A 56319-nucleotide genomic window follows, 5' to 3' on the forward strand; every position below is an offset into this window, starting at 1 on the left:
CCCACGAGGGCATAACCAAATTCGGTGCTCCCCTCTCTTTGTTAGTATCTTCCGTGGGAGCGGGCCTGCCCGCGAAAGGAGGTATCCGAAGCCACCGCCATTCTCCGCCAAAGTGCAGGATCGGATCGGCGGGGTATGATGAGCCTCAAGCCAGGCAAAACCATTCGGGTGATGACCGCTGCGTCTGATAAACTTGCCGATTACATTTCCGACCGCTCAGGGATACAGCATGAGTCGCGTGATCGAGATCCATCCGGTGGACCCCCAGCCGCGCCTGATCAGGCAGGCGGCGGATGTGGTGCTGGAGGGGGGCGTCATCGTCTACCCCACCGATTCCTGTTATGCCCTGGGGTGTGCCATGGGCAACAAGGCCGGGATGGAACGCATCCGCCGCATTCGCCAGCTGGATGAGCAGTATCATCTCACCCTGGTGTGTCGGGATCTCTCGGAGATTTCCATTTACGCCAAGGTGGACAATAGCGCCTACCGGTTGCTCAAGGGGCTCACGCCCGGCCCCTATGCCTTCCTGCTCAAAGCCACCCACGAGGTGCCGCGGCGCCTGCAGCATCCCAAGCGCAAGACGGTGGGGCTGCGCATCCCCGACCACCCCATCTCCCAGGCATTGCTGGAGGCGGTGGGGCAGCCCCTGATGAGCAGCACCCTGGAACTGCCGGGGGACGAGCATCCCCTGTCCGATACCTTCGAGATTCGCGAACGCATGATGCCGCTGGTGGACCTGGTGATTGACGGCGGCGCCTGCAGCCTGGAACCCACCACGGTGATCGATCTGGAGGGGGATGTGCCCCGACTCATGCGGCGTGGTCGGGGTGAAGTGCCTCCGGGCCTTGAGGAATAGGGGCCATGGAAGACATCTTGCAGATCATCGCCATCTGGGCCCTGCCCGTGCTCTTTGCCATCACCCTGCACGAGGCTTCCCATGGTCTGGTGGCCAAGCAACTGGGCGACCCCACGGCCAAGATGCTGGGCCGGCTCACGGCCAACCCCTTGAAGCACGTCGATCCGGTGGGGACGGTGCTGGTGCCCATCGGTCTGCTGTTGCTCACCGCACTGACCCCGGCGCCGCCGTTTGTCTTCGGCTGGGCCAAGCCTGTGCCGGTCAACATCAATAATCTGGGAAATCCGCAGCGCGACATGGCCATCGTGGCGGTGGCAGGGCCCACCGCCAACCTGCTCATGGCCATTTTCTGGGCGCTGATGATCAAGCTTTCCATACTCCTTCAGGGGGGGGTGGACTGGGTGGCTATCCCGTTGTTTTATATGGGCATCGCTGGGGTCACCATCAATATCCTGCTCATGGTGCTGAATATGCTGCCCTTGCCGCCGCTGGATGGGGGGCGCGTGGTGGCCGGTTTTCTGCCGTCCCGTGTGGCGGCCCGCTATGAGCGCCTGGAGCCCTATGGGCTGGTGATCATCCTGATTCTGTTGTTCACGGGCATCCTGGGGGCGATTCTGTTCCCGGTTTACGGTTTTTTCGTGGACCTGCTCCAGACCGTGTTTGCCCTGCCATCCTGGCGATAACCGATCCGTTTTTTCAACTGCATGTGTGAGGAGTCCACTTGAGTTCCCTGCCGACACAAAATCAGCGCGTCCTGTCGGGCATGCGTCCCACGGGCCGACTGCACCTGGGCCACTATCACGGCGTGCTCAAAAATTGGGTTGAACTGCAGCATTCCTATGAGTGCCTGTATTTCGTGGCCGACTGGCATGCCCTGACCACCCATTACGAAGATCCGCGCGTTCTCGGCGAGAGCGTGTGGGAGATGGTGGTGGACTGGCTTGCGGCGGGCGTCAGCCCAGGGTCCTCGCGGATCTTCATCCAGTCCCGCGTGCCGGAGCATGCGGAACTGCACCTGTTGCTCTCCATGATCACCCCCTTGGGCTGGCTGGAGCGGGTGCCCACCTACAAGGATCAGCAGGAAAAGCTCAAGGAGTTGGATCTGGCCACCTATGGTTTCCTGGGTTACCCCTTGCTGCAAAGCGCCGACGTACTCATTTACAAGTCAGGGCTGGTGCCGGTGGGGGAGGACCAGGTTTCCCATCTGGAGGTCACCCGGGAGGTGGCTCGGCGTTTCAATCACCTGTACGGCTGCGAGCCGGGCTTCGAGGATAAGGCCGAGGCCGCGGTGGACAAGATGGGCAAGAAAAACGCCCGCATGTACCGGGACCTGCGTCGTCGTTACCAGGAAAAGGGCGAAGACGAGGCGTTGGATGTAGCCCGCGCCCTGTTGGAGACGCAGCAGAACATTTCCCTGGGTGATCGTGAACGCCTGTTCGGTTACCTGGAAGGCGGTGGTCGCATCATTCTGCCCGAACCTCAGGCGTTGCTGACCAAGGCCTCCAGGATGCCGGGGCTGGACGGGCAGAAGATGTCCAAGTCCTATGGCAACACCATTTCCCTGCGCGACGAGCCGGCGGATGTGGAGAAGAAGGTCCGCACCATGCCCACTGACCCGGCCCGGGTGCGCCGCAGCGATCCGGGGGATCCGGACAAATGCCCCGTGTGGCAATTGCATCAGGTGTACACCACGGAGGATGTGCACAGCTGGGTGCAGGAAGGTTGCCGCAGTGCCGGCATCGGTTGCCTGGAGTGCAAGCAACCGGTGGTGGATGGGGTGCTGGCTGAACTGGGCCCCATGCAGGCCCGTGCCAAGGATTATGAGTCCGATCCCAACCTGGTGCGCTCCGTGGTGGCGGAAGGGTGTGAAGCCGCCCGTGACATCGCCCGCGATACCCTGGAAGAGGTCCGACGGGCCATGGGGCTGGCCTACCGATGAATCTCACCGATGAGTGATGAGCCGTCCGTCCTGCTGTCCGCGCCCGAGGGCGTGGACGAGGATGAGGCGGTCAAGGCCCGGGTTCGCGGGGAGCCGCTGACCCTCACGCCCAAGGATCTGTATATCCCGCCGGACGCCCTCGAGGTCTTCCTGGAAACCTTCGAGGGCCCGCTGGATCTCCTGTTGTACCTGATCCGGCGCCAGAACCTGGATGTGCTGGACATCCCCATCGCTGAGATCACCCGGCAATACATGAAGTACATTGAACTCATGCAGGAGCTGCGCCTGGAACTGGCGGCGGAGTATCTGGTGATGGCGGCGGTGCTGGCGGAAATCAAATCCCGCATGCTGCTGCCCCGCGCCGCCGAGGTGGAAGACGAGGAGGATCCCCGCGCTGCCCTGGTGCGTCGTTTGCAGGAATATGAGCGTTTCAAGCAGGCGGCCGCGAATCTGGATGATCTGGCACGCCTGGAGCGGGATATTTTCATGGCGGCGATCGAGCCACCGCCCATGCATCATGAGAAACCTCTGCCGGATGTCGGCCTGGATGAGTTGCTGCAGGTCTTTCGGGAGGTGCTGGGCCGGGCCGACATGTTCAGCCATCATCAGGTCCAGCGCGAGCCGCTGTCGGTGCGCGAGCGCATGAGTCGGGTGCTGGCCTCCCTGGGCGAGCGGGGGCATGTGGAGTTTGTCTCCCTGTTCACGGTGGAGGAGGGACGTCGGGGGGTGGTGGTGACCTTTCTAGCCATCCTGGAGTTGATCAAGGGGCATCTGGTGGAGTGGGTGCAGGCGGAGGTCTATGCCCCCATCTATCTGCGCCCGGCGGGACCCCGCCAGGGTTGGGATGATCACGTTGACATGGAGCCAACGAACCCATGACACCCGACCGGCTGAAACGCATCCTGGAAGGCGCCCTGATGGCAGCGCAGCGTCCTCTGTCCATTGAAGATCTGGAGCGGTTATTCGAGGCGGATGCGGCCCGGCCTGAGCGGACGGACATTCGCGAAGCCCTCAGGATCATTGCCGAGTCTTGCGAGGATCGCGGGTATCACCTCAAGGAAGTGGCTAGCGGTTACCGTTTCCAGGTGGATGAGGAACTGGCCCCTTGGGTGTCTCGGCTGTGGGAGGAGAAGCCTCCCCGTTACAGCCGTGCCTTGCTGGAAACCCTGGCGCTGATCGCTTATCGACAGCCCATCACCCGGGCTGAGATCGAGGAAGTGCGTGGGGTCGCGGTGAGTTCCCACATCATCCGCACGCTCACCGAGCGGGACTGGATTCGGGTGGTGGGGCATAAGGAGCTACCCGGGCGACCGGCGCTGTTCGGAACCACACGGGGGTTCCTGGACTATTTCAATCTCAGGTCGCTGGATGAACTGCCTACATTGGCGGAGTTGAAGGAGCGGCCCACCCCGTAACCCGATTCACTCCCGAAGCCTGGGCATCAACATGGCCAGATTGCACGGTCGGGTGCGCCGATCCAACTGCGCCTGGATGAGTTTTTCCCAGGCCGTGCGGCAGGCGCCGGACGAGCCCGGCAGGCAGAACAGATAGGTTCCATTGGCCACGCCGGCCACGGCCCGGGACTGCAAGGCCGAGGTCTGAATCTCCTCGTAGGAGATGGCCCGGAACAGCTCCCCGAAACCCTCGATCTGTTTGTCCAGCAGCGGCAGGATGGCCTCGGGGGTGCCGTCCCGTCCGGTGACCCCCGTCCCGCCAGTGGTCAGGATGACATTCACCCGGGGGTCCGCGATCCAGGTGGAAACCACCGCCCGGATGCGGTAAATGTCATCGGCCACCAATTGCCGGTCCACGCCCTGGTGGCCCGCTGCGGTGAGGCCATCCACCAGGGCCTGCCCCGAGGTGTCCTCCTTGAGGGTGCGGGAGTCGGACACTGTGAGTACGGCGATGTTCAGGGGGATGAACTCAGGGGAATCAGGCATGGGGCCACCTTGGCGGGTTGAGGGATGACCGGTCTCGAAAAGACCTTCGGGTTGCCTCATACTACTCATCCCACGGGGGCCAGTGCCACCGTCTACCTGACCCACTTTTTATCCACGTACTGTCTATACACGGAACCTTTCATGACCGAACGCCTCCACAAACTTCTCGCCCAGGCGGGTCTGGGCTCGCGCCGCGAGGTGGAGCGCTGGATTGCCCAGGGCTGGATCACCGTGAATGGCAAGGTGGCCAAGGTGGGAGATCAGGCCGGTCCCGACGACGAGATCGCCATCCAGGGACGGCCGGTCACCGTGGAGACACCGGATCTGCGGGTGCTGGCCTATCACAAGCCCGAGGGAGAAGTGAGTACCCGCTCCGACCCGGAGGGGCGGGTCACCGTCTTTGATCATCTGCCCCGCTTGCGCAAGGGCCGCTGGATCAGCGTGGGCCGACTGGATATCAATACCTCGGGTCTGCTGTTGTTCACCACCGATGGTGAACTGGCCAACCGCATGATGCATCCCTCCCGTCAGATGGAACGGGAATATGCCGTGCGGGTGTTGGGTGAGGTGGATCCAGCAGTCATCCAGCGCCTTCAGGAAGGGGTTGCCCTTGAGGATGGCGAAGCGCGTTTTGACGAAATCCGCGAGGCCGGCGGTTCCGGCGCTAATCACTGGTACCACGTGACCCTGCGTGAGGGTCGCAACCGGGAGGTGCGTCGCTTGTGGGAATCCCAGGGGGTGACGGTGAGTCGCCTGATCCGGGTGCGCTACGGGCCTGTGGAACTGGATCAGGGGCTGCGTTCAGGGCGCTGGCGGGAACTGGCGCCCGACGAGATGAAGCGCTTGTATTCAGCGCTGGATCTCAAATGGACGCGTCCCCGCACGCCCACGCGTATCATGCGTCCACCTGGCACCCGGCGTCTCCCACGGCAGTGAATGCACAGCGACTGAAACAGGTTTTCGATCGTCTCTCCGAGCACCACGGTCCCCTGAACTGGTGGCCCGGGGAGAGCGGGTTCGAGGTGATGGTGGGGGCCATCCTCACCCAGAACACCGCCTGGAGTAACGTGGAGCAGGCGATCACCCACCTCAAGCAGGCCAATGCGCTGGCCCCGGAGCGGATCCTGGCGTTGTCACCCGAGGATCTTGGGGCGTTGATCCGCCCTTCTGGCTATTTCAATGTGAAGGCGCGCCGATTGCAGTCTTTCTGTCAGTGGTATCTGGACCAGGGCGGCCAGGAGATCTTGAGTGGCTGGGATACCCGGGTGTTGCGTGCCCGATTGCTGTCAGTGAACGGGGTGGGCCCAGAGACCGCCGACGATATCCTGTTGTATGCCTTCGAGCGCCCGGTTTTCGTGGTGGATGCCTATACCCGACGGCTGTTTTCGCGGCTGGGAATGGTGCAGGGCGATGAGCCTTACGAGAGCCTGAGGGCCTCGGTGGAGGCGCTGATCGGCGAGGATGTGCCGATGCTCAATGAGTTGCATGCGGTGATCGTGATCCATGGCAAGGAAGTCTGCCGCCCCCGCCCCCGCTGCAATGCCTGCGTGCTGCTGGAGGAATGTCCCACAGGGCAGGGGCTCAATCGCTTTCCCCCCAAGCCAAGGCGTTCCTCCTGAGGCCCGAGGGTATCGAGTCGGGTTAGAAACTGATGCTGACCCGTCCATATAGGCCCCGGCGAGTCTGAGCCGGCTGGAATGTGGGGGCTACCGAAAAATACTCGGTCCGCTCCGAATCCAGCAGGTTCTGCGCCACCAGAGCCAGCTCTATGCCGGTATCCGGTCGCCAGGCCAGCCTCAGATCCATCGTGGTATACGCATCCAGCGGGGACAGAAAGGGTCGGTCACGCTCTCCCACATGCTTGATCCACATGTCCAGATCCGTGTGGTGACTGAGGTTCCATGAGCTGCGCAACGATGTGGTGTGTCTGGGAATGAAGCTGGAGAAAAGGCGATCACCTCCTGTGAATTGACCGGTGTCATTCACACTGTGGGCGAGTTGGAAACGCAGCCTGTCACTGGGCCTCCAGTCGCCGGAAAGCTCCACTCCCGTCACGGTCAGTTCACCGGTATTGACGAACTCAGTGGGCGCAATCAGGTATTGATTATCTTCACTGATCAAAAGGTTGTCGGGATCCGTGATGACCGTGGCTGTTCTGAGATCCTCGTAGCGATGCACAAAGGCGGTCACATCCAGATAGACTCCAGATGATGGCTGACCGCGATAGCCTGCTTCGAAGGCTGTCAGGCGTTCCGATCCATACCCCTCGTTGCCACGAACTTCGCCCTGTATCGGCAAAGTCGCGATGGATGCATCCAGCGGTGGGTCAAATGAGATCACGCCTGGCGGTGCCACCGTCAGAATGTAATCTGCTGTACGCTCCCCCCGGGAAGGAATGCGCTTGGCGCGGGATAGCGAACTCCATACGCTATGCTGGGGGGCCATGTTCCACAGCACGCGGAGAGTTGACTGGATTTCCGTGCCGGTATAACTGTTGTGATCCAGGCGCCCGCCCAGTGTCAGGCTGACCTCGTCGCCTAGTTCCATCTCATCCTGGGCAAACAGGCTGGCAAGATGCAGGGTTTCTCGCGACTGTTCAATGCGCGTGGTGAGGCCCTCGGATAGGGTATCCCGATACCAGCGATATCCGGCACCCCAGGTGAGTGTGTGTTGATCCGGAAAATTGAGACGCTGCTGAACTTCCAGGTCGACGATATGCTGCTGTTGATCCGCCAGCATCACGGCTTCCAGGTCGGAATAACTCCAGGAGGCATTGAGTTTGATCTCTGAATGTTCCGAAGTCTGATGGGTGACGCTGGTTTGCAGATCAAGACCGGAAAAACGGTCAGTGATGTATTCCTCCCGCCGGTATACAGGGGGCTGGAGGGGGTCTCTGGGAACCCCGATCCCATCCGATTCTGTTCGATAGAGATTGCCGCTCACCATCCAACGGCCCACCGTTTCGTCTCCATCCAGACGAAACCCGGCCGACAGGTGACTGGCTTGGTCATGGTGATCATCCCCGGATTCTTGCAAGGATTCACGATAGCCACGGTTTTTCAGATAAACGCTGTAGCTTCGGTCTTCTCCCCAGGCGCCACCCTGCCTGACCAGGGCGGACGGGCCGGCATTGTCACCATAACCGGCGCTGACCTGCGTGCCATGGGTGGTGTGGGATGAGCGGGTAATGATGTTGATGACGCCATTGACCGCGTTCACCCCCCAGACGGCTCCGCCCGGACCCCGGATCACTTCGATACGCTCGATGTTCTCCAGGGGGAGTTGCAGTGTGTTCCAGACCACACCGGAAAAGTTGGGGCTGTAGGCACTGCGTCCATCCACCAGCACCATGAGTTTGTTGGAGAGATATTCTGTGTGGCTGCGAATGGATACGGCCCAGCGATCTGCGCTGATCCGGGCAACATCCACCCCCGGAGCCAGGCGCAGGGCTTCCGGCAGCGACCGGGCGCCTGAACGCCGTATGTCCTCGGCTGTAATGACATGCACGGCAGCGGCAACGTCGGACAGGGGTTGTGCCCGTCGGCTGGCGGAGACCACCTCCTGCTGGAGAAGATCCTCCAAAGAGAGTTCGAGAAAACGTTCAATGTCCGAAGCCTGCACGGACGGAGCAGCGCCGCCAAGGATGATCAAAAGACAGGAAATGACGGGGATGCGTCTGTCAGTGGCGAACCTGTCCATGCTATGCGCGCTCATGGTGTCATGGAAGCCGATCAAAATCCCAGTTCTGGCCCAGCAGGGCTGGGAGCTGGTCTGATGGCACCGGTTTACTGAAGTAATAACCCTGGAGAGTATGGCAGGATTGTTGTATCAAGATCTTTACCTGTTCCAGATTTTCCACTCCCTCCGCAGTCACCGTGAAGCCCATGCTCTCACTCAGGGAAACAATGGCCCTGATGATCGCCAGGCTTCCGGCATCATGGGGCAGTCCACTGACAAAGCTGCGGTCCACTTTGAGGTTGTGCAGAGGCAACCGCCTCAGGTAGCTCATGGATGAGTAGCCGGTGCCGAAATCATCGAGGGAGAACTTTACTCCCAGTTCCTGCAGTTCACACAGGGTTTGCAGTGTGGTGGCACTCTCGTCCATGAGCGTGGTTTCCGTGATCTCGAGTTCAAGGAATCGCGCGTCCAGACCTGTTTCCTCAAGGATGTCTCGGACTTTTCGCGTCAAGGTGCCGTTTCTGAATTGTACCGGGGAGAGGTTCACCGCCATTTCCAGGGAGAAACCCGCGGCGTGCCAGCGGGCGGCATCCCGGCAGGCGGTGCGTAATACCCAATCGCCGATGGAAATAATCAGCCCATTGTCTTCAGCCAGGGGGATGAATTCTGCTGGGGGTATCAGCCCATGTTGGGGGTGCACCCAGCGGATGAGGGCTTCGACGGAGCGGATGTGTCCGGTTTGCAGGTCCACCTGGGGTTGGTAGACGAGGAAGAACTCTTGCGAGTTCAGGGCACGGCGCAGGTCGCTCTCCATGTTCAGGCGCCGCATGGCCTCCTGAGTGAGGGTGGGACTATAAAACTGCGTGTTGTTACGCCCCAGGTACTTGGCGTGGTACATGGCAGTGTCCGCGTGCTTGAGCAGCGTGTCGGCATCTTCCCCGTCATCCGGAAATATGGCGATACCGATGCTGGCGGTGATGACCATCTCCCGTTCTGCGATGAAGAACGGCTGCCGCATGAGTTCCTGTATCCGCTGGGCCGCAATCAGGGCATCTTCGGGATGGTTCATGTCCGGAATGATGACGGTGAATTCATCTCCACCAAGACGGGCCAGGCTGATCCCCGGATGCTGAATCATCGGACGGGAGACCGTGTCTGTAGGGCGGACACCCAGCCGCAGACGCTGTGAGGCATGCTGTAACAGTACATCACCGATGGCATGGCCGAGCGTGTCATTAATCTGCTTGAAGCCATCCAGGTCCAGGAACAGCACGCCCAATTGAGTGCAACTGCTTCTGGCACGGCGGATTTCGCCCTCCAAACGATCCATGAGATGTTGCCGATTGGCCAATCCTGTCAGTGTGTCGTAATAGGCCAGTCGGTGTATTTCCTGGTCGGCTTCCTTGCGCTGAGTGATGTCCCGAATGAGGCAGAGTGTTTCCTGATGGTCGATGATGACAAGACGGGTTTCAAAATAGCGAACGGGCCCATCCACCTGCTGCAGAGAGTATTCAATGTCCTGGATCTGGCCGGCCGAACGGGCCTCTGTGATGGCATCCATGTAGGCCTGTGAAATTGCCTCGGGCAGTGTGTCTTGCAGCCGGGATCCGGTCCTGGGATGGGCCTGGTCGTTGTGCCCTGCCAGCCGATCCAGCACGGTCCCATCATCAGCAAGCCGGAGCAGCGTATCCGGCAGCGCACTCAAAATGGCAGCATTACGCGCATTGGCACGGTGCAGATCCAGACGCGTGAGGTGCGCACGCCAAAGGTACTTGATTCGGTGTCCGATGAGATTCCAATGGATGGGTTTGGAGATGAAATCAGTGGCGCCGGCCTCGAAGGCTCGGGCAATGGACTCCGTATCGTCCAGGCCAGTGACCATGACGATGGGGAGTTCATCGCCGGCCAGTTGGCGCAGGCGTTTGCAGGTCTCAAAGCCATCCATACCGGGCATGTCCACATCCAGCAGCACCATCTCGCAAGGTGTCTGAGCAAATAATGCCAGTGTGCGTTCGCCATCCTGAGCATTGATCGCCGTGAAGTCCGCCGCCTCCAGAGCTGCAGTCATCAGCATGAGTGCAGTCACGTCATCGTCAGCCAGCAGAATCCTGACGCGTTCGTTCATATGCCTGCCTTGATCCGTTTGCGGATTTCATCGAGGGTTGCACGTGAAATATGCCGGAATTCCTTCGACAGGGTGTCGGTGTCACACAGGCGGTTCTCCCGGGCACAGGCTTCCAGTTGCCGGCAGGTCTCGGACAGACGCCTGGCGCCAACGTTGCCTGAGCTGGACTTCAGGGCATGACTGGCGTTGCGCAAGGCTTCGGGATCACCTGCTGTCAAAGCCTCATCAATCTTTTGGACCAGTGGGTGGGCACTGTCCAGAAAGGCCTGGAATACCCTTGTCAGAAGGCCCTGATCAGGGCTCAGGTTTTGTAACTCATGGAGCGCCTGCGGATGCAGCATCGATGGGTCATCCGATTGGAGTGCGTGTGTCGAGGATGGCCGGGCAGGGGTGGCTGATGAGGCGGCGGCAGGAAGCCATTGGCGCAGCAGGGTGTGCAGTTGTTCAAGGGTGTAAGGCTTGGGCAGACAAGCCTGCATGCCGACTTTCAGGCATTGCTCCTGATCCTGTGAGGATGCGTTGGCGGTCAGCGCAATGATGGGGGTCTTGCGGCAGTCTGGCACCCATCCTTCGCGGATCGCCATCGTCGTCTGATGGCCGTCCATGACCGGCATACGACAATCCATCAGGATCAAATCCACCGGATTTTCCTCGAGCATTGACAAGGCCTCCTTACCATGATTGGCCATGCTCACCCGGAGCCCCATTTGCTCCAGCATGGCCCGGGCAACCAGTTGATTGACAGGGTTATCCTCAACCAACAGGACACCGCCATCCAGAATCCAGGTCTCAGGGGTATTCTGTGGCAGTTGGGGTTCCCTACGCGTGGTTTCAGTATGCTCGGGGCAAACGCCCTGAGGCAACCTGAGTTCCACACGCAAGCTCGAGCCTTGCCCGGGTGTGCTGTGCATCTGGATGATCCCGCCCATCAGCTCCACGAGACGCCTGCAGATGGCCAGCCCCAGACCGGTCCCGCCATAGCGCCGGGTCGTTGATCCGTCTGCCTGCGCGAAGCGCTCGAATATGACATCCCTGGCCTCGGGCGCGATCCCGATGCCGGTATCCTCGACCCTGAGATGGATCAAGTTCTCCCGATCGGCTGTTGCCGTGACCTCGATATACACGCGAATGCTGCCTTGATGGGTGAACTTGACGGCATTGCTCAGCAGATTGGTCAAAACCTGTCGTAGCCTGAGGGGGTCCCCCCGACACCAGAAGGCTTGATCCGCGGGGGCACATTCCGTGGATAGGCTCAAGCCCTTTTGGGCGGCCGCTTCCTGGAATAGCTGGACGCAGTCCTGGATCAATGTCACCAACTCAAAGTCCAACGACTCCAGGTGCATATGGCCCGAATCCGCTTTGGAGAAGTCCAGAATGGCGTCAATGATGGATAGCAGGTGTCGACTGGCCTGAACGGCAGTATCCGCATAATGACGTTGTCTGGAATCCAATGGACTTTTCAGCAGCATTTCGGTCATGCCCAGCACCCCATTCATCGGGGTTCTGATCTCATGGCTCATGTTGGCCAGAAACTCGCTTTTGGCTTGGCTGGCGGCCTCGGCAGCCTCTTTGGCGTGCTTCAACTCAGCAGTCCGCGTTGCCACCTCTTCCTCCAGGCGCTCGTTTTGCAGGCCGAGGCGTCGATCCCTCTCCTGAATTTCCTCCAGCATGCTGTTGAAGCCCTCTGCGAGGGTTCTGATTTCAAGGATGTCGCTATTGCTGGCGCGCACGCCAAGGTCCCCTGCCTGCGTGACACGCTTCATCAATGCGGTCAGGGCAGAGACCGGTTGAAGCACGCGGGTAACCAGACGCGCCATCAGAATCCGGCTGGTGAGCAGCGCCAGGACGGCGGCCGCCGCTGTGATGAGGATGAGCAGACACATTTGCACATAGAGCGATCTCAGGCCGATGACGGTCTGAATCGCCCCCAGCGTGTTATCTTGCAAGGTGATGGGTTGGGTCAGCCTGACAGCGGTCAGCCCATAGAGCGTCTCTTCCTGAAGCTGCTCCATATCGTGGGTCTGAAGACCGGAGGCGGATTCATAACGGGCAAACGGCTGGCCCTCGCGGTCGTAGATGACCGCCGCTTGAACATCGGGTGAATGACGCAGTGAAGCCAGCAAATCCAGGCCAGCCTTCCTGTCATCGAACAGCATGGTCGCCGCGGCGTTTTCGGCCAGAACCTTGGTCTTGACCCGGTTGGCATCCACCATGCTGAACAGGCTGACGGTCAACCCTCCGAGAATGGTGATGACCGCCATGATGATGACCGAGATCACCAGTGCCGCGCCATTGATGCGACGTAACCGGTCTGCCAGGGAGAGAGGCGGATCCTTGTCGGGCGAGGTGATGTTCATTTCTCCACCTCTTCTGCCAGGCGAAGCAATCTTGAACTGAGGTTCAGGCTGTGTGCGCGGGCGGCTGTCAGATTGGCTTCAAAGGCGATACGGTTGTGCTGCGTGATCATGTTGATCGCCACCCCCCGGCGCATGGCGCTGGGTGAGTCAGCTACCGTCAATATCGGTAAGCCATGCACCGCCCCGAGGATCTCCGGCAGTTGGCCCATGGCGGAGCGTGCGATGAATACCAGTTCGCAGTCTGGCAGCTCGGCCAGCGTGGTGGGTAACTGGGTGATGATCCGACGAGGGCCCACCCGTCGGTGATTGAGCGGGAGGAGGGCGTCGCCGAACGGGTCGCTACCGTAGATACACAGATCCAGCGTATCGCCGACTGCTTCAGGCCATTCGGTGAATAGCGCAAAGTTATAAAGAAAGGCAGCCTTGAGCTGATACTCGGAAGGCGTGCCAGCGGCCACATGAGCAGGGAAGGACAGGAGCAGGTAAATCAGGAATGACTGGGCAATGCTTCTCATCCGCGGCATGCCACGCGACCGCGCTCGCCCATCCTGCGAGCCCATGCTCTGTCCTTGAATCCTGTCCCGATACGCATTTCGAAGCGCGGTGCCACCCATGCCGTTCGTCAGAGCCAGACGCTGACAGGGAGTTTAGGATAGGCACGGGTCGCTGTCTTCGCCGGGCGCCCTGTTCCCCCGAAGGAGAGGATCGCGTGGTGCCTTCTCCCTGTGTCCGCGTCAGGCCAGTTTGAGATTCTGCCCGGTGGTCTCCCCGGCATCGGGGCCGAGCAGGTAGAGGTAAGGTCCGATCACCTCCGCGGGCTCAGGGTGCTGGCTCGGATCTTCTCCGGGGTAGTGGTCCGCCCGCAGCGGGCTTTGGATCGGGCCGGTATCCACTCCGTTCACCCGGATGCGACGGGCCCCCTGGTATTCGGCCGCCAGGATGTCCAGTAGCCCGCGCTGTCCCGCCTTGGCCACGCCGAAGGCGCCCCAGTAGGCGCGTTGGCAGTCCTGAGTGGAGAAGACGATGGCCGGGTCGGGTGCCTTTTCCAGCAGTGGGAGGGTGGCGTGGGTGAGCAGGAAAGTGGCGTGCAGGTTGACCGTGATGACGCGGGCCCACATTTCCAGATCGTAGAGTTTCAGTGGGGTCAGCGCGCCCACCCAGGCCGCATTGTGTACAACGCCGTCCAGCCGCCCGAACTCGTTGCCCAGGTTCTCGGCCAGGTCCTGGTAATCCTTGGCGGTGGCGCCTTCCAGATTCATGGGGTAGATGGCTGGCTGCGGACCACCCTCGGCCTCGATCTCGTCATATACCTTTTCCAGCGTCTTGATCACCTTGTCCAGCAGGATCACGGTGGCGCCGTGTCTGGCCAGCGCCAGGGACAGGGCTCGCCCGATACCCCCAGTAGCACCGGTGACCAGGATCACCCGATCCTTGAACAGGTCGGGCGCGGGAGTGTAATGGAGAAGTTGTTGCGGGATCATTGCGTTTCCGTTGTGGCTGGAGTCTGTTGGAGGATCGCTTGGGCACATTGTAACCCACTGATCACTGCTCCCTCGAGCGTTGCCGGCAGGCCGGTGAGAGTATAGTCGCCGGCCAACCACAGGCCCGGCTGGGGTAGGGTGTTGCCCGGTCGCAGTCGGTCGCAGTCCACTGCCGCGCGGAATGTGGCCTGCTTTTCGCGGATCACCCAACTCTTCAGTGGGAAGGGCCAGTCTGGAAAGAGCATGTGTAGCTCCGCCCGTACCTGGGCCACCAGCGCCTGATTGTCCATTTGCATGTGAGGCCCGGAAGCCGAGATGACCACGGCCATGAGCCCGGGTTGGCCCGTGATGCGGCGATCGAAGGTCCATTGGGCGGTGGTGCCCAGCATGCCAAAGAAAGGTGTTTGCAAGCGGACTGACTCGGGGTACTGCAGATAGACGGTGCAGATGGGCTCGGTTTCCAGGGCCTCAAGGCCTTCGGTGACATCTTTCAGGCTTGGCAGCGGCTTGAGCAGGCGCGCGGCGGCGGGGTGCGCCGTGGCCAGGACCACCTGATGCGCATCAAGCGTCTCGCCGTCACGCAGGGCCAGGGTGAATCCCGTCTCCGTTGGGATCACGCTGCATACGTGGGTGAGGGTGCGTACGCTTACACCCCGCGCATCAAGCCATTGGTGGGCGGGTTTCGGCAGGAGATCTCCCAAGCTCATCCTCGGAACCAGCAGATCCGCGTGACTGCGGTGACCGGAGAACGCGCCGCGCAGTACCGCGCAGAACAGTTTGGCCGAGGCCTGCGTGAGCGGGGTGTTCAAAGTGGCCAGGCACAAGGGTTCCCACAGGCCACGCACCAGGACTTCCGGCTGTCCATGTTCGTGCAGCAGGCGGCTAACGGAGATGTCCTCATCCTGCTGCCAACGCATTAGACGGGCCAGGCCGGGAAGAGCCCTCAGCCGGTCTCGCCCCGGCATGCCACGGGCGCTGAGCAGGCCGGCCAGAAGATGCAGGGGCGCGGGCAGATAAAAACTGGCCAGGCCGATTCCCGGGGCGCCGGCTTCCCGCATGTTCAGGTCCAGGGGTAGGCGCATGAAGGCGCGAGACTCCTCCATGCCCAGCGTCTTCATCAGCCGGAGGGTGTGCTCGTAGGCCCCCAGTAGCAGGTGCTGGCCGTTGTCCAGCGGCATGCCGTCCCTATCCACTCGCCGCGCACGCCCCCCCAGGTGTCGGGTGGCCTCCAGCACTGTGACCCGGCGTCCCGCCTCGGTGAGGCGTACGGCTGCGGACAGGCCGGCCCAGCCACCACCCACGATACAGATATCGTGTGTCGTCATCCCTTGATGGCCTTGCGATGGCGCCGTTTTTCGTGCCGGGCCGTGCGCCAGGCGATCCACAGCTTACGCACGGGTGTCAGTCGGACGCGCTGCTCCAGTACCCGGTAACCATCGGCGGCAATCTCGTCCAGCAGGGTGCGGTAGATGGCCGCCATGATGATACCGCTGCGCTGGGCATGGCGGTCGGTCTCGGGCAGATGCTCGAAGGCGCGCCGATAATAGTCGCGTGCCCGGTCGGCCTGGAAGGCGAAGAGGCTCCGCAGTCGCTCGGAGGTTTGTGGTCGCTGCAGATCCGCGGGCTGAACACCAAAGCGCTCCAGTTCGTCCAGCGGGATATAGATTCGACCCCGGCGGGCATCTTCCAGGACATCGCGCAGGATGTTGGTGAGCTGGAAGGCCATGCCCAGGTCATGGGCGTAGCGTGCGGTCTTGCGATCCTCGTAGCCGAATATCTCGGCGGACATGAGTCCCACCACCGAGGCTACCCGGTAACAGTACAGCGACAATTCGGTGAAGCTGGGGTAGGCGTCGAATTCCAGGTCCATCTGCATGCCATCAATGATCTCCCGGAAGTGTTCCTCGGGGAGATTGAAGCGTTCGATGCAGGGTTGCAAGGCCTGACACACGGGATGAGACGGCTGGCCGCTGAAGGTTTCCGAGACCTGGTCCCGCCACCAGTCCAGCTTGGCCCGAGCCACGGCCGGATCCTGGCATTCGTCCACCACGTCGTCCACCTCCCGACAGAAGGCGTAGAGCGCAGTGATGGCCCGGCGTCGTTCCGGTGGCAGGAACAAGAAGCTGTAATAGAAACTGGAACCGCTACCGGCGGCCTTTTCCTGGCAATACTGATCGGGAGTCATGGATCTGGTTCGCTTGGGCGGTGAATGCGTAAACTATCATACCGTCATACAGGCAGGCGTCCCGGTAACAGTCCATCCCTGAGGATGACCAGATAATCCCGGCTACCCAGGCGCGGACGGGAAAACAGGTCCGCCTGCTGGCGCTGAAGATGCCAGACCACGCGGGCGCCAGCCACGATGATCAGGCGAATCTCCAAGCCCAGGCGACCGGGCAGCATGGCCCCCAGGGGGGCCCCGCTGCGTAGCAGTTGATCGGCGCGTTGGAACTGTTTGCGCATCAGTTGTCGGAAGGCATCATCGGTGAGCTGGTGGCGGAAATGGTTCTCGGTGACCCCGAAGGCCTGCATCTCCTCCTGCGGGATATAGATGCGTCCCATTTCGTGGTAGTCCTGGGCCATGTCCTGGTAAAAATTAATGAGTTGCAAGCTCGAGCAGACGGCATCGGACAACGCCAGGCGTCGGGGGTCGGCCTGGTTGCACAGGTGCAGTAGCAGGCGCCCCACCGGGTTGGCGGAACACCGGCAATACTGAATGACATCGCCAAACGTGGCGTAGCGATGCGTGGTGACATCCTGACGAAATGCGGTGAGCAGATCATGGAACAGCCCGACGGGCAGGTTGAAGGTCGGGATGGCATGGCTCAGGGCGATGAAGGTGGGGTCGTTATCCGGCTCGCCAGCGGCTGCGGCATCGAGCTGCTGCCCCAGGTCATCCAGTGCACGAAGGCGTTCCTCCGCGGAGCGCTCACCTTCATCCGCCAGATCGTCTCCCCGACGGGCAAAACTGTAGATGGCGGCCACCGGACGACGCAAATGGGCAGGCAGCAGGCGCGAGGCCACCGGGAAGTTTTCGTAATGACCATGGGCCTGACGCAGACATTCACGGTAAGCCTGGTCCACAGGTTGGCTGGCGGCGTTCATCTGTTCCCACTGGGTAGGGTTCAAATGGCGTGGAGTTTACCATGGTCTCGGGTGAACTCCCCTGCGCGAGCGGTGAGTGGGGGCACGGGCGGTACACTCAATGGATTCCTCTGACGCGAGATGAAACACCTTCATGTGGTATGACCCGGCGTTTCTTGGCCTTCAGGCCGCATCGGCTGAGCACAGTTCGTCCTTGCGACGCTTGTCGCGGACTGGAGAAGAGGTGGTTTGGGCCTTCCCCGATGTCCCGCGGCCTCTCCATGAGGCGGGCCTGCAGTCCTGCGTCAGTCGTTGTACGGAGGCCGTCGTCGGGGTGTACCGGGGCCGGGTGATCGCTTTCGGCGGCCTGGGAAAAATGGAGCCGGGAGGGGATGGTTTTCTGCGTCACCTGATCGTGCACCCGGACTATCGGGGCCGGGGTGTGGGGTCGACAATGCTGCGTCATTTGACCCATAGGGCCTTTGCGCATTACCGCTGCCGGGAGGTGCATGTTCGGGTTTCTTCACGCAATGTTCCGGCCACCCTATTTTTCTATGAGCTGGGTTTTCTGCCTTACGGCATGCTGTCCGGCGTGACGGATCCCTACGGTGGCGGCATCATGCGCTTGCGCTTGCGGCGCAGGGATCTGGAAGAGGCGTCGTAGGGAAGGGGTGCCCCTGACTCCCGTCAAGTTGGCAGGCATTTACCCGTGGGATGGCAGCCTTCACCTTTGTTTTTTTGACTCGTTTGGGAGAATATTACGCGCTTTACGCTGCTGCGCGGGTGTTCTCGGTACGCACCGCCGGGAGGCTCTGGTAAGATCGCCCCGCGTCGCACCTCAAAACCGGCAGTGGCATGGATTTCCGTGCACGGCCGCTACCTAAGGCAGAACAAACAGACTATGGCTTTGACGTTTCCGTTTTCGGCGATTGTCGCGCAGGACGAGATGAAGCTCGCCATTCTTATCTCCGCCATTGATCCGAGTATTGGCGGGGTGCTGGTGTTCGGGGATCGGGGTACCGGCAAATCCACCACGGTCCGTGCCCTGGCAGCCCTGTTGCCGCCCATGGAGGCGGTGGTGAACTGTCCTTATGGGTGTGCTCCGGACAAAAAGGCGGGTCTGTGCAAGATGTGCGATGGGCCCGATGCCAAGGAGGCACCCAAGACCCGTCAGGTGCCGGTGCCGGTGGTGGATATGCCGCTGGGCGTCACCGAAGACCGGGTTGTGGGCGCCCTGGATCTGGAGCGGGCCCTGACCCAGGGTGAAAAGGCCTTTGAGCCGGGTCTGCTGGCCCGCGCCCATCGCGGTTTTCTGTATATCGATGAGGTCAACCTGCTGGAGGACCACTTGGTGGACCTGCTGCTGGACGTGGCCGCCTCCGGTGAGAACGTGGTGGAGCGCGAAGGCCTGAGTGTGCGCCATCCCGCCAAGTTCGTGCTTATCGGTAGTGGTAACCCGGAGGAAGGGGAACTGCGTCCGCAGTTGCTGGACCGCTTCGGTCTCTCCGTGGAGATCAGCACGCCCGAGGACCTGCCCACCCGTATCGAAGTGGTGCGTCGCCGTGATGCCTTTGAAAAGGACCCGGAGGGCTTTACTCAGCGCTTCGAGAAGGAAGATGCGGAACTGCGCAAGAGAATCACTGCGGGTCGAGAACTCCTGCCAGACGTGGTGGTGCCCGATGCGGCCCTGGAGCGGGCAGCCCAGCTTTGCCTGGCCCTGGGCACTGATGGCCTGCGTGGTGAACTCACGCTGATCCGTGCTGCCCGCGGCCTGGCGGCCTTCGAGGGTGATAAGGAGGTGACCGATGAGCACCTCAAGCGCGTGGCGCCCCCGGCCCTGCGCCATCGCCTGCGTCGTAACCCACTGGATGACGCTGGATCCTCCGTGCGCGTGGGGCGTGCCATCGAGGAGCTGTTCGGCGCATGACCGAAACCATGGCCCCCGAACTGACGCCGTGGGCATTGGCCAGCATCGCCGCTGGCCTGTTTGCCGTGGATCCCCAGGGGTGTGGTGGCGTGGCGGTGCGTGCCCATGCCGGCCCGGTGCGTGACCGCTGGCTGGAACAGCTGCGCCAGTTGTTGCCCGCGAAGGCGCCCATGCGGCGTCTGCCACTGCATATTGCCGATGGCCGTCTGCTCGGCGGCCTGGATCTGGCGGCCACGCTCAAGGCAGGAAAGCCCATTGCCGAACGCGGCCTCCTGGCAGAATGCGATGGTGGGGTGGCCGTCATGGCCATGGCAGAGCGGCTGACCTCCTCCACGGCCGGTCGCGTTGCGGCCGTGATGGATGCCCATGAAGTGGTCCTGGAGCGGGATGGTCTGGGCATGCGCGTGCCCACCCGGTTTGGGGTGGTGGCCCTGGATGAGGGGATGTCCGAAGAAGAGCAGGTGCCCGATGTCCTGATGGATCGGCTGGCCTTCCACATGGATCTGATCCCCATCGCCGTGCGCGATATGGACGAACCCCTGTGGACCAGCGAAGACGTCACCCGCGCTCGGGCAATCCTGCCCGAGGTGGAGGTGAGCGACAAGATTCTGGAGGCCCTGTGTGGCACGGCCCGGGCGCTGGGCATCGCCTCTTTGCGGGTGCCATTCCTGGCCCTGCGCGCGGCGCGCGCGGCAGCGGCCCTGGATGGTCGGAATCAGGTAGCGGAAGAGGATGCAGCCCTGGCCGCCCGCTTGGTGCTGGCTCCCCGTGCCACCATGTTGCCACCCTCCGAGGAAGAGATGCCCGAGGAGCAGGAGCCGCCACCGCCAGAGGAGCCGCCTGAGGAGGAGCAGAAGCCAGAGGATCAGGAAGACCAGGATCCTGCGGAGCTGGACAAGCTCCTGGAAGACCGCGTGCTGGAAGCTGCCAAAGCCTCATTGCCGGCGGGTTTGCTGGCGCAGTTGCAGGCCGGGTTGGGCGCCCGGTCCCGTTCCTCCGCCGCTGGCAAGGCCGGCGCACTGCAGCAGGGCAACCGTCGTGGGCGTCCCATTGGCACTCGTCGTGGGGAGTTGCGTGCCGGCGCCCGATTGAATGTCATCGAGACCTTGCGTGCCGCTGCCCCCTGGCAGCCGCTTCGACGGGCCCAGGCTCTGGCCGATGGCAGCTCTCCCAAGAGCCTGCGGGTCCATGTACGCCGGGATGATTTTCGTATCACCCGTTTCAAGCAACGCACTGAGACCACAACCATCTTTGCGGTGGATGCTTCCGGTTCCGCGGCCCTGCATCGCCTCGCTGAGGCCAAGGGTGCTGTGGAGTTGCTGCTGGCCGACTGTTATATCCGTCGTGACCGTGTGGGCTTGATCGCCTTCAGGGGGGGGCAGGCCGATCTGCTGCTGCCACCGACGCGCTCGCTGGTTCGCGCCAAGCGCAGCCTCGCCGGGTTGCCGGGGGGCGGAGGGACGCCATTGGCCTCTGCCATTGACGCGGTGCGCGAGCTGGCCGAGTCGGTGAAACGGCGTGGCGAAACCCCCGTGGCCGTATTCCTCACCGATGGCCGGGCCAACATTGCTCGCGATGGCAGTCAGGGGCGATCCAAGGCAATGGAGGATGCCCTGGCAGCTGCCAAGGAACTGGCTGCGGAGCAACTCAAGATCATTCTGGTGGATACCTCGCCACGGCCGCAGCGCAGCGGTCAGGAACTGGCCATGGCCATGCAGGCGCAATATCTGCCACTGCCCCATGCCGATGCCGCCACCCTGTCCAGCGCCGTTCAGACAGCCAGCAGTTGATGCCGTGTTGACGTTGTGACCGAAATGACCCACTGGCCGGACTGGGAGCGGGAAGGGAAGGATTGGCCCAATCGCCACGTCAGTCGGTTTGTGGAGGCTGGCGGCGTGCGCTGGCATGTGCAGCGCATGGGGGAGGGGCCTTGCGTACTCCTCATCCATGGTACCGGTGCGGCGACCCACAGCTGGCGAGATGTGATGCCGCTACTGGCCCGTGAACACACCGTGATCGCTGTCGACTTGCCTGGTCATGGTTTTTCACGCCCGCTGGATAAGGATCCCGCTCCCTTTACACTGCCCGGGATGGCCAGTGCCTTGGGCCGGTTGCTGGAGGGCCTGAAGGAACGCCCCGCTCTGGTGGTCGGGCATTCCGCGGGGGCGGCTGTGGGTGCGCGCCTGTGCCTGGACGACTGGGTGTGCCCCCGCACCCTGATTAGTCTCAATGGCGTGATGTTGCCCTTCCCTGGGGCGGTGACCTTATTGTTTTCCAATACCGCGCGATTGTTATCCATGATGCCCATGCTGCCCCAAATGGTGGCCTGGCGCGCCACGGATCGCCGCGCGGTGGAGGATCTGCTGCGTGGCACCGGCTCCACTGTGGACCCGAGGGGCACGGAGTTCTATGGCCGGTTGATCCGTCATCCGGGGCATGTGGCCGGGGTGCTGAAGATGATGAACCACTGGGATCTGCAGCCCCTGGCGCGGGATCTGGCGAGGTTGCCGGTGGATCTGGCGCAGATTGTCGGTGACCGGGATCGGATGGTGCCTCTGTCCGAGGCCCTGCGGGTGCAGGCGCTGGTACCCGGTTCAAGCCTGTTGCGCCTGCCGGGGCTGGGTCATCTGGCCCATGAGGAGAGGCCCTCCCTGCTGGCCCAGCAAGTGGCTCGTCAGGGGGTGGGCGGCGCCTCGGGGGTGTCTTGATCCTTCTTGTGTAATCGAAGTCAATTGACCTGGGATTTTCCACCACTCTCCTGTCTGGTCAGGGGTGGGGACCCCTGCTAGACTGCCGAGCAAGACTTACACTTCATAGGGTTGCCCGTGACCACAGTTGCCGAGCCTGCCATCTCATCCTCCTCCGTTGATGATGCCCGTCCGCATGCCGTGGTGATCGGCAGCGGTTTTGGAGGGCTGGCCGCAGCCATCCGGCTTGGTGCCCGGGGCTATCGGGTGACGGTTCTGGAAAAGCTGGATGCGCCCGGTGGGCGTGCCTATGTGTTCCGCCAGGACGGCTTCACCTTCGATGCTGGTCCAACCATTGTCACCGCCCCCTTTGTGCTTGAGGAACTCTGGCAACTCTGCGGTCGGCGCATGGAGGATGACATTGATCTGCGCCCCATGGATCCCTTCTACCAGATTCGTTTTCACGACGGCGAGGTCTTCAACTATTGGGCCGATGTGGAAAAGGTGCGCGAGGAAGTCAAACGCTTTGCGCCGGAGGACCTGGAGGGTTATGACGCCTACATGAAGGCCAGTCAGGCCAATTACAAGGTGGGCTTCGAGGATCTGGCGCATGTCCCCTTCAATTCCATGCTGGATATGGCCAAGGTGGTCCCCGATCTGGTGAAGTTGCAGAGCTATCGCAGCGTTTACGGCCTGGTAGCCAAATATGTCAAGAATCCTCGGCTACGCGAGGTGCTCAGCTTTCATCCGTTGCTGGTGGGGGGCAATCCCTTCCGCACCACATCCGTCTACTGTCTGATTTCATACCTGGAGCGTCGCTACGGCGTTCACTTTGCCATGGGTGGCACGGGCCGACTGGTGGAAGGACTGGTGGATCTCATTCAGGGGCAGGGGAACGAAGTGCGCTGCGGCCAGGAGGTGGCCAACATCAATGTGCAGTCCGGGCGTGTCACCGGGGTGCGCATGAAGTCGGGTGAATCCATATCCGCCGACATTGTGGTATCCAATGCCGACTCCGCCTCCACCTATCGCAACCTGGTGCCGTCACCGGCCCGTCAGCGCTGGACCAATAGCCGCATTGAGCGGGCCCGTTATTCCATGAGTCTGTTTGTATGGTATTTCGGCACGAAAAAGCGTTATGAGGACGTGCCGCACCATTCCATCATTCTGGGGCCACGCTACAAGGAGCTGATCGAGGACATTTTTCAGCGCAAGATTCTGGCCGAAGACTTCAGCCTGTATCTCCATCGGCCCACCAAGACCGATCCCTCCCTGGCGCCAGAAGGTTGCGACACCTTCTATGTCCTCTCGCCGGTGCCGCACATGCAAAGCGGTGTGGACTGGGCGCAGCAGGCTGAGCCCTACCGTCAAAAAATCTCCGAATTCTTGTCTTCCAGCATACTGCCCGATCTGGAGCAGCAGGTGATCAGTTCCCATATGATCACTCCCCAGTACTTCCAGGACGATCTCAACTCCTTCCGCGGCGCCGCATTTGGGCTGGAGCCGGTCATGCTGCAAAGTGCGGCATTCCGCCCCCACAACAAGAGCGAGGACGTGAAAGGACTCTACCTGGTGGGTGCCGGGACGCATCCCGGCGCCGGTCTGCCGGGCGTGATCTCCTCGGCACGCGTGCTGGACAGCGTGGTTCCGGATGCAGCCCAAGCGAAAGGTGCCCGATGATGCAAGCGACCTCCACCACCAAGCGACCCACGCGGGCCGCGGACATGACGGCCTGCCGATCTCTCCTGTGTGACGGCTCCCGGTCCTTCTATGCGGCCTCTCTGTTCCTGCCCCGGCAGATCCGGGAGCCTGCCACCGCCATGTATGCCTTTTGCCGGCTTGCGGATGATGCCATCGATCTGGACGATGGTCGTGGTGACGGTCTGGAGCGCATGCAGGATCGTCTCGATCGGATTTATGAGGGGAATCCCCGCAACTTTTCCGCGGACCGGGCCTTTGCCCGGGTGGTGCAGCGCTTCTCCATCCCGCAGGCTCTTCCGCAGGCCCTGCTGGAGGGCTTTGAGTGGGACACGGGTGGGCGAACCTATCCGGACCTGGCTTCACTGGAGGCCTACGGTGCCCGAGTGGCGGGCACCGTGGGGGCCATGATGACCCTGGTCATGGGCGTGCGTTCTCCTGATGCCCTGGCGCGGGCCTGTGATATGGGTGTGGCGATGCAATTGACCAATATCGCCCGGGATGTGGGGGAGGATGCCCGCAATGGTCGCATCTATCTGCCGTTGAACTGGATGGAGGAACACGGTATCGACGTCGAGGCCTTCCTGGCCGATCCGCAATTCACTCCAGAAGTGGGGCAGGTGATCCAGCGTCTGCTGGAGGCCGCTGACAGGCTCTATGAACGGGGTGCTGTCGGCGTTCAGACCCTGCCGCCCTCATGCCGGCCCGGGATTCAGGCGGCCATGGCATTGTATTCCGAGATCGGCCGGGAAGTGGAACGCAACGGCCTGGACTCCATCAATCAACGCGCTGTGGTGTCGCCATCCCGCAAGATCCGGGCCTTGACCCAGATGTTCCGTCGGTTCAGCGACAAACAACTGGCCGTGATGAATCGGATCCTCGTGGAAGAACCCCTGGAGGCCAATCGTTTCCTGGTGGACGCGGTGCGTGAGCATCCCTTTGGTCGGGACAGCATCCGTCCCACCGCCATGGCCATGGGACGGGTCGAGCACCGCCTGATGTGGCTGCATAATCTTTTCCACCGTCTGGAGGAGCGGGATCGCTCCATGCGTCCGGCTGCCAAGACCAGTGCCCTGGCCCGCAACCGGGATCGCGGGGACGTGGCCCTGGGTTAGCCCCGAGCCCGACGGGGCATCCGAAAAGGCAGCATCAAACGCACGACCGGGTTATCGAAGCGATCCAGCGAAAGGCTCTCGTGGAAAGCGACGGCCTTCTCACCATGGATGCGCGCATCCAGCAGCGAGCGCGCATAGAAGGGGGTGTCCTCGAAGGTATGCCGGATCGCGGCGCTACCCGCGTCGGCGCGGGTGGCCCTGGGGGCACGCCAGATGCGCGCCGTGGGCAGGGCATGGGCAGGTGGTGGTTCTACCTCCCGTGCCTTTCCGTCCGCATCGAAGCGCAGCGCAAGCAGGCTGTGACCACCATCGCGGCGGTCTGCTTCATAGAGCACCATGGTCTCCTGATTCTCCATTACTGCGCGCGACCAGTCCCAGTAGCGGAAGCCTTTTTCCACCGGCTCCTCGCCGCGGTTGCTGTCCAGGTATCCGGGCCCTTGCCATCGAAGACCAGGTTGTTCCAGATCCACCTCCACCCGTGCCGAGGGCGCGATGGGGCGCCATTGGTGCAGGCCCTGGCCGTCCAGGGCGAAACTGTAATCGGTCAGACAGTGGGGTGTCAGGCGGACCTGCCCCCGAAGTTTTGAGGGGATGGGCGCGGTGGTCTCGTCAATGGTCACTGTCAGTGCCTGACCATCCCAGGACAGGCTGCTGGGGCCGATGGTCAGATGGTGGCTGTCCCGTGCCAGGTCGCCTCGCCCCCGTTCCGTCATGGCCCACCGCTTCATGTCGCCGTACAAGGCCACATTGATGGCGCAGTGGTGATTCGGATCCGGATTGCCGCGGCGGCGGGCCCAGGCATAGTAAGGGGAGAAGACGCTACCCACGAAGCCGATCAGGGTGATCCCGTGGCGACCGTCATCGCTCAAGGCATCCAGGTACCACCACAGGTAACCCCCTGGAGTTACCGTTTCCGTGAAGTCAGGTCCTCGCGCAGGGCCGATGCCGCCAGACGTCCCGAGAGGGTCGCCATGGGCACGCCGGCGCCCGGATGCACGCTCCCGCCCGTCAGGTACAGGCCCGGAATCCGGCTGCGGGCCCCCGGGCGATTGAACGTGGCCCTCCATCCATGTGTGGCCTGGCCGTACAACCCCCCGCCCGTCCCGGGGAACAGTCCCTCGAACTGGGTGGGTGTGGTGACCACGGGCTGCTCCGTCCCCGGTTTCACCCGTAATCCACAGCGTTCCAGCACCCGGAAAGCATTCTCCTGGCATTGAGCGATCTCCTGTTCATCAAAGGCATGGTGGTCGCCGATGGGTGGGGCATTGATCAGGCACAGCAGACGTTCGTCGCCTGATACCCCATTGCCGTCCCGATCGCCACGATCCTGGGCACAGATGTACACCGTGGGTTCAGCCGGCACCCGGCCATGCTTGAAGATGTGGTCGAATTCGGCCGGATAATCACGGCAGAAGAACACATTATGACGCAGCAGCGGGAATCCGTCAGTGGGTGCCCGCAGGTTCCAGGTCATGGCGGACAGGGAGCGTCCCTCGCGAGCCACGGGTGCCACCGCACGGCAGGCCTGCGTACCCAGCAGGCCATGGCTCAGGGCGGCAATGTCCGTGTTGGAGATCACCGCATCGGCGGTCAGCGTCTCGCCGTCGGCCAGACGCACCCCCGTGACCCGGCCGCCACGGGTTTCGATGGCATCCACTTGGGTCCGGTAGTGCACCTTGGCACCGCGCGCTTGGGCCAGGGACGCCAGGGCTTCAGGGATTCGGGCCATGCCGCCCTCCACCATCCATACCCCTTCCTGCTCCACATGGGCCACCAGCATCAGCGTCGCCGGTGCGAGGAAGGGGGAGGATCCACAGTACGTGGAGTAGCGCCCGAACAGCTGCCGCAACCGGGGATCATGAAAATGCTGGCCCAGGGCGCGCCAGAGGGTGTCGTAGGGTGAGATGCGCATGAGTCCACCCAGGCCGCGGATGCCGGCGCGCCCGACCAGGCTCAGTGGCGTGGGTCGGGTGCCGCGAATGAACGGCCCTTCCAGGGTCTGGTAGGTACGTCGTGCGCGCTCGCAGAACTGCTCGAACCGTTTGGCCTCGGCGGCACCGGCGAAGCGGCCCACGGCGTCCACCGAGGCCTTGTGGTCCGCGTGCAGGTCAAAGCGCTCATCCTCGCTCCAGGCGTGGCGAGCCAGGATCGACATGGGCTGCAGTTGCAGATGCTCCGTCAGGGATGTGTCAACCGAATCGAACAGTTCCTCGAATACCCACCGCATGGTGAATACGGTGGGTCCCGCATCGATTCGAGCGTCGCCGACACCCACTTCGCGAATCTTCCCTCCGGGGCGGGCTGCCTGCTCCAGAACGGTGACATTCATGCCGGCGTGCGCCAGTTCCAGAGCGGCGGAGAGGCCCGCGATGCCCGCCCCAATGATGGCAATATTGGGTGTGCCCATGTGATTCCTTGTCGTTCGGCCAACGCCTTTGACTCGGCCCTGGCTTGTGTCTATGCTGAGCGAATCGTATAAATGACAACCTAACCTTACACTACGGGGCGGAGGCACACCATGGAAGCCACGACGCGAATCGAGCAGGCACTTGAACAGGCTCTGGCTGATGGCGAGTCGCCGGCAGGGCCGCCGTTATTGCTTGAAGCGATTCGCTATGCGGTGTTTCCAGGGGGCGCCCGGATTCGCCCCCAATTGGTGCTGGCCGTGGCTCAGGCGTGCGGTGATGATGCCCCGGAAGTCACTGATGCCGCCCTGGCCTCCATTGAACTGATGCACTGCGCCTCCCTGGTGCATGATGACCTGCCCTGTTTTGATAGTGCTGACATGCGTCGCGGCAAGCCCTCTGTTCATGCTGCGTATGGCGAGCGCCTGGCCGTGCTGGGCGGGGATGCCCTGATCGTTCTGGCCATGGAGGTGCTGGCGCGGGGTACGGCCAATTCACCGGAGCGCCTTGCTCCCTTGTTGCTCACGGTGGGGCAGGGAGTGGGTGTGCCCTCGGGAATCATTGCGGGTCAGGCCTGGGAGTGTGAACCCAAGGTGGACCTGGCGGAGTACCAGCGTGCCAAGACTGGCGCCTTGTTTGCAGCGGCCACCATGGTGGGTGCCGCAGCAGCGGGTGAGGACCCGGCTCCCTGGCGTGCCCTGGGTGAGAAACTCGGGGAGGCCTTCCAGGTGGCGGATGATCTGCGCGACGCGGTGTCCAATTCCGAAGAACTGGGTAAACCGGTGGGTCAGGACGAGGCCCTGGACCGGCCCAATGCAGTGCGTCAGTTGGGTGTCAAGGGTGCCACCGAACGCCTGAAGCGTCTGCTTGAAGAGGCGATGGACTCCATTCCCGCTTGCCCAGGCGAGGCAGAACTGCGGGTGCTGCTCATGAAGCAGGCTTCCAAATTCCTGCCCAAGGAACTGGCCCAGCAGGCCGCCTGAACCCAGGCAACTCCCATGACAAGATACTGGAAGCGGATGGCGACAGGTGCGCCATCCGAGGCACTTTGGCGCGGCGGTTTCCTGTCGCTGCGTAATCGCATCCTCTCTAATCCCGCCTTTCAGCGCTGGGCAGCTGCGTTCCCTCTGACGCGGCCCATCGCCCGCCGGCGGGCTCGCCACCTGTTCGATATCGTGGCTGGGTTCGTCTACTCGCAAGTGCTTTATACCTGCGTGAGGCTCAAACTGCTGGATCATCTGCACGCGGAGGGGCCGCAAGCTGTGCCGGAATTGGCGCGTTACATGGATATGCCCGAGGAAAACTGCCTGCTGTTGCTCAAGGCAGCGGCATCACTGAAGCTGGTGGAATACTATGGGCGGGGCTGTTATGGGCTCGGCGCGCAGGGTGCCGCCATGATGGCCAATCCCGGCATTGCCGCCATGGTGGATCACCATGCCATGCTTTACGAGGATCTCATGGACCCCGTGGGCCTGTTGCGTGGGCATTATCCGCAAACCCGGCTGGGTGAATATTGGGCCTATGCGGGTGACACGCCGCCAACGACACTGGCTGGCGAGCGGATCACCCCCTACACCCAGCTCATGTCGGTTTCACAGCAACTGGTGGCCGAAGAAATTCTCGATGCCTTCAACCCCGCCGGATACAAGCGACTGATGGATCTTGGCGGCGGTAATGCCACATTCCTGTCTGCGGTGGCCCGCCGTGCACCTGACATCGAGCTTGTGCTTTACGACCTGCCAGCCGTGGCCAAGCAGGCTCGTGAAACCTTTCAGGCTCAGGGGTTGGGGCATCGAGCCACTGCCGTAGGCGGGGATTTCTTCACGGATGAATTGCCCAGGGGGGCTGACCTCATCTCCTTGGTGCGTGTGGTCCATGATCACAATGACGACCACATCCTGGGGTTGCTTCGCGCTGTGCGCGAAGCCCTGCCCGATGATGGCGCGCTGCTGTTGGCGGAGCCGATGTCCGGCACCCGGGGTGCCGAGCCCATAGGGGATGCCTATTTTGGTGTTTATCTGTTCGCCATGGGGCGAGGGCGCCCCAGAACGCCCGCTGAAATCGAAATTTTATTAAGAGAATCAGGGTTTAGCCGTGTGCGCCTGCTGAATACCAGGAATCCCTTATTGACTCGTGTCATGTTGGCCCAGCCATGACATCGGGCCCGTGTTAGTTTGGGTTGACAACCTCTAGGGTCACGCTAGACTTACACGCATATCTCGTAGGGGCAAGATCGCCCCGGGTCGAATTGCCATGAAAGCGACAGCCGTCGTCATCGAAAAACCCGAACATCTTGTGATCAGTGAACTGGATCTCTCCGCTCCGGGTGATGCTGACGTGGTCGTGGATATTGCCTTTAGTGGCATCAGTACCGGCACGGAGCGCCTGTTGTGGACTGGACGGATGCCAAGCTTTCCCGGAATGGGTTATCCCCTGGTGCCCGGTTATGAATCGGTCGGGCGCGTCGCCGCTGCCGGGCCGGACTCCGGTCGTCGAGTGGGCGAACAGGTCTTTGTGCCGGGTGCCGCCTGTTATGGCGAAGTCCGTGGACTGTTCGGGGGGGCCGCCTCCCGGGTGGTGGTGCCGGGTGCCAAGGTCGTCCCGGTGCCGGATGATCTGGGTGAGGAGGGTGTCCTTCTGGCGCTGGCAGCGACGGCCTATCATGCAATCTTCCAGGGCAAGCCCGTGGAGGGCCTGGACAAGGCGGCTCTGCCTGGGCTGATCATTGGTCACGGCGTGCTGGGTCGATTGCTGGCCCGGATTGTCGTCGCGGCGGGTGGGCAGCCAATGGTTTGGGAACTGGATGCCCAACGGGCAGAGGGTGCCGAAGGCTACACGGTGGTTCATCCGGATAAGGACGAACGTCGGGATTATCCCTGCATCGTCGATGTCAGTGGTGATTCGAAGATTCTGGATACGCTGATCACACGGTTGGCGCGTGGTGGCGAGGTCATCCTGGCCGGGTTCTACAGTCAGCCACTGAGTTTCGAGTTTCCACCCGCCTTCATGCGTGAGGCAAAGATCCGATGCGCGGCTGAATGGCACGCAGCGGATCTGATCGAAGTCAAGAAGCTGATCGAGTCGGGTGGGTTATCCTTGAAAGGCCTGATTACCCATCGGTATCAGGCTGTCCAGGCGAATGAGGCCTATCGCATCGCGTTTGGTGACCCTCAATGCCTGAAGATGATCCTCGACTGGAGGGATGGCCAATGAAGAAGGCAGACGGCCAATCCTCCGTTTCACTTGAAAGCCTCCGTGGTCAGCTCCGTTCCGGAGCGGGCATGGACTCCAGCCAGCCTGAAGGGGATGTTAGCGTGCAGAGCTCTTCCGCCAAAGAAACTCAGATTATCGCCATCTATGGCAAGGGCGGTATTGGCAAGAGCTTCACCCTCTCCAATCTCTCTTACATGATGGCTCAGCAAGGCAAGCGCGTGCTGCTGATCGGCTGTGATCCCAAGAGTGATACCACCTCCCTGTTGTTCGGTGGGCGCGCCTGCCCGACCATCATCGATACTGCGGCCCGGAAGAAGCAGGCAGGCGAGCAGGTAGAGATCGGTGATGTTTGCTTCAAGCGGGGCGGCGTGTTCGCCATGGAACTGGGCGGCCCTGAAGTGGGGCGTGGTTGCGGGGGTCGCGGCATTATTCATGGCTTCGAAATCCTTGAAAAACTGGGCTTCCATGAGTGGGGGTTCGATTATGTCCTTCTGGACTTCCTGGGTGACGTGGTCTGCGGCGGCTTTGGTCTGCCCATTGCCCGTGACCTGTGTCAGAAGGTCATCGTGGTGGGTTCTAATGACCTGCAGTCCCTGTATGTGGTGAATAACGTCTGCTCGGCCGTGGAATATTTCCGGCGCCTGGGCGGCAATGTGGGGGTTGCGGGCATCGTGATCAACAAGGACGACGGCACGGGCGAGGCCCAGGCCTTCGCCAAGGCAGCTGACATCCCGATCCTGGCCTCCATCCCGGCCAATGAAGATATCCGCCGCAAGAGCGCCAACTACCAGATCGTGGCCCACCCCGATGGGGAGTGGGGGCCTTTGTTCGCTGAACTGGCGACCCAGGTTGCCGAGGCGCCACCCAGACATCCCAACCCGCTGAGCCAGGATGAGCTTCTGGGGTTGTTTACCAGCGAAGAAGTCGGCCGTGACGTGGTGCTTGAACCGGCCACTCAGGAAGACATGCATGGCGGCACGATCGTCAAGAAGCCGTCTCTCGAGGTGATTTATGACGATGTCTGAAGGACATCGCGGTCACCCGGGTGATGCCGGCCTCACCGAAACCCTCTCCGGTGCGGGAGAGGGGGCGTCCACATCCGGGGTTTACAATGCCTCGACGAAAACGGCGGTTGAAACAATCCCCGTGACTGTAGAGACCACGCAAAGTGCCCAAGGTTCACAGTCGGGTAAATCGGCCAAGGGGCCTCATGATCAACCCCAGAGCATGTGCCCGGCGTTCGGATCCCTGCGCGTGGGCCTGCGCATGCGTCGCACGGCCACTGTCCTTTCTGGTTCCGCCTGCTGCGTCTACGGGCTGAGCTTTACATCGCATTTCTACGGTGCGCGTCGCACCGTCAATTATGTCCCCTTCGACTCCGAAACCCTGGTCACGGGTAAGCTGTTCGAAGATATCCGTGAGGCTGTCCACCAGTTGGCTGATCCTGCGGTGAATGATGCGGTGGTCGTCATTAATCTGTGTGTACCCTCAGCCTCCGGTGTACCGCTCAGATTGCTGCCCAAGGAAATCAACGGGGTTCGTATCATCGGTCTGGATGTTCCGGGTTTTGGTGTTGGAACCCATGCCGAGGCCAAGGATCTTCTGGCGGGCACCATGTTGCGCTATGCCCGGGGCGAGGCGGAACAAGGCCCGGTTCAGGCGCCTCGCGAAGGCCGCAAGGACAAACCTACCGTGACTCTGCTGGGTGAGATGTTCCCGGCCGACCCCATGGGAGTGGGTGCCATGCTTGAGCCTCTGGGTCTCGCTACGGGCCCGGTGGTGCCCACGCGTGAGTGGCGTGAGTTGTATGCCGCCCTCGACTGCGCCGTGGGCGCCGCCATTCACCCTTTCTACACCGCCTCCGTTCGCGAATTGAATGCGGCGGGCCGCGAGGTTGTCGGCTCCGCTCCCGTGGGGTACGACGGCACGGCTGCCTGGCTGGACGCCATCGGCCAGGCCTGCGGCGTGAAGCAAGCCGCTGTGGATGCATCCAAGAATCGCTTCTTGCCGGCCATCAAGAGTGCCTTGAGTCATGCGCCCGTCAAGGGCCGCATCACCGTCTCCGGATACGAAGGCTCCGAGTTGCTGGTAGCCCGCCTGCTGATCGAAAGCGGCGCGGACGTGCCCTATGTGGGCACTGCCTGCCCGAAAACTCCTTGGTCTGCGCCTGATCGGGAATGGCTGGAAGCGAAGGGGGTGCATGTCCAGTACCGCGCCACGCTGGAGCAGGATATCGCGGCCATTGAAGAGTTTGGCCCTGATCTGGCCATCGGCACCACGCCGGTCGTGCAACACGCCAAAGAGAAGGCCATTCCCGCTCTGTACTTCACCAACCTGATTTCCGCGCGTCCCTTGATGGGCCCAGCGGGGGCCGGTTCACTGGCCCAGGTGATCAACGCGGCACTGGGCAATCAGGCGCGTTTCGATCAGATGAGAGCCTTCTTTGGGGATGTGGGCCAAGGTTCCAATGCCGGTGTCTGGGACCACGTGCCCCAGGATCAGGCGGAATATCGTGATCGTCTGGCCAAGCAGCGCAAGGCCTCCAGAAAAGGGGGAGCACTCTGATGCTGGTGCAGGATCTGGATAGGGCAGGTGGTTACTGGGGTGCTGTGTATGTGTTCAGTGCCATCAAGGGTCTGCAGGTCATCATCGATGGTCCCGTAGGCTGCGAAAACCTGCCTGTGACATCCGTACTTCATTACACCGATGCCCTGCCGCCCCATGAATTGCCGATTGTGGTGACCGGTCTGGGCGAAGAAGAACTGGGTCAGAGCGGGACCGAAGAGGCCATGAAGCGGGCCCACGGGACGCTGGATCCCGATTTGCCGGCCGTGGTGGTGACGGGTTCGATTGCAGAGATGATTGGTGGGGGAGTAACGCCGGAAGGGACGAACATCCAGCGTTTCCTGCCCCGCACCATCGATGAGGACCAGTGGCGGTGCTCTGACCGTGCCCTGAATTGGCTCTGGACACAGTATGGCCCGAAAAAGGTTCCGGAGTTGAAGGCCCGTAAGGCGGGCGAAAAGCCCAGGGTCAACATCATTGGCCCGAGCTATGGCAACTTCAATATGCCGTCGGATCTTGCGGAGATTCGTCGCTTGATCGAGGGCATTGGCGCCGAGGTCAACATGGTGTTTCCTCTAGGTAGCCATCTGGAAGATGTCCCCCGGCTTGCGGATGCCGAAGTGAATGTTTGTCTGTATCGGGAGTTCGGGCGACAACTGTGCGAGACGCTGGAGCGCCCCTATTTGCAGGCGCCCGTGGGTCTGCACAGCACCACCAAGTTCCTGAACACGCTGGGTGAGTTGTTGGGGCTGGATCCGCAACCGTTCATCGAAAAGGAAAAGCACACCACCATCAAGCCTCTGTGGGACCTGTGGCGGTCGGTGACGCAGGACTTCTTCGGCACGGCCAGTTTCGGCATCGTGGCCACTGATACTTATGCCCGTGGCATTCGGCACTTCCTGGAGGACGAAATGGGCATGCCCTGCCACTTCTCCTTCTCGCGTAGTGCGGGTGTGAAGCCGGACAACGCGGCGGTGCGCAAGGCGGTACACGAGAAGACGCCTCTGGTGTTGTTCGGCAGTTATAACGAGCGCATGTACTTATCAGAGATCGGCGGTCGGGCCATGTACATCCCGGTTTCTTTCCCGGGTGCCATCGTGCGGCGTCATACGGGCACGCCGTTCATGGGATATGCCGGGGCCACCTACCTGGTTCAGGAGGTGTGCAATGCATTGTTTGATGCCCTGTTCCATATTCTGCCGCTGGGTACGGATCTGGATCGGGTGGATGCTACGCCCACGCGGATGCATCAAGAACTGCCTTGGGATGATGATGCCAAGGCAGCACTGGACAAATTGGTGGATTCGTATCCCGTGCTCACGCGAATTTCTGCAGCCAAGCGCCTGCGGGACACCATTGAAGGTGCGACCCGCAAGGCAGGCGAGCAGCGCGTCACACTGGAACGGGTGACGCAGAGCGCGGCCAGTGTATCGGCCGGGGGTGTGGCATGAACGTGGCTTTTCTTGATTGTCGCCGCCTGAACAGTAGCAAGCGTTCGGCGGAGGCGATCATGGCCTCCCGTTCGGGAGGTTATGGGTCGATCGTGGTGGAAGCTGCAGAGATGGCGAATCCGCCGTTCTCGGATGGCTTCGACCAGATTTCGGGTTTTACCTGTGCTGGATCACGATCGTTGAACTTGTCGTAGTGTAAGGTTTACTGCGACGTATGTGATCGCGTTGAGTCAACGCGGTATTTGCCAATTAGGCTCATTTGGAGGGTATTTAAATGGTTGATGAAACGAAAGGTTCGCTCTCGGGGCTCAACGAAGAGGAAGCCATGGAGTTTCATGGTGTCTTCATGACCAGCATGATGGGCTTCCTGGCGGTTGCCGCTGTGGCCCACGTTCTGGCTTGGATGTGGCGTCCCTGGGGTGTGGCTTGGTAAGACGCTTCGCCTGAAAGGCGAATCGAGTCTTGAGCCGTACCTTAAGTGAAGCATTAAAAGCAGTTTCTTTCCAATATAGGAGATTTCAATATGTGGCGTGTTTGGCTGCTGTTCGATCCGCGCAGAGCGCTGGTTGCCCTGTTTGCATTCCTGGCCGTGCTGGCTCTGCTGATCCACTTCATCCTGTTGAGCACCGAGCGCTTCAACTGGATGCACACCGCCTCTCTGGTCGACACGACCGAGCAGGTCGCCGTGCAGGCTCAGACAGGCAAGTCAACCCTGGCCTGAAGACGTCTGATGCCCACGCTCCCGGGCGGGATGGCTACGCCATATGCATCCCGCCCGGCATCTGGGCCAATACGTTGACCAGAGTGTTGAGAGTATAGGGCAACGGCCGGAACCTCCGGCCGGTGCCTTCTGACCGGAGGTTCTAGGAATGTCCATGCTGAGCTTTGAGAAGAGATACCGCGTACGCGGGGGGACGTTGATCGGGGGCGATCTATTTGACTTCTGGGTCGGCCCATTCTACGTCGGTTTTTTTGGTGTGCTGACGGCCATCTTCGCAGTGCTGGGAACGCTGCTGATCATCTGGGGCGCGGCGATGGGCCCAACCTGGAATGTCTGGCAGATCAGCATTGCCCCACCTGACTTGAGTTATGGTCTGGGCATGGCCCCGCTTACCGAGGGCGGCCTATGGCAATTCATTACCATGTGCGCTATCGGCGCATTTGTCTCCTGGGCACTTCGCCAGGTAGAAATCTGTAACAAATTGGGCATGGGTTATCATGTGCCGATCGCTTTTGGTGTTGCGATCTTCGCCTATGTCACGCTGGTGGTCTTCCGCCCGATTCTGCTGGGTGCCTGGGGTCACGGTTTCCCCTACGGCATCATGAGTCACCTGGATTGGGTGTCCAACGTGGGTTACCAGTTCCTGCATTTCCACTATAACCCGGCCCACATGCTGGCCATCACCTTCTTCTTCACCACGGCCCTGGCCCTGTCGCTGCATGGCGGCCTGATCCTGTCCGTGACCAATCCGAAGAAGGGCGAGCCAGTCAAGACTCCTGAATACGAAGATACCTTCTTCCGTGACACCGTCGGCTACTCCATTGGTGCCCTTGGCGTCCACCGTTTGGGTCTGTTCCTGGCCCTGAACGCTGCTTTCTGGAGCGCCGTGTGCATCATTCTGAGCGGTCCCTTCTGGACCCGTAGCTGGCCGGAATGGTGGAACTGGTGGCTTAACCTTCCGATCTGGGCTTAATGTAAGGGGACCACAATGGCCGAATATCAAAATATATTCAATCGAGTGCAGGTCCAGGCGGAGCCTGAGGCCGGCGTCCCGCTGGAAAACGAACGGGAACGAATCGGCAAGCCGATGCTGATGCATCTAGCCGGTCGGTTCGGTAACGCCCAAATTGGCCCCATCTATCTGGGCTATACGGGTCTGTTCTCGATCCTCTTTGGTTTGATCGCAATTCTGATCATTGGTTTCAACTTTTGGGCCCAGGTGAACTGGGATCCTGCGCAGTTTGTTCGTCAGTTGTTCTATCTGGGTCTGGAACCGCCCGCAGCTGAATATGGCCTGGGGATTCCGCCCCTGGCAGAAGGCGGCTGGTGGTTGATGGCAGGGTTTTTCCTCACGGCTTCGATCCTGCTGTGGTGGGTACGTGTCTATCGTCGGGCACGGGCGCTGAATCTGGGCACTCATGTGGCCTGGGCGTTCGCGGCGGCGATCTTCCTGTATCTGTCCCTCGGCTTCTTCCGTCCGCTGTTGATGGGTGACTGGTCCGAAGCAGTACCGTTCGGCATCTTCCCTCACCTGGACTGGACGACTGCCTTCTCCTTGAAGTACGGCAACCTGTACTACAACCCGTTCCACATGCTCTGCATTGCCTTCCTGTATGGGTCGGCCCTGCTGTTTGCCATGCACGGTGCAACGGTGCTGGCGGTGGGCCGCTACGGTGGTGAGCGCGAAATCGAGCAAATCACCGACCGCGGTACGGCCTCCGACCGGGCTGCCCTGTTCTGGCGCTGGACCATGGGCTTCAACGCCACCATGGAATCCATTCACCGCTGGGCCTGGTGGTTCGCCGTTCTGGTCCCGATCACTGGCGGTATCGGCATTCTGCTTACGGGCACAGTGGTTGATAACTGGTACATGTGGGCGATTGATCACGGCGTCGCACCGTCGTATCCGAACATCTATCCGCCCGTCGAAGATCCGGCCACGCTTCAAGGGATGTCTCAATGAATACCATTACGCGCAAAACTGTGACAGTGGCAGCACTGACGGGTGCTGCACTCCTGGTGACTGGCTGTGAGCTGCCAGTTGGAATCGATACCGATCAGAAGGGTTATCGCGGACTGGGCATGGAACAGGTGACCAAACGTCATCTGGAAGCCAGAAAGCGAGTTGACCTGGTGATCCCTGAGGCCGAAAGTCCGGCCAACAGTGCCGGCCCCAAGGCCGGAGATATCTACACCAGCGTTGAAGTGTTGGGTGATCTCAGCATTGGGGAGTTCAACCGCCTGATGAACGCGATCACCGCATGGGTGGCGCCGGAACAGGGTTGTAACTACTGCCATGTACCGGGCAACTTCGCCGATGAGAACATCTACACCAAGATCGTGTCTCGCAACATGTTGGAGATGGTGAAAACCATCAACACCGAGTGGGATGCCCACGTGGGTGAAACGGGTGTGACCTGCTACACCTGTCACATGGGACAGCCGGTCCCGGATCAGATCTGGTTTGAGGATCATGGTCCGAAACAGGCCGGTGGCGTTGCCGCCAGTCGCATGGGTCAGAATCTGTCAGGTCCGAACGTAGCCTCCGCTTCGTTGCCGAATGACGTGTTCACTCGGTTCCTGGCTGAGGATCCGCAGGGCCTGCGGATCACGCCGCGTTCCACCTTGCCCATGGGTGATAATCCCTACAACCTGAAGGATGCCGAGTGGAACCATGGTCTGATGATCCACTTCTCCAAGGCGCTGGGTGCCAACTGCACGACCTGCCATAACACGAACAACTTCCCGGACTGGCAGGCCAGCCCGCCGCAGCGTGTGACGGCATGGCACGGCATCGAGATGGTACGGGCGTTGAATGTGGGTTATCTGAACCCGTTGCAGCCGGTGTATCCGGATTCGCGGCTTGGTCCCCTGGGTGATGCGCCCAAGGCCAATTGCGCTACCTGCCATAATGGCCTGCAACTGCCCCTCGATCGTGCTCAGATGTTGGCGGATTATCCCGAACTCAACCGCGTTCAGCGGCGTGAGGGCTGGGAGCCATCCAAAGCCGATGCTGAGTTGAGCGAGACTCAGGTGGACCCCGACATTTCTGCAGGTGATGTCGAGGATGATGCTGCCCTTGAGGCAGCAGAAAGTTAAGATTGAAAGGGGCCTGTTGGCCCGCTGACAATCTGAAGCAGTATCACAAGGGACCCGCAAGGGTCCCTTGTGCGTTGTGTGCGGGGGCATGCAGGGGAGCGGCCCCGTGCGATTCTGCGGATTTCGCGGGTGCAGTACGCCCCCGCTTTGTGTATGTTTGAGCCATGCGTTCATCTCCCCCGCAACCTGCAATGCAGCCCACATCATCGTGAATCGCGAGCCGGGGCCACGATTCATGGGGCGGACCGCTGACGTTCATGTCTTCACTTCAATACCGACGATAACTGGAAACAACCAATATGGAGAGTTCTGTGGGCATCATTCCTGTGATCCTTTCTGGAGGTGCCGGTACCCGGCTGTGGCCCATGTCCCGGCAGCATTTTCCCAAGCAGTTTCTGCCGCTGACGGGGCAGGCGCTGACGATGCTCCAGGCGACCCTGGCGCGGCTGCCTGACGCATCGGCCATGGGGGCACCGGTAGTCATCTGTAATGATGCTCACCGGTTTCTGGTGGCCGAGCAGTTACGACAAATGGGAAACGAGCCGGGGCAGATCATCCTGGAACCGGTGGGCCGAAACACCGCGCCAGCCGTGGCGCTGGCAGCGTTGGAACAGACGGCCTCCGGGTCCGACCCCATCCTGTTGGTAATGCCTGCGGATCACTTGGTTTCCAATGTCGAGGCCTTCCAGAAAGCGCTGGAGGAAGCGGTGTCCCTGGCTGAACAGGGAGGTCTGATCACGTTTGGTGTGGTCCCCACGGAGCCCCATACGGGCTATGGGTATATCCTGGCCGAGCGGACACAGGAAGGCTTGGGGGCCTCGGTCAAGGCCTTCGTGGAAAAACCCGATCAGGCCACTGCCGAAGATTATCTGGCCTCCGGAGATTATTACTGGAATAGCGGCATGTTTGTGTTCCGTGCATCGGTGTATCTGGAGGAACTGCAGCAGCATGCGCCGGACATCCTCGAGGCATGTCGTCATGCCATGGCAAGCACGCAGGTGGATCTGGATTTCTTGCGAGTGGACAGGGAGGCGTTCACGGTCTGTCGCTCCGAGTCCATTGATTATGCGGTCATGGAAAAAACCTCCCGGGCAGTAATGGTTCCTCTGGAGGCCGGGTGGAGTGATGTGGGCTCCTGGGAGTCCTTATGGTCGGTAGGGAAGCAAAATGGTGATGGCAATGTGGCTGTGGGCGATGTGATGATGGTGGGGGCCCGCAACTGCTACGTGCACAGCAACCACCGGCTGGTGGCGGCTGTGGGTGTTGAGGATCTGATCGTGGTGGAGACTTCCGATGCGGTTCTGGTGATGCATAAGGATCGCAGCCAGGATGTGAAAGAGGTGGTGGCGCGTCTGAAGGCTGAGGGACGGGAGGAGTCGGAGAATCACCGCTGTGTGGCACGTCCCTGGGGGAGTTACGAGCAGATCGACATGGCCTCGCGTTTCCAGGTAAAGCGGATCACGGTGAAGCCGGGTGAGACACTGTCACTGCAAATGCACTATCACCGTGCCGAACACTGGGTGGTGGTGAGGGGCACTGCGCGTATCACCCGGGGGGATGAGCAGTTTGTGCTGACCGAGAATCAGTCCACGTTCATCCCCCTGGGGGTTACGCATCGGCTTGAGAATCCCGGCAAGATTCCCCTTGAACTCATTGAGGTGCAGTCAGGGAGTTATCTTGGGGAGGATGATATCGTCCGGTTTGAGGATACCTACGGGCGGGCATGAGGTGAGGGCCAGCCGTCAGGCCGCTGTCTCCTGCTTGATATGCAACTGTGCCAGCAGGCGGCTTATCCCCTCGACGCGCTGATCCAGGCTCTCCATCTCGGCGGTAAATCGTAGCGTGTCCTGACCATCCAGACGGACGGTGTCGGGTTGGGATTGAACCAACTGGATCACGCTCATGGGATCCACCGGGGGGTGGGGATGAAATATCAGCCGGCCACCCTTGGGTCCCAGTTCCAGTTTGCGCGCACCCAGAGGCTGCAGCTTCAGCTTCAGGCGCGTGGTCTCCACCAGGTTCTTGGCTTGGGCGGGCAGTAGCCCGAAACGGTCCACCATCTCCACCTCCATCTCTCGAAGCTGGTCCGTGTCCTGGCAGGCGGACAACCGCTTGTAGAGGATCAGGCGAGTATGGATATCGGGCACATAGTCATCGGGCAGCAGCGCCGGCAGCCCCAGATCCACTTCCGTGGTGTCGGATGTGGTGTGGTCCAGGTCCGGGACCTTGCCCTCCTTGAGGGCCTTGACGGCTCGATCCAGCAACTCGTTATACAGGGTGAAGCCGATTTCCTGAATCTGCCCACTCTGTTCATCTCCCAGCAACTCCCCAGCGCCGCGGATCTCCAGGTCATGGCTGGCCAGGGTGAAGCCCACGCCTAGATCCTCAAGGGATTCAATGGCTTCCAGGCGCTTGATGGCATCCTTGGTCATGCCTGATGGGTGCGGGGTGATCAGATAGGCATAGGCCCGATGATGGCTGCGCCCCACACGTCCTCTCAACTGGTGCAGCTGTGAGAGCCCCATTTTGTCCGCTCGGTGAATGATGATCGTATTGGCAGTGGGCACATCGATACCGGTTTCGATGATGGTGGTACACACCAGGACGTTATAGCGGCGGTGATAGAAGTCCAGCATCACCTGTTCCAGTTCCCGCTCCCGCATCTGACCATGGGCGATGCCGATGGTGGCCGAGGGGATCAACTCCTGCAGTTCCCGAGCCGCCTTTTCGATGGTTTGTACCTCGTTGTGCAGGTAATACACCTGCCCACCGCGGCGGATCTCCCGCAGACAGGCCTCCTGAATCAGGGCGCTGTTCCATTGGCTGACAAAGGTCTTGATGGTCAGGCGCTCCTCCGGCGGCGTGGCAATGATGGACAGATCGCGCAGTCCCGACAGTGCCATGTTCAGGGTGCGGGGAATGGGCGTGGCGGTGAGGGTGAGCATGTCCACTTCTGCCCGCAGGGATTTGAGGCGCTCTTTATGACGCACCCCAAAGCGCTGCTCCTCGTCGATGATCACCAGCCCCAGGTTCTTGAAGCGCAGATTGCCCTGAATCAGCTTGTGAGTGCCGATGACGATGTCCACACGCCCATCCTCAAGCCCTTTCATGGCCTCCTGGTGCTGTTTCTGAGAACCGAAGCGGGACAGCGATTCGATGCGAACGGGCCAATCGGCGAATCGGTCGCGGAAGTTCTGGTCGTGCTGCTGGGCCAGCAGGGTGGTGGGCACCAGTACCGCCACCTGCTTGCCGCCCTGGATGGCCACGAAAGCCGCGCGCATGGCGACTTCGGTCTTGCCAAAGCCCACGTCGCCGCAGACCACCCGGTCCATGGGACGCTCGGAGGCCATGTCATCGAGTACCGCATCGATGGCGCTGAGCTGATCGGGCGTTTCCTCGAACGGGAAGGCCGCTGCGAACGCGGCATATTCTTCTCCCCGTGCCTGGTAGGCATGGCCTTGACGTGCCGCCCGGCGCGCATAGATGTCCAGGAGTTCGGCGGCCACGTCCCGGGCTTTTTCCGCGGCCTTGCGCCGGGCCTTGGACCAGGTTTCGGTGCCCAGCTTGTGCAGCGGGGCATGTTCCGGGTCTGCCCCGGTGTAGCGGCTCACCAGATGCAGCGAGGCCACCGGCACATACAGCTTGTCGCCCCCGGCATATTCCAGGGTGAGAAATTCCGTTTCCTGCCCGCCGGCGGTGATCTTCTGTAGCCCAAGATAGCGCCCCACGCCATGGTCCTCGTGAACCACGGGGGCGCCAGCATGCAGGTCGGTGAGGTTGCGAACCACCGCGTCCGCATCCCGGGTAGGTTTGCGGCGGCGGCGTTCCTGACGGGCCTTTTCACCGAAGAGTTCGGATTCGGTGAGTACCGCAATCCCACCACCGGGCAGGCAAAGGCCGGATTGCAAGGGACCGATGGTGATGGCGGGCGAGGCGTCTGATGCCAGGAAATCGGCCCAGGCATCCACATGATGCGGGATGATCCCGAAGGGGCGCAGGGTGTCCAGAAGCACCTCGCGACGCCCGGGAGATTCCGCCATGAGCAGCACCCGGCCTGGGAAATCCGTGAGAAAGTCATTGAGCGCCTTGGCAGGTTCAGTCTGACGAACCTGCAGTCGCAGATCGCCATGGGGGCGGGCATCGGCGTCCTGGGCATTGCCCGGGGTATCGTCCTGCACGGACTCGCTGGTCAGGCCCAGTGTGGGCCAGTCGCGCGTACCATTGGCCACCTCCTCCACATTGAGAAAGAGGGTATCGGGAGGGAGGAGGGGGCGTTCCCGGTCGTGACGGCGCTGTTCGTAACGATGGGTTACTTGATCATTAAATGCCTGCGCGGCACTGAGCGTATCGCCGACATGGATCGCCAGGGTGTTGTCGGGCAGGTAGTTGAAGAGGGTTTCCATGCGTTCGAAAAACAAGGGCAGATAGTACTCGATGCCCGCCGGTGCCGCCCCTTGACTGACCTCCCGATAGACATGGCTGGCCTGGGGGTCTCCTTCGATCGCGGTGCGATAGTTCTGGCGGAAGGCCTTGATACCGGCCTCATTGAGGGGGAATTCATGGGCAGGGAGCAGGCGCACCTCGCGGATGGTGTCACGGGAGCGCTGGGTTTCCGGATCAAAGGTGCGGATGGTCTCGATCTCATCATCCAGTAGATCGATGCGATAGGGGGCATCGCTACCCATGGGGTAGACATCCAGCAAGGCGCCGCGCACCGCATATTCACCGTGTTCCATGACCTGGCTCACGTGCTGATAGCCTGCCTGTTCGAAACCTTCCCTGAGTTTGTCCCGGTCGATCCGTTCGCCCTGTTGCAGCATCAGACACTCCGACTGCAGCCAGGCGCGGGGGGGCAGGCGCTGCATGAGAGTGGTGATGGGAATGATTAGAGCGCCCCGCTTCAGGGCAGGGAGGTGGTAAAGGGTTTCCAGTCGGCGGGAGACAATGTCCTCATGGGGTGAGAAGACATCGTAGGGCAGGGTTTCCCAATCCGGTAGGGAGAGGATCGGTACTTGCTCTCCAGCAAGAAAGAAATCCAGTTCCTGTTCCAGGCGCTCGGCAGTCTGGGTGTCTGGTGTGATAACCAGGGAAACGCCACGGTGCCGACGGGCAGCTTCCGCGACAGCCAACCACAGGGCAGAGCCGGAAAGGCCTCCCCACCGGGCAGAGTGGCCGGCGGTGGGGAGTTCAAGTGTATCAAGCGGGTTGGAGAGGCTGTTTTGTGGCATTCGGTATGCGCGCGGCCGTGGTGTGTTTCAACAGGCTGCCGATTATACCGTGCCCTTTTTGTTTACGCGCCCGATCCCCGCAAGTGGGGGATCGGGGTCGCCTGTTGATCCTGTGAGCGAATCAGGCGTCCTTGTCGGAGTCGGTATTCATACCCAGCAAGTTATAAGCCGGGCACCAACCGATGGTGGCGGTGGCCAGAGGAATCAGGCCGATCCAGCCCCAAGGGGTTTGAGGGCCGACAAAAACCAGGGCCAGCAGCACCAGGCCCACCACGACACGGATCATGCGGTCGTTGGAACCCATGTTCTTCATTTCTTCAAAATTCATCTTTAAAACCTCCTTGGGTTGTTACAGCAACCCCTCACTCTAACGGTAAATGGGCGTCGTGTCGTTGATAAGAGTGGATCCAGGGCTGGAAATTTCGCTATGGATCCACTCAGGCGTCACGATACCGCTTGAGCAGGTCGCCGTAGGCATCGATGCGCCGATCCCGAAGGAATGGCCAGATACGCCGCACGGCCTCGCCGCGCGCCAGATCCACATCCACCAGCAGGCAGGCCTCTTCATCGGTGGAGGCCTGATCCAGGTATTCTCCCTGGGGGCCGCAGACGAAGCTGCTGCCCCAGAACTGGCTTCCGGCCCCCACGCCGGATGGGTCGGCTTCAAAGCCCACCCGGTTGCAGGCGGCCACAGGCACCCCGTTGGCCACCGCATGGGCGCGTTGCACGGTCATCCATGCCTCCCGTTGGCGAGCCTGTTCCTCTGCGTTGTCGCACGGGTCCCAGCCAATGGCCGTGGGATAGATCAGTAATTCAGCGCCGGCCAGGGCCATGAGTCGAGCGGCCTCGGGGAACCACTGATCCCAGCAGACCAGCACCCCCAGGCGTCCCACGGAGGTATCCACGGGATGAAAGCCCAGATCCCCGGGGGTGAAGTAAAACTTCTCGTAATACCCCGGATCATCCGGGATATGCATCTTGCGGTAGCATCCGGCCAAGCGGCCATCGCTGTCCAGCACCACAGCGGTGTTGTGGTAGAGGCCAGCAGCACGTCGCTCGAACAGCGAGCCGACAATCACCACGCCCAGTTCTGCCGCAAGTTCCGCCAGAGTTTGGGTGGTCGGGCCGGGGATGGGTTCGGCCAGATCAAACACCCGGGTATCCTCCGTCTGGCAAAAATAGGGGCCCGTGTGCAGTTCCTGCAGGATGATTAGCCGGGCTCCCTGTTCAGCTGCCTGGCGGATGCCCTGCAGGCTTTTGTCCAGGTTGGCCTGGGTGTTGTCGGTGTTGGATTGTTGAATGAGAGCAATACGCATGATGTGGGGTCTGCGGGTTTCAGGTGTGATCAAAGCCGACGTCGGAAGCTGCGCACGGCCAGGTAGAAGTGAAAACAGGCCAATAGCATCAGGCCCAGGCTGACAAGGAATATCCCCCCATAGGCTCCGAACAGGATGAGAATGCCCAGGGTCATCAGGCAGGCACCGGTGGCACCCTGGATGATGAGGCTGTTGATGGGGCCAGCATTCCATGTGGACATGGTCAGGAACCACCACCCCATGGGGATGCCCGGAGCTGAAAAAAGTAGCACCAGTTGCTGGGGTATGCCCCCCAGGTAGCCCACGCCGATATAGACGCCCAGCCCGGCCAGCATCAGCAGCCCCACGCCCACGGCGGCAATGCGATAGGTGGGTTGCCTGGAGCGCAGCCAGGGATGTCTCGCTGGCTGGGGTGAGGCGTTTTTGGGTTGTTTCTTGGCGAATCGCATGGATTGTCTGCCAGGATGAGGGTTCACCCCGGTACAAGGGTGTCTCGGGGTCTGGGACGGGATGTCAGCGCAGGATCAGTAGCGGTGTGCGGGATCTCTTCAGCATGCGCGTGGTCGTGCTGCCCACGAAGAACTGTCGGACCCTGGAATGTCCGAGGGGACCCATCACCGTCAGTTGGATGTCGTGATCCTCCTGATAGGCAGTCAAGGATTCTTCCACGGGACCGGTGCGGACCTCTGCGCGCATGGTGAAGCCCTTGCGTTCCAGAATGCTTTGTGCCGCATGGATCATGGCACGATTGTCGGCGTTATCCTTGCTGACCATGAGTAGATGCCCTGACAGCCCGCTGAGCAGCCGGCTTTGCGCTACCCGGGCCACCACTTTGTTGGCTGCTTCACTGCCATCGTAGGCGATCAGGAAACGCTGCGGGGTGGCGTAATGTTCCGGGACGATCAACACGGGTGTGCCCAGGGTGCGAATGATGGTTTCCAGGTGGCGGCCCACCTGCTGCATGTCGCCTTTGGAGTGATTTCCCTGGCGGCCCACCACCACAATGCGGGCCTCGTGCTGCAGTTCCTGAAGCATCTGGGCAATATCGCCCTGGCGCAGCAGATTGCCCGGTTCCAGGATGCCCTGGCGCATCAGTCGATCCGAGGCCTCGTTCAGGAGGGTCTGGCCCTGTTTTTGAGACAACTGACGTCCTTGCTGTTGCGCCTGTTCCTGGGGGGGCGGTCGAGTACCGGAGGTTTCCGGCTGAGTGCTCACATGGAGCAGCACCACGGGAAGATCCATGCACCGACTCACCCAGGCCGCGTGATCACATACGGATGGCGAAGCGCGGGATCCGTCAATGCAGGCAACGATGTTGTTCATTTGGATCACCTCCAGCGCATCGGTCGGCGGTATCCGGTGAGGCTGCCTGCCGCCGTGGTATCCATTTGGATTGATCCGATGGAATATGGTGCCCGGAGCCGGACTCGAACCGGCACGGCCTGAGGCCGAGGGATTTTAAATCCCTTGCGTCTACCCATTTCGCCACCCGGGCGGGATGATTGCAGGTTCGGTGCCTTACTCACATGATGCACCCGCAGGAGGGCAGTATAACGGCCCCGGCAGGCGGGTAAAAGCAATGGACTTAACCCAGAGCCCCTGATGCCGCTAACCTGGGGTGAGTGCCTTTCATGACTGACCAAGGAAACAGAAGATGAGTGCCAAATCCGAGAGTTTGATGAGGTTGGTGGCCCTGACCCGCGGTAGCGAGGAGGTAGGCCCGCTGCTGGCGGATTACGTACAGCGAAAATACCACGTCAAGGATATATCTTCCTTTATCTCCGGCGATGTAGAGGGGGTAGACGATAAGGAGGCCCTGTACGAGCAGTGGGCGCAATGGATTGAGAACGGTGAGTTGAATCGATTCGTCATTGATGAACCTCCCGAGGACCATGACGATGTCGACAATGGCCAGCCCTTTCAGGATCCCGAGGAGGCCTTGCTGGATATGGTGGAGGCTGAGTCCGAGCCCAAGCGCGAGTCGGCATCCACCCCCACTCCGTTGCACCCGGGGATGATTCCTGAAGCGGCACCAGAGCCAGAGCCAGAGCCGGAACCAGAAGCGGCTCCGGAACCAGAACCGACTCAGGAGCCGGAACCGGAGCCGGAACCGACCATGACACCGCAGGATTCAGACGAGGAAGCAGACATGGCCGCAAAGCCGGAAAGTGCATCGCAGCCCGAGAGCCCTTCAGAGGACCGCGCCTCCGCTGGCAGCCTGGACGCCATCGTGGCATCCATGATCAGTGCGCGCCTGGAGGCATTGCCGCCGCCAGAATCACCTGTTTCGGAGGAGCGCATCCGCGAAATCGTTCGCGAGGAGGTACGTTCCATGTTGAGAAATATGCTGTCATAGATGATGAAAGCACGAGACCTGCCGTCATCCTGCATTCGAGCGTCTGAATGCCGCATGTTCCTGGGATTTCGTCCCCGGCAGAGGAGTACACTGATGAACGGGTGGTGAGCCCGGTCTAGCAGGGTGCCCTGCATCCGGCGGGCGCCCTGTATATTGGCAACGACCCCGGGAGGTCGATCTATGTGGTTGCGGGTGGGTTGTACCCTTGAGATGGACTTCCAGGTGGAGAGTCCCATGTTGTTGCTCATGCGACCGCGTAGCGATGCACACCAGTGGGTGGCCCAGGACCGCTATACTGTCTCACCTGGCATGCCGATCATCGAATATACCGATATGTACGGCAATCTTTGGCAACGTTTGACGGCGCCGCCCGGGCATTTCCAGGTGCAGGTGCAGTCAGAGGTGCAGGTGCCCCACAGGCTGGAGCGAGTGCCGGGAGCGCCGTTTGTGCTGGTGCAGGACTTGCCGGATCATACGCTCATGTATCTGACTCCGAGCCGCTATTGCGACTCGGATCGTTTGGGTCAGCAGGCCGCACAGATCGTGCAGGGCAAGATTCCGGGGTACGATCAGGTGGATGCCATCACTCGCTGGACCCATCGCCACATGACGTATCTCACCTATTCCGATCCTGCTCCGATCTCGGCGCGGGAGGCCATCGAGCGAGGCAACGGGGTTTGCCGCGATTTTGCCCAGGTGGGTATTGCACTGTGCCGGAGTCTGAGTATCCCGGCGCGCTATGTGGTGGGCTATCTGCATCGGTTGGAACCCATGGATCTCCATGCCTGGTTCGAAGCCTATGTGGGCGGGCAGTGGTTTACCTTCGACCCCACTCAGGCGGAAACGCAGGTTGGACGGGTACGTCTGGGGTATGGTCGTGATGCCTCCGATGTGCCGGTGTTCAACCAGTTTGGCCCCTTGGTGATCCCCTCTCGCATGGACGTATTCGTGGAGCAGATCGAGGATCTGACCCACTGAGCTGATCGCCCCCTCCCCTGGGTTGCCCCGTTAGCGAGGTTGTCCCAAGGGCGGCAGCGGGGTGGCATTCACTCCAATGGTTCCACTTGATGCAGCTGCAGACTGCGCCCTTCTTCGGGGGCGTAGTGAAAACGGCCTGTCACCTTGACGGTCTCACCCAGGTGAGGGGCGATCATATCGTCCGGTTCAACCCCCACGCGACGCAGTTGCTCATCCTCGATCCAGTAGTGCAGGGGGTCCTCCACGTAGCGCACCACACCCTGAGTGGTGATCATTTGGCCATCATGGCTGGCGGGTTGGGACGCAAGTACCATCAGGGGGACTTGCGCGGCGGGCTCCTCTCCACCGCAGGCTGATAGCATCAGCCAGGTGGTGGCGGCGGCGATCAGGGGTAGGGAACGGGCGAATCTCATAGGAACTCCTTAAGGAGGGGAGGGTAGGGGGTTGGGTTAAGCCCCGGCGTTTCGTTGCAGCCATCGATCCAGTTGATTGGCAAAGGCTTGCCGGTCACCCTGGCTGAGGGCTGGCGGGCCGCCGGTGTCGACGCCGCTTGCCCTCAGGGTGTCCATGAAGTCTCTCATCTGCAAGCGTTGGCGGATTGTGTCCCGGGTGTACAACTCACCACGCGGGTTGAGTGCCTGTCCCGCCTTGTCCAGTACCTCGGCGGCCAGGGGGATGTCGGCGGTAATGACCAGGTCCCCCGAGGAGATCCGGCGCACGATTTCGTTATCCGCCACATCGTAGCCGGATCCCACCTGTAGGGTTTTGATAAAGGGTGAACGCGGTACCTGGATGAATTGGTTCGCTACCAGGGTGACGGAGATTCGGGTGCGTTGTGCCGCACGAAACAGGATCTCCTTGATCACCACGGGGCAGGCATCCGCGTCCACCCATATGCGAGGGCCGGGGTCGTGTGTGGCGGGTTGAATGGATGTCATTGCACCAGTGTAAACCACATTTCTGTTCAGGATCCCCTGTGATTGCCCTGACTCCCTGCATCCAGGGGGTGAAGCCCCCCTGGATGCAGGGGAGTTAAAGGGGGACTTCAGAGCGGGTTGCCTTGGCCTGGCATGCCCGAACCGCTTTGACCAGGTCGTCATTCGGGGCGGGGGCATGCCCCCAGCCATCCATATGGATCAACTGCTCCAAAGGCAATCGAGGGCGCCAGCCTGCGGCTTCCAGTTCAGGTTTGTCGTGGAAGTGGCTGACACGGCCAATACACAGATAGGCCACGGGGACGATCTCGTCAGGTAGATTCAGTACCTCGCGGATGTCCTCCGGCCGAAAGATGCTCACCCAGCCCACGCCCAGCCCCTCGCTGCGGGCGGCCAGCCACAGGTTCTGCACGGCGCAGACCACACTGTAAAGGTCCATTCGGTGGTCGTGGGTGCGACCAATCACCACCGGGCCGGCACGCTCCCGGTCGCAGGTGATGCACAGATTGATGGGGGCATCCAGAATGCCCTCCAGGCGCAGACTGCGGTAGGTTTCCTGTTTCTCGCCTTCGAACATCCCCGCTGCCTCTTCATTGGCACGGGTGAACGCCTGATGCGCCCGATCCTTGATTTGCGGATCCTTGACGACCACGAAACTCCAGGGCTGCATGTAGCCTACCGAGGGAGCAAAGTGGGCCGCCGTCAGGATCCGGGCCAGCATATCATCGGGCACCGGGTCGGGCAGGAACTGCCCTCGCACGTCCCGCCGGCAGAGCATATTGCGGTAGATGGCCTCGCGTTCGGCCTGTGTGAAACGGTGAGGTTCGTGGTTTGAATCACCAGCCTGCATGTTATTCCCCTTGTTCAAGCAGGTGGGACGGCAGCCCGGCCTTGCTGCCGCATAATGAAGCTGTCGGGCCGGTCTTCTGACTCGGGTTCGTCCCGTGGAAACGCCTTCCCGCGCATGGCAGTGGCATGATGTCTCCGCGGTCCCCCTCACAGCGCTGGGCGCGTTGCGGACTCGGTGATCGTGGATCGATCACCCCACCGCATTCCCGATTCTCCCGTGTAAAAACGGGCACCCGACAGCCGATGATGAATGGCGGGGTGCAGTATAACGGATAGTCTGCCTGGTTCGGCAGGATGTCCCGGGTGGAAACCGGTGCCCCATTTTCCAAAACCTGTCGGTATACTGACCGCATGGATGCGCCTACATTTGCCGTCACCGATGGCCCCCTGCTTCAACTGACTGGATTGCAATCCGATCACATGGGGCCGGTTGATTTGTCACTGGCGCTTGGCGAACTGTTGCTCATCGCCGGGCCCTCCGGAGCCGGCAAGTCGCTGCTGCTCAGGGCTATTGCCGATCTGGATCCCCTTCGTGGCCAGGTATGGCTGGACAACCAGTTGCGGGAAACCATTCTCCCCGCCCTTTGGCGCCGCCAGGTGGGGTATTTGCCGGCAGAGCCCGTGTGGTGGGCGGATACCGTGGATGCGCATTTCACGGGAGTTCAGGACGACTGGCTGGAGCAGTTGGGGTTCCAGTCGGACGTGCGCCAATGGGAGGTGGAGCGCCTCTCCAGTGGCGAGCGTCAGCGCCTGGCCCTGGCCCGGATGCTCGGCAATGGTCCTCGAGTGTTGCTCCTGGATGAGGCCACGGCCAACCTGGATCCTGACAATACTCTGCGCATGGAGTCCCTGGTCAGGAGATATATGACTGAACGACAGGCCGGCACCATCTGGGTCAGCCATGACCATGAGCAGCGCCAGCGACTGGGTGGCCGTCTGCTGATGATGGAACGGGGGCGGCTGGCCGAACCCGCGCTGGAAGCGAGGGCCTGAACATGGAGGTGATACATCTTTCCCCCTGGGATCTGAGCATCGCTACCCTGCTGGTCATGGCCTTGGCGCTGTTGACGAGTCGCGTGGGCATGGGCCTCTCCAAGGGCCTGCTGGTGGCAGCGGCGCGCACCGTGATCCAGTTGCTGCTCATCGGACTGGTGCTGACTACCTTGTTCGAGCACGCTGCCCTGCATTGGGTGGCTCTGATGGCGCTGATCATGCTACTGGTGGCGGGCCGCGAGGTGATGGCACGCCAGGCAAGGCGTTTTCGAGGCTGGTGGGGATACGGTATTGGCACCCTGGCCATGTTCACATCGGCCTTTACTGCCACGATCCTGGCCCTCACGGTCATCATCAGCCCCGCCCCGTGGTGGGAGCCACAGTACGCTATCCCCCTGCTGGGTATGCTGCTGGGCAATACCATGACGGGCATTGCCCTGGGCCTGGACCGGCTCACCACCACGGCCTGGCAGCAGCGGCGCATGATCGAAGGGCGTCTGATCCTGGGGCAGACCTGGTCCGAGTCCATTCAGGATATCCGCCGGGATGCCGCCCGCAGTGGTCTCATGCCCATCATCAATGCCATGGCCGCTGCCGGTATTGTCAGCCTGCCGGGCATGATGACCGGTCAGATACTCGCCGGTACCCCGCCCATGGAAGCCGTGAAATACCAGATCCTGGTCATGTTCCTGATCACCGCCGGCACGGGCTTTGGCACTTTGGGGGCTATCTGGCTGGGCGCCCGGCGCCTGTTCGACGAACGCGAACGTTTGCGGCTGGATCGGCTGGCTTGACGAGAATCCCGTGTCCGGGAGCAGTGTCATCAAGAGATTTGCCAGTCCACCACGGGGCGTTCGCTCAACAGCCATGACCCCAGCCCAGCGACCACGAGTCCAACCAGGGCGAAGAGCATGAAGGTGGTCACATGGCCTTCCGTGCCGACAAGCCAGCCGGCCAGTGGAGAGCCGGCAACCTGGCCGATTGAGGTGGCGAGCAGGGGCACGACCGGGCCAAGGGATGGCGCCTGCTCCATGATCTGGATACTCCTGACCAGGTAGAAACCGGTGAGAGTCATGTATCCCACGCCGAACAGGGCCGCGGATGACAGGGCCAGAGCAAAGTTGCCTGGATCCCAGGCCAGCAGCGCGATAGAAGCCGACATCACAGTGAGGCCGGCAGCATGGCTAAGGGCCGGTCCGAAGCGAGAAATGAGATCACCAGCACCGCCCCCCGCGATTCCTCCAATGCCCACGGCCAGCCACATCCAGGCGGTCTGGCTCGATGCCAGACCTCCAGAAGTGATCACCGCATCGGGCGCGAACACCCAGTAGGCCGCGCTGACGCACCCCATGGCAAAGGCCAGTGAACTCAGCCGCCCGATGCCAAGCCATTGCATGCGACTCACGGGGGGAGGCGCTGGGCGAGATGGTGACGCTGTGGCAGGCCGATCCTCCCGAGGCAAATAGACGAGGGTCGCCAGGGCGCCTATGGCAGCCAGGGCGGCGAACCCCATATAGGCGCTACGCCAGGCCTCTGCCCAGATCAGCACGGCCGGCATGGCAAGTGCGATGCCCAGGCTGGTGCTGGCATTGATGGTGGCATTCACCCTCCCGCGAAGATGGGGCACCACCACCCGGTGAACGGCCTCCGCCATGACAGGAGAGGACAACCCGGTGCTGATTCCACAGATCAGCACACCAACGGCCAGCAGCATGGATGTGGGTGCCTGGGCAATCGTGATCAGCCCCACCCCGGCCAGGGTGGCGGCTGTTAGCGCTGCGTGTCGTACCCCGAGGCGGCGGGTCATCCAGGGGGCGACAAGGATGGCGAAGACAAAACTCAGGAAGGGCAGGGCGCCGATGACCCCGGCCATGGTTGGCGTGATCGTCAGTTCGTTGCGCATTTCGGGCAGAAAGAGTCCGAATACGAAGCGAGCCAAGCCGTAGGTAATGGCGATGACCCCGCCGCCGAGGGTCGCCATGCCAAGAGGGGATAAGGGTTTCATCGAGTTTCAGTTTCGCTTTGCGCTGCCAACAGCAGGGTGTCAACGGCCGTCCGGGTGTCGGCCAGGGCCGCCTGTGTGCCCAGCAGGGCCACAGCGGTGTTGCTTCCTTCCAGTACCAAGAAAAGCCGTCGCGCCAGGCCGTCGTGGTGATCCAGTCCATCGCGGGCCAGGCTGGCCTCGAGGCGCGCCAGCAGATCGGCCTTGGCGGCAACCGCCAGGGCATGAATCTCGGCGCTGTGTTCGGCGAACTCCCCCATCGCCTTGACCATGATGCAGCCATGCTGGCTGTGGTTTTCCAGCCAGCGGCCATGGGCGTCCACCAGGGCCCGAGTGACCTGGCCCGGCACCACAGAGGCCGTTGCCGTATCGAGGCTGGCCATGAAGCGTTCATGACGCGTCGCCAGGACGGCGGCCACCAGGGCCTCCTTGGAGGCGAAATGGTTATAGAGCGTCATGCGCACCACCCCGGCGGCCGCCACGATGCGGTCGATTCCCGTGGCATGAAAGCCCTCTTCATAGAAGAGTCGCTCGGCGGTGGCGAGCAGTTGGTCACGTTTGGAGGCTGGCATCGAGGATCCTATTTATATAGATCAGTCTATATAAATATGAACGTCATGACTGGCGCTGTCAAAGGATTTCTTGGCCAGGTGCTTCCGGCAGGCACTGAGCGGTCCTTTTGAACTGGACGCAGCCTTGCTGCGGGGGCGTCTTGATGGCCGCAACGTCATCGTGGTCATTCGAATACGGGCTGTATCTCGCGCATACTCTCGACCCTGGTTCAGAAACTTCCCAGCCCAGTGCCCCATTCGCGTTTTCCGAGGACGACCCACCCCATGGCCACCGTCAAAAGTACCTGCTACGAGTGTGATGCCAACTGTGCCATCGACGTGACCCTCGATCCCGGTGGCGAGCCCGTGAAGATCGATGGCCCCGACTGCCCCCGATGTTATGTGCAACTGGATCGGCGCAACCATCCGGATCGACTGATCCATCCGCTGCGGCGGGTGGGGCCCCGAGGTGGGGGCGAGTTCGAGCGTATCTCCTGGGATGAGGCGCTGGACACCATTGCCGCGCGCCTGAGCGCCACGCGCGAGCAGCATGGTGCCGAGACGGTGGCCTTTTTCGCAGGCTACACCAAGGAGGCTCGCCCGCAGCTGCAGCGCCTGGCCCACGCCTTCGGATCGCCCAACTACATGACCGAGAGCGGTTGCTGCTTCTCCTCCACCAAGGTGGCGGAGGAGGTGACCTTTGGCACCAAGATCAAGACATCCTCCACGGTGGCCTCGGAGGCCACTCGCTGTCTGCTGGTGTGGTCCACCAACCCGCGCGGTTCCATTCCGCCGTTTCATCAGCATGCCCTGGCCCAGGCAAAACCCGGACGACCCATGATCGTGGTGGATCCGCGCGTCACGCCCCTGGCGGAGCAGGCCGAGGTTCACCTGCAGATCCGGCCCGGTACCGACGGGGCCCTGGCACTGGGCATGCATCATCTCATCTTCGTGCATGGCTGGCAGGATCAGGCCTTCCTGGACGAATGGGGTAACGGCGTGGAGGCTTTTCGGGATTATGTGGCAGCATTCATGCCGGAGCGGGTGGCGGCCATCTGTGGCATTGCGGTAGCGGATCTGGAGCGTGCAGCCCGGTTGTATGCCACCCATTCACCGGCGCAGATCATGCTTTCACCCACGTCTACGGTGCAGCACAGTAACGGCTTCCAGAATCACCGGGCCGTCATCCTGCTGGCTGCCGTCACGGGCAATATCGACCGCGAGGGCGGTAATCGCTTCTTCAATGACAAGGTCACCCCCAAGCCCATCGATCTGTTCGATCACTGCCTCAAGAACCTGCCACCGCGCATCGGCGATGAGACCTTCCCGGTGTGGACCCGTCATTGGCCGGCGGCGCAAAGCATGCTGTTGCCCGATGCCATTCTGGAGGGGCGGCCTCAACCCATTCGCGCGTTGCTGGCCATGGGTATCAACACGGTGATGTGGCCACACTCACAGCGCATGGAGCAGGCGCTGGGGGCGCTGGACTTTTTCGCCGCATCCGATTTCTTCCACAATCCCGCCACGCGCATGGCGGACATCGTCCTGCCTGCCGCCACCAATCTGGAACGCACGGCCTTGATCGCCTATCCGGGCTGCAACTTCCGTGGCGAACTGCGCTACAGGCGCGCCGCCGTCAAACCCCGTGGTGAGGCGCGCCCGGATGCGGAGGTCTTCCTGGATCTGGGGGTGCGCCTGGGGATGGCGGATCAGTTCTGGAATGGCAATCTGGAGGCCTGCTGGGCCGAAGCCGCCGAAGGGATCCCGGAAAGCATTCGTGAGCAGGTGTACAACGACCCGGATGGGGTGACCGTGTTTGCGGGGGTACTGGATGAGCTGGTGGAACATGGCTTTTTGGAGGGGGATCGCCAGTATCGCCTGAGGGGTTTCAAAACCCGGAGCGGCAAGGTGGAGTTCGATGCCGGGGAACTGCGCGATGCCGGGCATGAGGGGTTGCCTGTGTGGTGTGAACCTGCCGAGAGTCCCCTCTCCACGCCTGAACTGGCCCGGGATTACCCGCTGGTGCTCACCAGCGGAGCCCGCCACAAGCATGCCACCCACTCCCAGCATCAGTATCTGGAGCGCATGCGCCGGGCGGTGCCCGATCCCCTGGTGGAACTGCATCCTCATGATGCTGCCGCCCGCGGTATCGGCGATGGGGACGCGGTCGAAGTGGCCTCGCCGCGCGGACGGGTCCGGTTTGTGGCGCGCGTGACCTACCGTATCAAGCCCGGTGTGGCGCACTGCGCCCACGGCTGGAATCACGCCAACGTCAACGAACTCACTGATGACCGAAAGCTGGATCCCATCAGCGGCTTCCCAGCATTCAAGTCATTGCTGTGCCAGGTGACGCGGATGCATGAGGAATCCGGGGATCAGCTGGCGGAGGTGGGTTGAAACATGCCCTTTATCGGTGTGCTACCGGAACGCAAGCATCTGTTCCAGCCTGAACCACAGCGGGACGTTGCCGTGTCGGATGCGGCCGCCTGGCGACTGAATCCGCGTTACCGTGATGTCTACGACAAGCTGCGGCTGGCCCTGGACGCAGGTTTGAGTGCCGCCCCCTGCGGCGTGACGCCCATGGATCTGGGCATCGCGCCGGAGGATGAAGTCTTCGTCAAGCCCATCATCAACCTGGCTGGCATGGGACTGGACGCCCGGTCGATGCGGGCAGGTGATGTCCCTGCCGAGCCCGGAAGCTTCTGGTGTCAGCGCCTGAGCGGATTGCACACCAGCACCGACTGTCTGGTTCAGGAGGGTGTGGTGCGCT

General features: G+C 61.5%; 53 protein-coding genes, 1 tRNA gene and 1 riboswitch (1 of these 55 only partly in view). Of the genes, 32 read left to right on the forward strand and 22 right to left on the reverse strand.

The annotated features are described in order from the left end of the window. The first annotated feature begins 238 nt into the window (after positions 1-238). Genes LPW29_RS05230 through scpB form a run of 5 tightly spaced genes read left to right on the forward strand, consistent with a single transcriptional unit; the run spans position 239 to position 4210 of the window. Entirely contained in the window at positions 239-856 is a 618-nt protein-coding gene (locus LPW29_RS05230) for an L-threonylcarbamoyladenylate synthase (RefSeq protein ID WP_238627199.1), read from the forward strand. A 5-nt stretch (positions 857-861) separates the two neighbouring features. Continuing rightward, positions 862-1539, forward strand: a complete 678-nt coding sequence (locus LPW29_RS05235; protein ID WP_090250107.1) for a site-2 protease family protein — start codon at positions 862-864, stop codon at positions 1537-1539. Positions 1540-1577: 38 nt separating this feature from the next. Continuing rightward, the gene (locus LPW29_RS05240) at positions 1578-2795 is read left to right on the forward strand and encodes a tryptophan--tRNA ligase (RefSeq protein WP_090250111.1); all 1218 of its coding nucleotides are present in this window, start codon (positions 1578-1580) and stop codon (positions 2793-2795) included. A gap of 9 nt (positions 2796-2804) precedes the next feature. Next, positions 2805-3674, forward strand: coding sequence for a segregation and condensation protein A (locus tag LPW29_RS05245; RefSeq protein WP_238627156.1), 870 nt, complete (start codon positions 2805-2807; stop codon positions 3672-3674). Continuing rightward, positions 3671-4210 carry an SMC-Scp complex subunit ScpB gene (gene scpB, locus LPW29_RS05250; protein WP_090250117.1) on the forward strand — a complete coding sequence of 180 codons (540 nt, stop codon included), beginning with the start codon at positions 3671-3673 and terminating at the stop codon, positions 4208-4210. The genes LPW29_RS05245 and scpB overlap by 4 nt, the downstream gene beginning before the upstream one ends. Positions 4211-4216: 6 nt before the next feature. On the opposite strand, the gene moaB is transcribed toward scpB, so the two are convergent. After that, the gene (moaB, locus tag LPW29_RS05255) at positions 4217-4735 is read right to left on the reverse strand and encodes a molybdenum cofactor biosynthesis protein B (RefSeq protein ID WP_090250538.1); all 519 of its coding nucleotides are present in this window, start codon (positions 4733-4735) and stop codon (positions 4217-4219) included. A 141-nt stretch (positions 4736-4876) separates the two neighbouring features. On the opposite strand from moaB, the gene rluB reads away from it, so the two are divergent. Further along, positions 4877-5671, forward strand: a complete 795-nt coding sequence (gene rluB, locus LPW29_RS05260) for a 23S rRNA pseudouridine(2605) synthase RluB (protein ID WP_090250119.1) — start codon at positions 4877-4879, stop codon at positions 5669-5671. Beyond that, positions 5668-6354, forward strand: a complete 687-nt coding sequence (locus tag LPW29_RS05265; RefSeq protein WP_238627157.1) for an endonuclease III domain-containing protein — start codon at positions 5668-5670, stop codon at positions 6352-6354. Before rluB ends, LPW29_RS05265 begins: the two co-directional genes overlap by 4 nt. Positions 6355-6376: 22 nt before the next feature. On the opposite strand, the gene LPW29_RS05270 is transcribed toward LPW29_RS05265, so the two are convergent. The 8 genes from LPW29_RS05270 to hpnC all read right to left on the reverse strand — a co-directional run bounded on the left by LPW29_RS05270 (position 6377) and on the right by hpnC (position 17481). Beyond that, complete coding sequence (locus LPW29_RS05270) at positions 6377-8434, reverse strand: TonB-dependent receptor plug domain-containing protein (RefSeq protein WP_238627158.1); 2058 nt, start codon at positions 8432-8434, stop codon at positions 6377-6379. 19 nt (positions 8435-8453) lie between these two features. Next, positions 8454-10538: a putative bifunctional diguanylate cyclase/phosphodiesterase gene (locus LPW29_RS05275; RefSeq protein ID WP_238627159.1), complete on the reverse strand. Its 2085-nt coding sequence runs from the start codon at positions 10536-10538 to the stop codon at positions 8454-8456. Next, positions 10535-12895 (reverse strand): ATP-binding protein, encoded by a 2361-nt coding sequence (locus LPW29_RS05280; protein ID WP_238627160.1) that lies wholly within the window; start codon positions 12893-12895, stop codon positions 10535-10537. Before LPW29_RS05280 ends, LPW29_RS05275 begins: the two co-directional genes overlap by 4 nt. Next, positions 12892-13419, reverse strand: a complete 528-nt coding sequence (locus LPW29_RS05285) for a YfiR family protein (RefSeq protein ID WP_238627161.1) — start codon at positions 13417-13419, stop codon at positions 12892-12894. The genes LPW29_RS05280 and LPW29_RS05285 overlap by 4 nt, the downstream gene beginning before the upstream one ends. Positions 13420-13629: 210 nt before the next feature. Next, positions 13630-14376: an SDR family NAD(P)-dependent oxidoreductase gene (locus LPW29_RS05290; protein ID WP_090250135.1), complete on the reverse strand. Its 747-nt coding sequence runs from the start codon at positions 14374-14376 to the stop codon at positions 13630-13632. Continuing rightward, a complete protein-coding gene (hpnE, locus tag LPW29_RS05295; protein ID WP_238627162.1) occupies positions 14373-15701 on the reverse strand; it encodes a hydroxysqualene dehydroxylase HpnE in 1329 nt (442 codons plus the stop codon). The genes LPW29_RS05290 and hpnE overlap by 4 nt, the downstream gene beginning before the upstream one ends. Next, on the reverse strand, positions 15698-16561 hold the full coding sequence (gene hpnD / locus LPW29_RS05300; RefSeq protein ID WP_090250139.1) for a presqualene diphosphate synthase HpnD: 864 nt from the start codon (positions 16559-16561) through the stop codon (positions 15698-15700). Before hpnD ends, hpnE begins: the two co-directional genes overlap by 4 nt. Positions 16562-16605: 44 nt before the next feature. After that, positions 16606-17481: a squalene synthase HpnC gene (gene hpnC, locus LPW29_RS05305; RefSeq protein WP_238627163.1), complete on the reverse strand. Its 876-nt coding sequence runs from the start codon at positions 17479-17481 to the stop codon at positions 16606-16608. 133 nt (positions 17482-17614) lie between these two features. On the opposite strand from hpnC, the gene LPW29_RS05310 reads away from it, so the two are divergent. From LPW29_RS05310 to LPW29_RS05335, 6 genes are all read left to right on the forward strand, one after another. After that, positions 17615-18124, forward strand: a complete 510-nt coding sequence (locus tag LPW29_RS05310) for a GNAT family N-acetyltransferase (protein ID WP_090250141.1) — start codon at positions 17615-17617, stop codon at positions 18122-18124. Between the two features lie 237 nt (positions 18125-18361). Then, entirely contained in the window at positions 18362-19387 is a 1026-nt protein-coding gene (gene bchI, locus LPW29_RS05315; protein WP_090250143.1) for a magnesium chelatase ATPase subunit I, read from the forward strand. Beyond that, positions 19384-21177: a magnesium chelatase subunit D gene (locus LPW29_RS05320; RefSeq protein ID WP_238627164.1), complete on the forward strand. Its 1794-nt coding sequence runs from the start codon at positions 19384-19386 to the stop codon at positions 21175-21177. The genes bchI and LPW29_RS05320 overlap by 4 nt, the downstream gene beginning before the upstream one ends. Positions 21178-21201: 24 nt before the next feature. Next, entirely contained in the window at positions 21202-22095 is an 894-nt protein-coding gene (gene bchO / locus LPW29_RS05325) for an alpha/beta fold hydrolase BchO (protein ID WP_090250147.1), read from the forward strand. Positions 22096-22212: 117 nt separating this feature from the next. Further along, positions 22213-23754 (forward strand): phytoene desaturase, encoded by a 1542-nt coding sequence (locus LPW29_RS05330; protein ID WP_238627165.1) that lies wholly within the window; start codon positions 22213-22215, stop codon positions 23752-23754. Further along, entirely contained in the window at positions 23751-24887 is a 1137-nt protein-coding gene (locus LPW29_RS05335) for a phytoene/squalene synthase family protein (RefSeq protein WP_090250153.1), read from the forward strand. The genes LPW29_RS05330 and LPW29_RS05335 overlap by 4 nt, the downstream gene beginning before the upstream one ends. Here LPW29_RS05335 and LPW29_RS05340 read toward each other — a convergent pair. Continuing rightward, entirely contained in the window at positions 24884-25756 is an 873-nt protein-coding gene (locus LPW29_RS05340; RefSeq protein ID WP_090250155.1) for a carotenoid 1,2-hydratase, read from the reverse strand. The genes LPW29_RS05335 and LPW29_RS05340 overlap by 4 nt on opposite strands. A 35-nt stretch (positions 25757-25791) precedes the next feature. Further along, positions 25792-27294: a 1-hydroxycarotenoid 3,4-desaturase CrtD gene (gene crtD, locus LPW29_RS05345; protein ID WP_238627166.1), complete on the reverse strand. Its 1503-nt coding sequence runs from the start codon at positions 27292-27294 to the stop codon at positions 25792-25794. Between the two features lie 111 nt (positions 27295-27405). Here crtD and LPW29_RS05350 point away from each other — a divergent pair, with 111 nt between their 5' ends. The 13 genes from LPW29_RS05350 to LPW29_RS05410 all read left to right on the forward strand — a co-directional run bounded on the left by LPW29_RS05350 (position 27406) and on the right by LPW29_RS05410 (position 40068). Further along, positions 27406-28275 carry a polyprenyl synthetase family protein gene (locus tag LPW29_RS05350; RefSeq protein ID WP_090250160.1) on the forward strand — a complete coding sequence of 290 codons (870 nt, stop codon included), beginning with the start codon at positions 27406-27408 and terminating at the stop codon, positions 28273-28275. A 15-nt stretch (positions 28276-28290) separates the two neighbouring features. After that, entirely contained in the window at positions 28291-29448 is a 1158-nt protein-coding gene (locus LPW29_RS05355; protein ID WP_238627167.1) for an acetylserotonin O-methyltransferase, read from the forward strand. Between the two features lie 97 nt (positions 29449-29545). Beyond that, positions 29546-30505 carry a chlorophyll synthesis pathway protein BchC gene (bchC, locus tag LPW29_RS05360; protein WP_090250165.1) on the forward strand — a complete coding sequence of 320 codons (960 nt, stop codon included), beginning with the start codon at positions 29546-29548 and terminating at the stop codon, positions 30503-30505. Between the two features lie 68 nt (positions 30506-30573). After that, positions 30574-31530 carry a chlorophyllide a reductase iron protein subunit X gene (locus LPW29_RS05365; RefSeq protein WP_090250543.1) on the forward strand — a complete coding sequence of 319 codons (957 nt, stop codon included), beginning with the start codon at positions 30574-30576 and terminating at the stop codon, positions 31528-31530. Beyond that, positions 31523-33070: a chlorophyllide a reductase subunit Y gene (gene bchY / locus LPW29_RS05370; RefSeq protein WP_255705669.1), complete on the forward strand. Its 1548-nt coding sequence runs from the start codon at positions 31523-31525 to the stop codon at positions 33068-33070. Before LPW29_RS05365 ends, bchY begins: the two co-directional genes overlap by 8 nt. Further along, positions 33070-34521, forward strand: coding sequence for a chlorophyllide a reductase subunit Z (gene bchZ / locus LPW29_RS05375; protein ID WP_238627168.1), 1452 nt, complete (start codon positions 33070-33072; stop codon positions 34519-34521). Before bchY ends, bchZ begins: the two co-directional genes overlap by 1 nt. Further along, positions 34518-34715 carry a hypothetical protein gene (locus LPW29_RS05380; RefSeq protein ID WP_238627169.1) on the forward strand — a complete coding sequence of 66 codons (198 nt, stop codon included), beginning with the start codon at positions 34518-34520 and terminating at the stop codon, positions 34713-34715. Before bchZ ends, LPW29_RS05380 begins: the two co-directional genes overlap by 4 nt. An 80-nt stretch (positions 34716-34795) precedes the next feature. Then, positions 34796-34954, forward strand: a complete 159-nt coding sequence (gene pufB, locus LPW29_RS05385) for a light-harvesting antenna LH1, beta subunit (protein WP_025281025.1) — start codon at positions 34796-34798, stop codon at positions 34952-34954. A 90-nt stretch (positions 34955-35044) separates the two neighbouring features. Further along, positions 35045-35242 carry a light-harvesting antenna LH1, alpha subunit gene (gene pufA, locus LPW29_RS05390; RefSeq protein ID WP_090250171.1) on the forward strand — a complete coding sequence of 66 codons (198 nt, stop codon included), beginning with the start codon at positions 35045-35047 and terminating at the stop codon, positions 35240-35242. Positions 35243-35390: 148 nt separating this feature from the next. Beyond that, the gene (gene pufL, locus LPW29_RS05395) at positions 35391-36215 is read left to right on the forward strand and encodes a photosynthetic reaction center subunit L (RefSeq protein WP_090250174.1); all 825 of its coding nucleotides are present in this window, start codon (positions 35391-35393) and stop codon (positions 36213-36215) included. A 15-nt stretch (positions 36216-36230) separates the two neighbouring features. Next, positions 36231-37205, forward strand: a complete 975-nt coding sequence (pufM, locus tag LPW29_RS05400) for a photosynthetic reaction center subunit M (protein ID WP_090250177.1) — start codon at positions 36231-36233, stop codon at positions 37203-37205. Continuing rightward, positions 37202-38341, forward strand: a complete 1140-nt coding sequence (gene pufC / locus LPW29_RS05405; RefSeq protein ID WP_238627170.1) for a photosynthetic reaction center cytochrome PufC — start codon at positions 37202-37204, stop codon at positions 38339-38341. The genes pufM and pufC overlap by 4 nt, the downstream gene beginning before the upstream one ends. Positions 38342-38640: 299 nt before the next feature. After that, the gene (locus LPW29_RS05410) at positions 38641-40068 is read left to right on the forward strand and encodes a mannose-1-phosphate guanylyltransferase/mannose-6-phosphate isomerase (protein ID WP_238627171.1); all 1428 of its coding nucleotides are present in this window, start codon (positions 38641-38643) and stop codon (positions 40066-40068) included. A 15-nt stretch (positions 40069-40083) separates the two neighbouring features. On the opposite strand, the gene mfd is transcribed toward LPW29_RS05410, so the two are convergent. From mfd to LPW29_RS05440, 6 genes are all read right to left on the reverse strand, one after another. Continuing rightward, entirely contained in the window at positions 40084-43569 is a 3486-nt protein-coding gene (mfd, locus tag LPW29_RS05415) for a transcription-repair coupling factor (protein WP_238627172.1), read from the reverse strand. Positions 43570-43690: 121 nt separating this feature from the next. Beyond that, the gene (locus LPW29_RS05420) at positions 43691-43897 is read right to left on the reverse strand and encodes a YgaP family membrane protein (protein WP_090250188.1); all 207 of its coding nucleotides are present in this window, start codon (positions 43895-43897) and stop codon (positions 43691-43693) included. Positions 43898-44006: 109 nt separating this feature from the next. Next, complete coding sequence (locus LPW29_RS05425; RefSeq protein ID WP_238627173.1) at positions 44007-44885, reverse strand: carbon-nitrogen hydrolase; 879 nt, start codon at positions 44883-44885, stop codon at positions 44007-44009. 29 nt (positions 44886-44914) lie between these two features. Beyond that, positions 44915-45334 (reverse strand): hypothetical protein, encoded by a 420-nt coding sequence (locus LPW29_RS05430; protein WP_238627174.1) that lies wholly within the window; start codon positions 45332-45334, stop codon positions 44915-44917. Positions 45335-45398: 64 nt separating this feature from the next. Beyond that, on the reverse strand, positions 45399-46208 hold the full coding sequence (locus LPW29_RS05435) for a universal stress protein (protein ID WP_238627175.1): 810 nt from the start codon (positions 46206-46208) through the stop codon (positions 45399-45401). 86 nt (positions 46209-46294) lie between these two features. Further along, positions 46295-46380 (reverse strand) — tRNA-Leu (locus LPW29_RS05440). A gap of 159 nt (positions 46381-46539) precedes the next feature. Between LPW29_RS05440 and LPW29_RS05445 the strand changes: the two genes are divergently transcribed. After that, the gene (locus tag LPW29_RS05445; RefSeq protein WP_238627176.1) at positions 46540-47241 is read left to right on the forward strand and encodes a hypothetical protein; all 702 of its coding nucleotides are present in this window, start codon (positions 46540-46542) and stop codon (positions 47239-47241) included. A gap of 180 nt (positions 47242-47421) precedes the next feature. Next, positions 47422-48219, forward strand: a complete 798-nt coding sequence (locus LPW29_RS05450; RefSeq protein ID WP_238627177.1) for a transglutaminase family protein — start codon at positions 47422-47424, stop codon at positions 48217-48219. A gap of 68 nt (positions 48220-48287) precedes the next feature. On the opposite strand, the gene LPW29_RS05455 is transcribed toward LPW29_RS05450, so the two are convergent. The 3 genes from LPW29_RS05455 to bluB all read right to left on the reverse strand — a co-directional run bounded on the left by LPW29_RS05455 (position 48288) and on the right by bluB (position 50004). Beyond that, positions 48288-48632: a hypothetical protein gene (locus LPW29_RS05455; protein WP_090250202.1), complete on the reverse strand. Its 345-nt coding sequence runs from the start codon at positions 48630-48632 to the stop codon at positions 48288-48290. A 36-nt stretch (positions 48633-48668) separates the two neighbouring features. Then, positions 48669-49157: a YaiI/YqxD family protein gene (locus tag LPW29_RS05460; protein ID WP_090250204.1), complete on the reverse strand. Its 489-nt coding sequence runs from the start codon at positions 49155-49157 to the stop codon at positions 48669-48671. A 94-nt stretch (positions 49158-49251) separates the two neighbouring features. Next, the gene (bluB, locus tag LPW29_RS05465) at positions 49252-50004 is read right to left on the reverse strand and encodes a 5,6-dimethylbenzimidazole synthase (RefSeq protein ID WP_238627178.1); all 753 of its coding nucleotides are present in this window, start codon (positions 50002-50004) and stop codon (positions 49252-49254) included. Between the two features lie 49 nt (positions 50005-50053). Further along, positions 50054-50255, reverse strand: a riboswitch (cobalamin riboswitch). A gap of 99 nt (positions 50256-50354) precedes the next feature. Here bluB and LPW29_RS05470 point away from each other — a divergent pair. Both LPW29_RS05470 and LPW29_RS05475 read left to right on the forward strand, forming a co-directional pair. Beyond that, positions 50355-50996 (forward strand): ABC transporter ATP-binding protein, encoded by a 642-nt coding sequence (locus LPW29_RS05470; RefSeq protein WP_238627179.1) that lies wholly within the window; start codon positions 50355-50357, stop codon positions 50994-50996. Between the two features lie 2 nt (positions 50997-50998). Beyond that, positions 50999-51790: an ABC transporter permease gene (locus tag LPW29_RS05475; protein WP_238627180.1), complete on the forward strand. Its 792-nt coding sequence runs from the start codon at positions 50999-51001 to the stop codon at positions 51788-51790. Between the two features lie 29 nt (positions 51791-51819). Here LPW29_RS05475 and LPW29_RS05480 read toward each other — a convergent pair whose 3' ends face one another. Continuing rightward, positions 51820-53001 (reverse strand): MFS transporter, encoded by a 1182-nt coding sequence (locus LPW29_RS05480; protein WP_238627181.1) that lies wholly within the window; start codon positions 52999-53001, stop codon positions 51820-51822. Then, positions 52998-53570 carry a TetR/AcrR family transcriptional regulator gene (locus LPW29_RS05485; protein ID WP_238627182.1) on the reverse strand — a complete coding sequence of 191 codons (573 nt, stop codon included), beginning with the start codon at positions 53568-53570 and terminating at the stop codon, positions 52998-53000. The genes LPW29_RS05480 and LPW29_RS05485 overlap by 4 nt, the downstream gene beginning before the upstream one ends. A 264-nt stretch (positions 53571-53834) precedes the next feature. On the opposite strand from LPW29_RS05485, the gene LPW29_RS05490 reads away from it, so the two are divergent. Together LPW29_RS05490 and LPW29_RS05495 are read left to right on the forward strand one after the other, a co-directional pair. Further along, the gene (locus LPW29_RS05490) at positions 53835-55946 is read left to right on the forward strand and encodes a molybdopterin-containing oxidoreductase family protein (RefSeq protein WP_238627183.1); all 2112 of its coding nucleotides are present in this window, start codon (positions 53835-53837) and stop codon (positions 55944-55946) included. Between the two features lie 3 nt (positions 55947-55949). Then, positions 55950-56319: the beginning of a hypothetical protein gene (locus tag LPW29_RS05495; RefSeq protein ID WP_238627184.1), read on the forward strand. The gene runs 488 nt beyond the window's last position; 370 of the gene's 858 nt are visible here — the first part of the coding sequence; it begins with the start codon at positions 55950-55952; the stop codon falls past the right edge of the window.

It is taken from the genome of Ectothiorhodospira sp. 9100, from assembly GCF_022227565.1.
GTDB classification, from domain to species: Bacteria; Pseudomonadota; Gammaproteobacteria; order Ectothiorhodospirales; family Ectothiorhodospiraceae; genus Ectothiorhodospira; species Ectothiorhodospira marina.

What these genes read in the sequence shown, in the direction of transcription:
- LPW29_RS05490 (WP_238627183.1), top strand. Translation starts at nt 53,835, where the DNA reads ATGGCCACCGTCAAAAGTACCTGCTACGAGTGTGATGCCAACTGTGCC.
- hpnC (WP_238627163.1), bottom strand. Translation starts at nt 17,481, where the DNA reads ATGAACGCCGCCAGCCAACCTGTGGACCAGGCTTACCGTGAATGTCTG.
- pufL (WP_090250174.1), top strand. Translation starts at nt 35,391, where the DNA reads ATGTCCATGCTGAGCTTTGAGAAGAGATACCGCGTACGCGGGGGGACG.
- LPW29_RS05310 (WP_090250141.1), top strand. Translation starts at nt 17,615, where the DNA reads ATGTGGTATGACCCGGCGTTTCTTGGCCTTCAGGCCGCATCGGCTGAG.
- bchC (WP_090250165.1), top strand. Translation starts at nt 29,546, where the DNA reads ATGAAAGCGACAGCCGTCGTCATCGAAAAACCCGAACATCTTGTGATC.
- LPW29_RS05270 (WP_238627158.1), bottom strand. Translation starts at nt 8,434, where the DNA reads ATGGACAGGTTCGCCACTGACAGACGCATCCCCGTCATTTCCTGTCTT.
- LPW29_RS05335 (WP_090250153.1), top strand. Translation starts at nt 23,751, where the DNA reads ATGATGCAAGCGACCTCCACCACCAAGCGACCCACGCGGGCCGCGGAC.
- bluB (WP_238627178.1), bottom strand. Translation starts at nt 50,004, where the DNA reads ATGCAGGCTGGTGATTCAAACCACGAACCTCACCGTTTCACACAGGCC.
- bchO (WP_090250147.1), top strand. Translation starts at nt 21,202, where the DNA reads ATGACCCACTGGCCGGACTGGGAGCGGGAAGGGAAGGATTGGCCCAAT.
- LPW29_RS05450 (WP_238627177.1), top strand. Translation starts at nt 47,422, where the DNA reads ATGTGGTTGCGGGTGGGTTGTACCCTTGAGATGGACTTCCAGGTGGAG.
- LPW29_RS05475 (WP_238627180.1), top strand. Translation starts at nt 50,999, where the DNA reads ATGGAGGTGATACATCTTTCCCCCTGGGATCTGAGCATCGCTACCCTG.
- LPW29_RS05480 (WP_238627181.1), bottom strand. Translation starts at nt 53,001, where the DNA reads ATGAAACCCTTATCCCCTCTTGGCATGGCGACCCTCGGCGGCGGGGTC.
- crtD (WP_238627166.1), bottom strand. Translation starts at nt 27,294, where the DNA reads ATGGGCACACCCAATATTGCCATCATTGGGGCGGGCATCGCGGGCCTC.
- LPW29_RS05365 (WP_090250543.1), top strand. Translation starts at nt 30,574, where the DNA reads ATGGACTCCAGCCAGCCTGAAGGGGATGTTAGCGTGCAGAGCTCTTCC.
- LPW29_RS05355 (WP_238627167.1), top strand. Translation starts at nt 28,291, where the DNA reads ATGACAAGATACTGGAAGCGGATGGCGACAGGTGCGCCATCCGAGGCA.
- hpnD (WP_090250139.1), bottom strand. Translation starts at nt 16,561, where the DNA reads ATGACTCCCGATCAGTATTGCCAGGAAAAGGCCGCCGGTAGCGGTTCC.
- LPW29_RS05320 (WP_238627164.1), top strand. Translation starts at nt 19,384, where the DNA reads ATGACCGAAACCATGGCCCCCGAACTGACGCCGTGGGCATTGGCCAGC.
- LPW29_RS05485 (WP_238627182.1), bottom strand. Translation starts at nt 53,570, where the DNA reads ATGCCAGCCTCCAAACGTGACCAACTGCTCGCCACCGCCGAGCGACTC.
- LPW29_RS05470 (WP_238627179.1), top strand. Translation starts at nt 50,355, where the DNA reads ATGGATGCGCCTACATTTGCCGTCACCGATGGCCCCCTGCTTCAACTG.
- LPW29_RS05380 (WP_238627169.1), top strand. Translation starts at nt 34,518, where the DNA reads ATGAACGTGGCTTTTCTTGATTGTCGCCGCCTGAACAGTAGCAAGCGT.
- LPW29_RS05410 (WP_238627171.1), top strand. Translation starts at nt 38,641, where the DNA reads ATGGAGAGTTCTGTGGGCATCATTCCTGTGATCCTTTCTGGAGGTGCC.
- bchI (WP_090250143.1), top strand. Translation starts at nt 18,362, where the DNA reads ATGGCTTTGACGTTTCCGTTTTCGGCGATTGTCGCGCAGGACGAGATG.
- rluB (WP_090250119.1), top strand. Translation starts at nt 4,877, where the DNA reads ATGACCGAACGCCTCCACAAACTTCTCGCCCAGGCGGGTCTGGGCTCG.
- LPW29_RS05460 (WP_090250204.1), bottom strand. Translation starts at nt 49,157, where the DNA reads ATGACATCCATTCAACCCGCCACACACGACCCCGGCCCTCGCATATGG.
- LPW29_RS05435 (WP_238627175.1), bottom strand. Translation starts at nt 46,208, where the DNA reads ATGAACAACATCGTTGCCTGCATTGACGGATCCCGCGCTTCGCCATCC.
- scpB (WP_090250117.1), top strand. Translation starts at nt 3,671, where the DNA reads ATGACACCCGACCGGCTGAAACGCATCCTGGAAGGCGCCCTGATGGCA.
- LPW29_RS05350 (WP_090250160.1), top strand. Translation starts at nt 27,406, where the DNA reads ATGGAAGCCACGACGCGAATCGAGCAGGCACTTGAACAGGCTCTGGCT.
- LPW29_RS05455 (WP_090250202.1), bottom strand. Translation starts at nt 48,632, where the DNA reads ATGAGATTCGCCCGTTCCCTACCCCTGATCGCCGCCGCCACCACCTGG.
- LPW29_RS05425 (WP_238627173.1), bottom strand. Translation starts at nt 44,885, where the DNA reads ATGCGTATTGCTCTCATTCAACAATCCAACACCGACAACACCCAGGCC.
- LPW29_RS05235 (WP_090250107.1), top strand. Translation starts at nt 862, where the DNA reads ATGGAAGACATCTTGCAGATCATCGCCATCTGGGCCCTGCCCGTGCTC.
- bchZ (WP_238627168.1), top strand. Translation starts at nt 33,070, where the DNA reads ATGCTGGTGCAGGATCTGGATAGGGCAGGTGGTTACTGGGGTGCTGTG.
- pufA (WP_090250171.1), top strand. Translation starts at nt 35,045, where the DNA reads ATGTGGCGTGTTTGGCTGCTGTTCGATCCGCGCAGAGCGCTGGTTGCC.
- LPW29_RS05445 (WP_238627176.1), top strand. Translation starts at nt 46,540, where the DNA reads ATGAGTGCCAAATCCGAGAGTTTGATGAGGTTGGTGGCCCTGACCCGC.
- LPW29_RS05275 (WP_238627159.1), bottom strand. Translation starts at nt 10,538, where the DNA reads ATGAACGAACGCGTCAGGATTCTGCTGGCTGACGATGACGTGACTGCA.
- LPW29_RS05280 (WP_238627160.1), bottom strand. Translation starts at nt 12,895, where the DNA reads ATGAACATCACCTCGCCCGACAAGGATCCGCCTCTCTCCCTGGCAGAC.
- pufB (WP_025281025.1), top strand. Translation starts at nt 34,796, where the DNA reads ATGGTTGATGAAACGAAAGGTTCGCTCTCGGGGCTCAACGAAGAGGAA.
- moaB (WP_090250538.1), bottom strand. Translation starts at nt 4,735, where the DNA reads ATGCCTGATTCCCCTGAGTTCATCCCCCTGAACATCGCCGTACTCACA.
- LPW29_RS05285 (WP_238627161.1), bottom strand. Translation starts at nt 13,419, where the DNA reads ATGCCGCGGATGAGAAGCATTGCCCAGTCATTCCTGATTTACCTGCTC.
- pufC (WP_238627170.1), top strand. Translation starts at nt 37,202, where the DNA reads ATGAATACCATTACGCGCAAAACTGTGACAGTGGCAGCACTGACGGGT.
- mfd (WP_238627172.1), bottom strand. Translation starts at nt 43,569, where the DNA reads ATGCCACAAAACAGCCTCTCCAACCCGCTTGATACACTTGAACTCCCC.
- hpnE (WP_238627162.1), bottom strand. Translation starts at nt 15,701, where the DNA reads ATGACGACACACGATATCTGTATCGTGGGTGGTGGCTGGGCCGGCCTG.
- LPW29_RS05430 (WP_238627174.1), bottom strand. Translation starts at nt 45,334, where the DNA reads ATGCGATTCGCCAAGAAACAACCCAAAAACGCCTCACCCCAGCCAGCG.
- LPW29_RS05245 (WP_238627156.1), top strand. Translation starts at nt 2,805, where the DNA reads ATGAGTGATGAGCCGTCCGTCCTGCTGTCCGCGCCCGAGGGCGTGGAC.
- LPW29_RS05290 (WP_090250135.1), bottom strand. Translation starts at nt 14,376, where the DNA reads ATGATCCCGCAACAACTTCTCCATTACACTCCCGCGCCCGACCTGTTC.
- pufM (WP_090250177.1), top strand. Translation starts at nt 36,231, where the DNA reads ATGGCCGAATATCAAAATATATTCAATCGAGTGCAGGTCCAGGCGGAG.
- LPW29_RS05420 (WP_090250188.1), bottom strand. Translation starts at nt 43,897, where the DNA reads ATGAATTTTGAAGAAATGAAGAACATGGGTTCCAACGACCGCATGATC.
- bchY (WP_255705669.1), top strand. Translation starts at nt 31,523, where the DNA reads ATGTCTGAAGGACATCGCGGTCACCCGGGTGATGCCGGCCTCACCGAA.